Source organism: Micromonospora sp. NPDC003944 (assembly GCF_053605225.1).
On the sequence record NZ_JBSGIV010000031.1, the window covers coordinates 1 to 56,837 of the forward strand.

Below are 56,837 nucleotides of genomic sequence, written 5' to 3' on the forward strand. Positions count from 1 at the left end.
CTGGGCTACGCGGTCGAGCTGGGCGGCGACCCGGACGCCGCGTTGGCCCTGCACGTCGAGGCGTTCGAGGCGGCCGAGGCGATGACGACGTTCCGTGGATCACGCAGATCAGAGAGTCGGCAGCGTAGATCTTGGACACTTTCCGTTCTGACGTAACGGAAACTGTCCAAGATCTACGTCGCGGGACGGGGAAAGGGCCGGAAAGACCACGCTGCTCGGCGCCGTGGCCGGCGTTCGCGACCGACCGCCCTGTCTCTCGGCGACGTCGCCTCTCGCCGCGCGTTCGTCGAGCAGATGGCGGGCTGGTCGTGGACGCAGACGGTGGGGCGGTGCGCGGCGGCACCGCCCCACCTTCCCGAACGGAACTACTGCCAGGAACTCTGTTGGGTGTAGACGAGGTTGCCGGGGACCACCGTGCCGTTGGTGCGGTACTCGGTGTACGCCCAGAAGTCACCCTCGGCCAGCGGCTTGTTCGGCTTCAGGGTGAAGCTCAGGCTCTGACCGCGCTCGGAGGTGGAGGGCAGCGTCAGGGTGGCACCGGAGTACGTGGCGTGGCGACCGATGACGGCGTGACCCAGCTCGAAGTCGACCACCGGGCTGCCGGGGTACTGCGCGAACACGTACGCCGTGTAGCGCCCCGGCTCGGGCAGGAACTTGTAGACCTGCTCGGCGCTGGTCCAGAACCTGTCACTGCTGTAGACCAGGGTGTCGCCCTTGTACAGGTAGAGGTCGAGGTTCGTGTTCGGATCGGCGGTGTTGGCCTCGACGACGATGCCTGCGGTGTTGGCCGGCACGGTGAAGTCGACCTTCTTCACGCCGGTCGCGCCCGGGTCGAACACGCCGCCGTAGACACCGGCCGGCATCGAGTACGACGTCCGCCGCATCGGCGTGTAACCGGTGCTGCGGCCGGCGAGCGGGCCGGTGAAGCCCGGCTGGAGATTGCCGAAGGCGCCGTTGACCATCCGGCCGAACTCCTCGCCGTCGTCCGCGTACGGCCGGGGGGTGATGCCCCACGGACGGGCGGCGACCGGAATCCGGGCGCTGTGGGCCTTGCCCTGCCAGGTGATCGCACCGGTCACGTACCTGTCCCAGGGTGCGCTGCCGCGACGCAGCGTGATGGTGACAGTCGCGGACGTGCCGGGTGCAAGCGTCACCGAGGCCGGCGACACGGTGGCCGTCATGCCGGGCAGGCCGGACACCGACGAACGGTAGGTCTCCTTCGTCGTGCCCACGTTGGTGAGGGTGCGGGTGACGGTCACCGGTCGGGTGCCGTCGTACTCGCGCAGCGAGATCGCCGGAAGGTTGAGTTCCTTGCCGTCGGGCTGCGCTGTCTCGCTGAACTCGATCAGGTCCGCAGCCGTGGGCTGGATGACCAGGCCGGGGTCCTTGGCCTTCGTCAGGTTGATGAAGCCGCTGCCCTGTTCCAAGGGGTTGCTGGTGCCGACGGTGTCGGTGGCGGTGGTGCGCAGCGCCGACGCGACCGCGCCGGGTGACCACGTCGGGTGGGTGGCGCGCAGGATCGCCGCCGCGCCGGCCACGTACGGCGAGGCCATCGAGGTGCCCGAGTACGCGTCGTAGTCCCGCCCGAAGTTGCCCGCCGGCGACACCGCAGCGATGATGTTCGACCCCGGCGCGACCAGGTCCGGCTTGAAGACGCCGAGGGTCGTCTTGTCCGGGCCGGTGGAGGAGAAGTCCGCCACGCTGGGCAGGCCGGGAACGCTGGAGCCGTCGCCGCCGGTACGCAACGACACCGTCGCGTCGGTGGGGTGGCGCATCAGGTAGTTGAACAGCGTGCCGGCCTGCTTCTCGGTCGGCAGGTAGACCACCGGGAAGGTGAAGATGGAGTTGATCCGGTAGTTGCCGACCGGGTCGAACACCATCATCGCCGCCCCGCCCTTGGCCTTGATCTCGGCGGCGGAGCCGAACATGTCGGAGAGCGCGCAGGCGACGACCTTGCCCTTGATCTTGGCGGGGTCGAGGCTGCCGGGCTCGCAGTAGACGGCCCCCAGGTCCGGCGTGCCGGCCTGATCACCGAAGACCAGCGGGCGTACGCCGCCGGGCAGAGCGTCGAGCGAACCGCCGACCAGCTTCGTGCCGTCACCCAGCTTGGCGGTGGCCTCGTCGAGCGTGGTCACCGCCGCGCCGACAGTGGTCACCCAGGGCGCCGCGTTGCTGATCGCTCCACTCACGATGCCGGTGTTGCCGGCCGACGCCGCCACGAACACCCCCGCCAGCGAGGCGTTCAGGAAGGCGATGCCGATCGGGGTGTTGGCCTCCCAGTCGCCGAGTTGGGAACCGATCGAGAAGTTGAGCACCTGCACGCCGTCGGCGACGGCCGCGTCGATGCCGGCGATGATGTCGGCGTCATAGCCCATGCCGCCCCAGAGCACCTTGTAGACGGCGATCTGGGCGTCCGGCGCCACCCCGGAGACGGGACCGAAACGGCGACCGTCGATCGTGACGTTCGGCAGGGACAGACCGGCGGCGGTGGACGCGGTGTGCGTACCGTGCCCGGACATGTCGCGGGGGGACAACATCTCACCCTCGGGGATCGAGCCGCCGTAGGCCAGCCACGAGTCGGCGAAGTACCGGGCACCGACGATCTTGCCGTTGCAGTGCTCGGCCACGAAGCCGACACCGGTCTGGCAGGTGCCGCGCCAGGTCGCGGGGGCGGCCATCTTCTTGGCGAACGACGCGCTCTCCGGCCAGATGCCGGTGTCCAGGACGCCGACGACCATGCCCGCGCCGGTAGCGGGACCGGGCTTACCGGGCTTGCCGGGCTTGTCCGGCTTGCCGGCGGGGTCCGCTGGGGGTTGCTCCAGCTCGCCAGGAGCCGCCGCGGCCGGGGTGCCGGGGGCCGGCGCGGCCGGCGGGGGCGTCGGGGTGCCGAGCGCCCGCGAGGCGGTGACGGCACGGACGCGCTTGTCCGCCCGCAACGCGGTCACCTGCTGAGGGGTCAGCTTCGCCGAGAACCCGTTGAAAGCGGTGGTGTACGAGGCGGTGACCTGCACCTTCGCGGCGGCGGCGACGGCACCGCGCTGGGCGTCGAGGTGACCGCGGTAAGCGCGTGCCGGTGCCGACGTCACGTCCAGCCGGTCACCCGCCTGCGGGCGGGTCCGCGCCAGCCCGGCCGAGCCGCCCGCGTACGAGGTCAGGGGTTCCTCGGCCAGCTCGACGATGTACATGCCGGGGCGGGTGTCGTCCACCGTGGCCTGCCTGTCGGCAGCCTTCCTGCCGCCCGGCCGGCGGTCGGCGCCGTCGGTCAGGGTGACCCTCTTGTCGGAACCGGCGGTGAAGTAGCCGGTGCTGCCGCCACCCGACGGCCCTGCGGGTGCCGCCGACGCCGATCCCGCGACGCCGGTGGTACCGGTGACCAGGGCGAGGACCAGCGTCGGTATCGCTAGTCTTCGCACCCTTGTTCCGCTCGTGCTGGTAGCCACGAGGCTCCTTTCGATGGCTCCTTTGTGGAGCACTGTTCCGATCGCGACCCATTCATGGGAGCGCTCCCCCACCTAAGCCGCCGACGGTTAATCGAGGATTCGGAGAGTGTTTCGGATCGCTGGTGCGTATAAGATCACGTTCCGCGGGCCACGCCTAGATCAAGTTTTGCTGATGCCGCCGGAGCCTAGGCCCTGCCTCGAGACCTTGCCGGCGTGCGGAACTCGTTTCGGGCGCATGAGAATGCCTGCATGGAAGAGAGACTGAGTCGACGGGCGGCCTCGGACGCGGTCAGCGACCAGGGATGGCGGTATCTGCTCGGCGCGTTGCGCACGTCGGTCCCCGTCGGCTCACTGGTCGAGGCAACCGAGGTGGCGGCGCGCGTGGTGGCGGCGTGCGGTAGCGACGCCGACGGCACAGCGGCGCCTCGAAGCAGCGCTGACGGCGGGTGGCCGACTTGTCTCCGCGTCCCGTGCTCCCGCAGTCTGGGTCCTCGCCGACATCGAGGGTAACGAGGCTTGCGTGACGACCTGGCAGGGCCGAGACGTCCCGCCATCGTGACGTGCTGGTGAGCGGTATACCTCAGAGGTATGAATATGACTTTTGAGGTATACCGCTCACCACCGCGTCCGCCCCGACGGAGGTGACGGAAAGTCACCGCCGACCGCCGACCGCAGCCGCCAGAGCACCGTGAACGCCCCGGCGAGGGCCAGTCCCAACAGCGGGGCGACACCCACGCCGGCGAGCGTGCAGGCCACCGCGAGCAGCGCCGGCGGCACCCAGCACCAGGCGGGCACGGTACGCGGCGCACGACCGCGCCGCCGGGCCGCGGCCTCCACGGCCATCGGCACCACGAGCACCGGCAACGCGGCGGCGAGCAGGGTCAGCCAGGGCAGCACCAGACGGTCGAACCGCGCCACCGCCAGCACCCCGCCGAGCACCGCGACGAGCAGCATCGCCGCCCGCGCCGGCACCCTGGGCGCCAGACCCCGCAACGCCAGGGAACCGGAGTACGTGGTGGTCAGCGCCGCCGCGAAGACCGCCACCGCGACGAACAGATTCGCGTACGCGGCCAGCCCCGAGCCGGCGGCGAGCAACGCGACCACGTCGGCCGAGCCGGTGCGCAGCCACAGGCCGGCACCGGCAAGCACCCCGAGCAGCGCCGGCCCGACCAGCAGCCCCACGCACCAGGCCAGGTCCCGGCGCCGGGAAAGGCCCACGCTGAAGTCCGGTGCGCGCAGCGCGAACACGGCCGCGTACCCGATCAGCGCGGCGGCGTCGGCGAGCCCACCTGTCGCCAGACGAACCGGCGCACCCGGTGGTGGCAGCACCGTCAGGCACCAGCCGACGAGCACCACCGCGCTGAGTGTGGTGACCACCGCGACCCGGTTGCCGAGTCGGGCCGGCGCCCAGGAGACGGCGAGGACCGCCACCTCCAGCAACACCGGCCCGGCCCAGCCCGGCAGGTGGGTCAACGCGGCCAGCGAAGCGCCGCCGAGCCCGACGTTGAAACCGTTCCACCCGACCATCGACACGGCCAGCACCGCCGCCAGCAGCAGCCGCGAGGTGTCCCCCAGGTAGGCGGGCAGCACTGCGGTCAACGTTCCGCCGTCGCCGAGCGGCCGGCGCAGGCCGATGCGGCCCTGCCCCCAGAGCAGGGCCGCCATCAACGCCCCGCCGACGAACAGCCCGGCCACCGGCACCGCGCCGCCGTGCCGGGCGGCCATCGCCGCGCCGAGCACCAGCGTGGCGGGTGCGGTGCCGATGCCCAGCCAGGCGCCGACCGCCGCCGGCCACCGCCGTTCGGTCAGGTCAGACAACGTGGCGCAGGTAGCCGGCGATCGCCGCGTCGAGCACCTCCGCGCCAGGACGCGCCCACACCTCTGCGGAGAAGACCTCCACCTCGATCGGGCCGAGGTAACCGGCCGCGTCCACCGCCTCGCGCAGCCTGCGCAGCTCGATGCAGCCGTCGCCGGGCAGCGCCCGCCCGAGCAGCACCCCCTCGGGCAGCGGGGTCACCCAGTCGCAGACCTGGAACGCGGCGATCCACTCGCCCGCCCGCGCGATCTGCGCGTACACCGTGTCGTCCCACCAGACGTGGTACGCGTCGACGACCACGCCGACCACCGTCGGATCGAACCGCTCGGCGATGTCCAGCGCCTGACCGAGGGTGGCGATCACGCAGCGGTCGGCGGCGAACATCGGGTGCAGCGGCTCGATGGCCAGCCGTACCCCGGCGGCCTCGGCGTGCGGGGCCAGCTCACCTATCGCGTCGGCGACCCGACGCCGGGCGCCGTCGAGGTCCCGGCTGCCGGTCGGCAGCCCACCAGACACCAGCACCAGCTCCGGGGCGCCCAGGGTGGCCGCCTCCTCGATGGCCCGCAGGTTCTCCGCGCGCCAGTCGTCGGCGGCGAAGAAGCCGCCCCGGCACAGCGACGTGACCGCGAGGCCGGCGTCGCGGACCAGTTTCGCCGAGCGGGCCAACCCGTACTCGGCGACCGGCTCACGCCACAGGCCGATGCCCGGTACGCCGGCAGTCACACACCCGGCCACCACGTCCGGCAGCGGCCAGCGCTGGGCGGTGGCCTGGTTGAACGAGAACCGCGCGAGGCTCATTGGGCAACCCCCGCCACCGTGAAGAACGCTCGCGCGCGGGCGGCGGCCAGGTTGGCGTCGGGCAGCAGCCCGGCCGCGTCGGCAAGGGTGAGCAGGGTGGCCAGGTGCGCCGGCGACCGGCCGGACTGCGCCCCACCGACCATGGTGAAGTGGTCCTGGTGCCCGGCCAGCCAGGCCAGGAACACGATGCCCGTCTTGTAGTGCCAGGTCGGGGCGGCGAACAGGTGCCGGGCCAGCGGCACGGTCGGCGCGAAGATCTCGTCGTACGCCGCCAGGTCCCCCCGGTCCAGGGCGGCGAACGCGGCGGCGGCGGCCGGCGCGATGGCCGCGAACACCCCGAGCAGCGCGTCGGAGTGGCCCACCTCGTCCCCCCGGATCAGCTCCGGGTAGTGGAAGTCGTCACCGGTGTAGAGGCGTACCCCGGCCGGTAGCCGGCGGCGCAACGCCACCTCCCGGTCGGCGTCGAGTAGCGACACCTTGATGCCGTCCACGGTGGACTGGTGCGCCTTGATCAGCTCGACGACCGTGTCGGCGGCCAGGTCCAGGTCGACCGAGCCCCAGTAACCGGTCAACGCCGGGTCGAACATCGGACCCAGCCAGTGCAGCACCACCGGCTCGTCGGCGGCGCCCAGCAGCTCGTCGTACACCCGCAGGTAGTCCTCCGGGCCGCGCGCCGCGGCGGCCAGGTGCCGGCTGCACATCAGCACCGGGCGGGCGCCGGCCGCGCGGACGTCGCCGAGCTGTTCGAGGTACGCGGCGGTGACCGCCGCCAGGGTGGCCGGGCCGACCGGTAGCTGGTCGGTGCCGACGCCGGCGACGATCCGCCCGCCCACGGCGCGGGCCTCGGCGGCGCTGCGGCGGATCAGCTCCCGGGTCGCCGGGTAGTCCAACCCCATTCCCCGCTGGGCGGTGTCCATCGCCTCGGCGACCCCGAGTCCGTACGACCAGAGGTGGCGCCGGAAGGCGAGGGTGGTGTCCCAGTCCACCGCGGCCGGGGCACCGGGCACGTTCTCCGCGCCCGGGTCGGCCACCACGTGCGCGGCGGCGTACGCGATCCGGCTGGTCGCCGGCGCGTCCGGTCGGGCGAAGCCGCCGCCTCCGGTGAACCGGTGCCGCCGCCCGCCCGGCAGCACCACCTCGGCCGTCATGAGCGCAGCTCCGGGACCTCGACGCGACCGCCCTCGCGCGCCGAGCGCAGCCCCAGCTCGGCGAGCTGCACACCGCGCGCCCCGGCCAGGAAGTCCCACCGGAACGGCTCACCGGCCACCACGTGCCGCAGGTACGCCTCCCACTGCACCTTGAAGCCGTTGTCGAACTCCTCGTTGTCGGGCACCTCGGCCCACTGGGCGCGGAAGTCCTCGGTGGCCGGCAGGTCGGGGTTCCACACCGGCTTCGGGGTGACCGCCCGGTGCTGCACCCGGCAGGTGCGCAGGCCGGCGATGGCGCTGCCCTCGGTGCCGTCGACCTGGAACTCCACCAGCTCGTCGCGGTAGACCCGCACGGCCCAGGACGAGTTGATCTGCGCGATCACACCGCCGTCGAGTTCGAAGATGCCGTACGCGGCGTCGTCGGCGCTGGCCGCGTACGGGTGACCGGCCTCGTCGACCCGTTCGGGCACGTGGGTGGCGGTCACACAGGAGACAGCCGTGACCCGGCCGAACAGCTCCTCCAGCACGTAGTGCCAGTGCGGGAACATGTCGACCACGATGCCGCCGCCGTCCTCGGCTCGGTAGTTCCACGAGGGCCGCTGAGCGGGCTGCCAGTCGCCCTCGAAGACCCAGTACCCGAACTCGCCGCGCACCGAGAGGATCCGGCCGAAGAAGCCCCCGTCGATGAGGCGCTTGAGCTTGCGCAGACCGGGCAGGAACAGCTTGTCCTGCACCACTCCGGTGCGGACGCCGGCCGCGTCGGCGGCACGGGCCAGGTCGAGCGCGGCGGCGGTGTCCTCGGCAAGCGGCTTCTCCGTGTAGATGTGCTTGCCGGCCTCGATGGCCTGCCGGATCGCCTTCTCCCGCTGCTGGGTGACCTGTGCGTCGAAGTAGATCTCGACGTCGTCCCGGGCCAGCGCCGAGGTCAGGTCGGTCGTCCAGTCGGTCAGCCCGTGCCGCTCGGCGATCTCGCGGAGCTTCGTCTCGTTGCGCCCGACCAGGACCGGTTCCGGCCAGATGGTGGTGCCGTCGGCCAACGCCAGGCCGCCGGACTCACGAATGGCCAGCAGCGACCGGACGAGGTGCTGCCGGTAGCCCATCCGTCCGGTCACGCCGTTGACGATGATGCCGATCGACCTGCGGGTCATGGTGGTCCCTTCCGTCGTGCTGGTCGTGCCGATCCGCGCTCAGTGGTTGGCGGCCGCGCTGCCGAGCAACCCACGCAGGTCGGTGGCGAGGCGGTCGAAGCGGGGATCCGACATCACCTGCGCGTAGTCGCGGTGCGCCGGCAGCTCGACCGGGAAGGTGCGGATGATCCGGCCGGGCCGCGGACTCATCACCACGACCCGGGTGCCGAGGAAGACCGCCTCGGCGATGGAGTGGGTGACGAGCACCACTGTCGTCCCGGTCTCCCGCCAGATCCGGTGCAGCTCGGCATTCATCTGCTCCCGGGTGAGCGCGTCCAGAGCGCCGAACGGCTCGTCCATGAGCAACACCGGCGGGGAGTGCAGCAGCGCGCGGCAGAGTGCCACCCGCTGCTGCATGCCGCCGGACAGCTCGTGCGGCAACGCCTTCTCGAAGCCGGTCAGGCCGGTCATCTCGATCAGCTCGTCGGCTCGGCGGGCCGCCTGTGCCCGGTCCATGCCCCGCATCTCGGCCTGAAGCAGGATGTTGGCTCGGGCGCCGCGCCACTCCAGCAGCGCGGCCTTCTGGAAGACGAAGCCGATGTCCTTCTGCGGGCCGCGCACCGGGCGCTCCAGCAGCGACACGTCGCCGCTCGTCGGCTTGACCAGCCCCGCGACGATCTTCAGCAGGGTGGACTTGCCGCAGCCGGACGGGCCGACGATCGAGACGAACTCGCCCGGCTCGATGTCCAGCGACACGTCGTCCAACGCGGTGGTCTGCGTCCGCCGGGTGGTGAACCGGACGGTCAACCCGGACATCCCGATGGCGGTGCCGGTGGCTGTTGGCGCGGCGGTCACCGGGTCACCCCTGCGCCGCGTACGAGGAGTCCCAGTACGCGTTTGGCGCGCCCGGGTCCTTCAGCTCGGCGTAGCGGGACATCAGGTCGATGGTCTCGGCCCACTGGGCCTCGGTGTTCACCCCGGGCGGACCGTCCGCGCCGATCAGCGGCAGGTTGAGGGTGAGCTGCTTGGTGAGGACCTCGGGCGCCGGCTCGTTCTCGGCCAGGGCCGCCATCGCGCTGACCGCGCCGGCCGGGTCCCGGGCGGCGTCGGCCCAGGACTTCTGGGTGGCCCGGACGAACTTGCGGACCAACTCCGGGTCCTTCTGCAGGGTCTGGGTGTTGGCGATCAGGCCGGTGCCGAGCAGGTTCATCCCGTAGTCGGCGAAGAGCAGCACGTCGACCTTCTTGCCGGTCTTGCTCTCGATGGTGGGCGCCTGGTCGTGGAAGAAGCCCATGATGGCGTCGACCCTGCCCTCGGCCAGGGCGGCGATCTTGCCGGCGGCGTCGACGTTGACGACCTTGACGTCGTCCTTCTTCAGGCCGTTCTTCTCCAGCCAGGCCGGGAAGGTCGCGTAGAGGGCGTCGCCGGGGGTGCCTCCGACGGTCTTGCCCTTGAGGTCCGCCGGGGTCTTGATGTTCTCCTCGGTGAAGAACTCCACCGAGGAGGGACCCTTCTCCAGGTACGCGCCGAGGCTGCGCACCGGCATCCCGCTCGCCACCGACTTGAGCAGCACCGGGCTGTCGGCCCAGCCGAAGTCGGTCTGCTTCTGGGCGACCTGCTTGACCGTGTTGCCCGAGCCGTTGCCGGGCAGGATCTTCAGCTCGATGCCCTCGGCGGAGTAGTAGCCCTTCTGCAGGCCGTAGTAGAAGGGCGCGTGCTCGCCGTAGGGCACCCAGTTGAGGGTGAGGGTGACTTGCTTCTTGCCGTCCGCGCCGGTCGTGCCGACGGTGCTGCTCCCGCCGCAGCCGGTGGCGGCGAGCAGCAGCGCGGCGGTGGCCAGGATGGTGGTGGCGGTGCGTTTCATCGGTGCCTCCGTGATGGGGTCGGTCAGGAGGTGGTGAGGGACATGCCGGCCCGGCGGCTGGCGTGCCACGGAATGAGCAGCGCCTCGGCGATCTCGACGAGGACGAACAGGACGATGCCGATGGCGGACATCAGGATCAGGTCGGCGAACAGCAGCGGGGCGTCGAGGTTGCCGTTGGCCAGCAACAGGACGTAGCCGAGCCCTTCGCTGGCGCCGACGAACTCACCGACGACGGCGCCGACCACGGCGAGGGTGACGGCCACCTTCAGGCCGGCCATCAGGTGCGGCAACGCGTTCGGAAAGCGGATCTTGCGGAAGGTGCGCCACGGGCCCGCCCCCATCGTGGCGGCGAGGTCGAGCAACTCCGGGTCGGTGGAGCGCAGCCCGGCCACCCCGGAGATGACCACCGGGAAGAACGCGATGAGCACCGCGAGGATGATCTTCGGGGTGAGACCGAGGCCGAACCAGACCACCAGCAGCGGCGCGATGGCGATCTTCGGGATGACCTGTGCGAACAGGACGATCGGGTAGAGCGCCTTGTCCAGGGTCCGGGAGTAGGCGATGGCGACGGCGGTGACCAGCCCCAACGCGGCGGCAAGCAGGAAGCCGAGCACCGTCTCGTAGAGGGTGACCAGGGTGTGCCGGGCCAGCTCCGACCACTGGGTGGTCATCGTCTCCCAGACCTGGCCGGGGGTGGGCACCAGGTAGTTCGGCACGTACTCCCGGGCCGCCACGAACCACCAGGCGGCGAAGAGGACCGCGAGCACCAGCGCCGGGCGCCAGAGCGAGTCGGCGAAGGCCACCGCCCGCCGACCGAGCGTCGGGCGTGGGGGGCGGCCGCCGCCGACGGCGGCCTGCCGGCCCGCCGTGTCCAAAGAGATCTCGGTCACGCGGAACCTCCTCGGGGCCCGGCACGGCACTCGTGGACCGGGCCGGTCGGCGGATCAGGCAAACGCTTTCCTGGAGCGTAGGCGGCCCCCTCACGCCGGGCAAGGCCTTTCCTCGATCTATTCGTCGAATGCCGACGCCGGTGCACAGTAGATCGACGAACAGCCCGCGGCGCGCCGTCAGCCGGCCGCGGGGTAGGTGTCGAGGAGGCCACACATGCCCAACCGGCCGCGCTCGACCGGCCCGTCCACCGTGTACACCCCGGCCGCACCCAGGTGCCCGGGATCTCCCCGCTCCAGGGCGTCGAGCTGCCCGGCGGTGTCGGCGGCGGCACGGCCCGCGCCGGCCTCCCACCGCTCGCGCCACCGGGTCAGCAGCGGCTGGCGCAGCGCGATCGCGGCGGCGTGGAACGCGGCGAGCGCCGCCGGCCCGCCGGACCGCAGGGCCTGGAAGCCGGTCACCGCCAGATCCCGCCTGCGGTACGCGGCGTGCACGTCCGCGCCCGGCGCGCCCCCGTCGGGCAACGCCGCCGCCGTGGCGTACGCGGTCGGGTCGGCAAGCACCTCGGGTGGGAAGGTCAGCACCGCGTCGCCGGCCTCGGGCAGGCCGCTGTTCTGCATGAGCACCACGATGCTCAACCCGCCCCCGTTGAGCAGCCGGTGCACGGTGCCCGGCTCGAACCAGACCACCACCCCCGGCCGCAGCGGCGTCTCCCGGAAGCCAGCGGTGGTCAGGGTCTGCACCGCGCCCTCGCCGCCGGTCACCACGTACCCCTCGGTGCAACACAGGTGCACGTGCGGGGTGCCGCCGACCAGGCCGTCCGAGGCCATGGTGTCGTAGACGCGCAGCCGGGACACCCCGATCCCACCGGGCAGCGGCGCCGGACGGTCAGGCATCGAAGTACTCGTCGGCGTCGTTCGCGGCTGGCAGGGACACCAGCAGCACGGTGAGGTCGCCGATGGCCCGGTGCCGGCAGCCGGGCTTGATCAGGAACGCGGACATCGGCCGGGCGGGGTGACGGACGCCGTCCAGCTCGATCTCGCCCTCACCGGCGAGCACGACGTAGTACTCGGTGGCGATCCGGTGGTGGTGGGTCACCGCGTCCTGCACCTGGAGAAGGTGCACGCTGGCCTGGCCCTCGCTCTCGGCGATGAAGCCACGGCGGGTGGTCCCGCACGAGCAGCGTCGGGCGGGAAGGTCGTCGAGTTGAAGTACCGCGAAGCGATCGGACACGGCCGGGCCTCCCTGCGGGAAAGGGCTTTCTCTGCGGTACGGTGACGCTAGCCGGCACGACGAAACGCCGTCAACAGATCGAGGGGGCGGGCCATGGCGACCCTGTCCGATGTGGCCCGTCGAGCGGGCGTCTCGCCCGCCACCGCCTCCCGCGTCATCAACGGCAGCAGCAAGCCGGTCACCGACGAGCTGCGCGAGCGGGTGCTCGCCGCCGTCGCCGAGTTGCAGTACGTGCCGAACGCGCACGCCCAACTGCTGGCCCGCTCGCACCGCAGCGCGGTCGGCGTGATCGTGCACGACGTCTCCGACCCGTACTTCGCCGAGATCACCCGTGGGCTGCAACGGGTCGCCACCGACCAGGGCCGGCTGCTGATGATCTGCAACAGCTACCGGGACCCGGACCGCGAGTTGGAGTACGTGGAGCTGCTGCGCGGCCACCAGGTGGCGGCGCTGATCCTGGCCGGCTCGGGTTACCACGACGAGGCGTTCACCCGGCAGCTCAACGAGAAGCTGGCCGCGTACGAGGCCACCGGCGGCCGGGTGGCGGTGATCGGTCGGCACGAGCACTCCGGCGACGCCGTGATGCCGGACAACCGGGCCGGCGGCTACCTCGCCGGGCGCGAGCTGTGCGGGCTGGGGCACCGGGCGATCGGCGTGGTCGCCGGCCCGCGCATCCTGACCACCACCACCGACCGGCTGGCCGGGCTCCGGCAGGCCCTCACCGAGCAGGGCCGCGAGCTACCCGAGGGACGCATCCGGTACGCGGAGTTCGACCGCGACGGCGGTGCCGAGGCGACCGCCCGACTGCTCGACGCCGACCCGGAGCTGACCGCGATCGCGGCGCTCAACGACTCGATGGCCATCGGCGCGCTCGCCACCCTGCGTGCGCGCGGGCTGGCGGTGCCACAGCAGATCTCGGTGTTGGGTTTCGACGACATGCCGATCGCCCGGGACGTGACCCCGGCGCTGACCACCGTGCGGCTACCCCTCGTCGACATGGGGGTGCGGGCGATGTCCCTGGTGCTCGGTGTCGGGGCACCGACGCCGCGGGTCGAGGTGCTCCCCGCCGAGTTGGTCCGCCGCGACACCGCCGGTCCCGTCCCACAATCCGCCCGCGCCGCTGCGGGGTCGGCGCCACGCGCACGGCGAGGTGACACCGCGTCGTGACCGCCAGCCCGACCCGACGGCCCCTCACCAGCGCCGACGTGGCGTACCTGCTCGGTGCGTCGTTCGGGCCGCACACAGGGGTCCGCGACGCCGGTCCGCTGGCCGGCGGTGGGTACGCGACGGTCTGGTGGGCGCTGCTCGACGAGGAGGTCGCCGCGCTCGCCTCGGAATGACTGACGGCGCCCTCGGATAACGGATTGTGCAGGGTTCCTGACCCGGCCTAACCTCCCCGGGTGCTGATTCGGGAGTTCGTCGACGGGGACTGGTCGCGGGTGTGGCCGATCATCGAGGAGGTGATCCGGGCACAGGAGACGTTCCCCTACGACCCGGCGATGACCGCTGACCAGTCGTACGCCATGTGGGTCGAGACGAAGCCGGGTCGGACCGTCGTCGCGGTCGACGGCGAGCGGGTGCTCGGCACCGCGAAGATGGGCACCAACCGGCCCGGGCCGGGCGCGCACGTGTCCACCGCGAGCTTCATGGTCGCCGCCGACGCGCGTGGCCGGGGTGTGGGGACCGCGCTGTGCCGCGATGCCCTGACCTGGGCGCGCCAGCAGGGGTACGCCGGCATGCAGTTCAACGCCGTGGTGGAGAGCAACGAGTCGGCAGTGCGGTTGTACCAGCGGGAGGGCTTCGAGGTGGTCGGCACCGTACCGGGCGCGTTCCGTCACCCCACCCTGGGCCGGGTCGGCCTGCACGTCATGTACCAGGAGTTCTGACCCCCTCCCCCGCCGGCTCGCGTCGATCATGGACTTGTGGTGGTGTGCAGAAGGGGCATGCGGTCACAACGCGCCCACCATAAGTCCATGATCGACCGAGGAGGGCTCAGCCTCCGGCCGGGGCCGGGCGCAGCCCGGGCTGCGCGGCGGCCGGCTCCGCGCCGGCGCGGCGGATCGGGGTGAAGAGACCACCGACCGCGACCAGCAGGCACCCCACGCCGGCCGCGAGAGTGACCGCCGGCGCGCCGAAGCGGCCGGCGGCCCAGGTCAGCACGACGGCACCGGCCGGACCGAGGGCGTAGTGCGTGCTCCAGAACGCCGAGGTGACCCGGCCCAGCAGGTGATCGGGGGTGATCTCCTGCCGCAGGGACATCGAACAGATCCCCCCGACGCTGAGACAGCAGAGGTACACGGCTGTCGACGCGGTGACCGCCGGCACGGTCGTGGCGATGCCGACCCCCGCCACGGCGAAACCGCAGACCGCGTGCGCGCCGATCCAGGTGGTGCCGAAGCCGCGACGGCGGCGCAGCGGGGCCACCAGCAGCGCCCCCGCGACAGTGCCCAGCGCCGCCAGGCCGAGCACCGTGCCGACGGTGCGCTCGGAGCCGCCGAGGTCGTGCGTGACGTGGTAGATCAGCACGTCGACGAAGCCGTAGGTGAGGAAGATGAAGACCGACAACAGGACGGTCAGCGCACGCAGCACGGGTTGTCGCCACAGGAATCGCGCACCGGCCAGGAACTCAGCCAGCGGGCGCTGCCGGACCACCCCCTCGTCCACCTGGACGGGACGCAGTCGGATCAGCCAGAGGCCGGCCGCCGACAGCGCGAAGCTCGCCGCGTTGACGGCGATGGCGGTCGCCGGGCCGAAGCGGGCCGCCACCACACCGGCGAGCAGCGGCCCGAGGACGGCCGCGGACGCGTACGTCGCCTGCAACCGGCCGTTGGCCTCGGTGATCCGGTCGCAGTCGAGGAGGTTGCGGACAGCGGTCACCGCGGCGACCTGGAACAGCATGCCGGCCGCCTCGCAGATCGGTAGCACGACGAAGAGCAGCCAGACCTGCGGGCCGGCAAGCCACGCCAGTGGCACCAGGGCGTAGAGCACCAACCGGGTCAGATCGGCCACGATCATCAGGGTGCGCCGGTCGTACCTGTCGACAAGCACCCCGCCGAAGATCCCGGCGACGACCGACGCCGCACCCGCGACGGCGGTGAGCAGGCCCATCTGCGCCACCGATCCGGTCGCCTGGAGCACCAGCAGCGGCACGGCCAGGTAGGCGAACGAGTCGCCGGCGGCCGAGAGCGACTGCGCGACCCAGTACGTGCCGAAGGTCCGGTCCCTCCAGAGCGGAGCCCGACCAGCGGCGACAGATCGGCTCATCGCGCCAAGGGTAGTGAACGCGGCGGGCCGCCGTCGGCCGTGTCGGGCGTCACAGCGTCCGGATGTCACGTACCGACGAGCGGCACGCATCTCGTGGTCGTCAGTCAGACCAGAGAGGGCGAGACAATGAGCGCATCGCAGGGTACGCACCGTGTGGTGATCCTGGGCGCGGGCTACGCGGGGATGGCCGCCGCGACCCAGCTCGCGGCCCGGACCAGGCGGGCCGACGTGCAGGTGACGGTCGTCAACGCGCAGGAGCTGTTCACCGAACGCCTCCGGCTGCACATGAGGGCGACCGGGCAGCGGCTCGCCGAGTTGAACATCCCCCAACTGCTGTCCGGGACGGGCGCGCGGTTCGTGCGCGGTTGGGTGACGGCGGTCGACGCACACGCGAAGACCGTCCGGGTCGACGACACCCGCGTACTGCACTACGACACGCTTGTGTACGCGTTGGGCAGCGTGACCGACACGGCGGCGGTCCCGGGCGTCGAGGAGCACGCGTACGCCCTGGACGGTCCGGGCGGGGCGACCACGCTGTCGGATCGCCTGGCCCGGCTCGGCGCCGGCACGGTTGTCGTCGTCGGCAGCGGGTTGACAGGTGTCGAGGCGGCCGCGGAGATCGCCGAGCGGCACCCGGAGGCCGGCGTCACGCTTGTGGGCCGGCAGGAGCCCGGGGCGAGTATGAACCCGAAGGCCCGGGCGTACCTGCGGGCCGCACTGACCCGCCTCGGCGTGCAGGTGGTCACCGGAGCCGCGGTCACCAGGGTCCGGCCCGACGGGGTCGAGGTGGCCGGTGCGCAGACGCTGCCGGCCGACGTCGTCCTCTGGACGGGTGGCACCCGGGCGGCACCGTTGGCGACCGCCGCCGGGCTGACCGTCGACGACCGTGGTCGGGTCGTCACCGACCGCACGTTGCGGTCGGTGACGCACCCCGAGGTGTACGCGATCGGCGATGCGGCCGCGATCCGGCAGGGCTACGGATTGCTGCACGGCACCTGCCAGAGCGGCATGCCGACAGGTGTGCACGCGGCGGTGTCGATCGCCCGCACGCTGCGGGGCAGGCAACCCAGGCCGTTCCGGTTCGGTTACTACCACACGCCGGTGAGCCTGGGCCGAAACGACGCGGTCGTGCAGTTCACCCACCCCGACGACAGCGCTCGCCGCGGGTGTCTGACCGGGCGGACGGCGGTCTGGTACAAGGAGACCGTGAGCGCTTCGCCCTGGCCGACCTACCGCCGCATGTCGCGGCTGCCCTCCTCCGGGGCGTTCTGGCCGCGCGGTGGACGCCTCACGCGCCTGCGGGAGCCCCGGTGACGCACCCACCGCACGCCGACGAGCAGGTGTTCCACGGTCATCGCCGCCTGCTGTTCTCGGTGGCCTACCGGATCCTCGGCAGCGTGGCCGATGCCGAGGACGCGGTGCAGGACGCCTGGCTCAGGTGGTCCTCGGCGGACCGTTCCCAGGTCGCCGACCCCAAGGCGTACCTCGCCCGCATCGTGTCGAACCTCGCCTTGCAGCGCCTGCGCTCGGCGCGGCAGCACCGCGAGACCTATGTCGGGCCGTGGCTGCCCGAGCCCGTCCTGACCGACGCGGACGCCGCCGACGCCGTCACCGACGCCGAGTCCGTGTCGATGGCGATGCTCGTGGTGCTGGAGACGCTCAGCCCGCTCGAGCGTGCCGTGTTCGTCCTGCGGGAGGTCTTCGACTTCAGCCACGCGGAGATCGCGGTGGCGGTGGAACGCTCCGAGGCCGCGGTCCGCCAGACCGCCCATCGTGCTCGCGAGCACGTGCGGGGTCGACGGCCACGCTTTACCGCGGACCGGTCGCAGCAGCGCGGCGTGACCGAGCGGTTCCTCGCCGCCTCGACCGGTGGCGACATCAACACCCTGCTGGAGCTGCTGTCCCCGGATGTGACGTTGTGGACCGACGGTGGCGGTAAGGTCCGCCAGGCCATGCGTCCCGTCCGGGGTGCGGAGACGGTCGCCGCGTGGTTCGCGGCCATCGGCACCGTCGCCTACCAGGGTGTTCAGCCGCACGACATGAGTGCGGCCCTGGTCGAGATCAACGGGGGGCCGGGGCTGGTGTTCAGCGGTGCCGGCCGGGTGGTCGCCACCATCTGCCTCGACATCGACGCCGGCGGCCGCATCACCGCCATCCACAACGTCGCCAACCCGGACAAGCTACGCGCCGTGGCCGACGGCACCACCCACCACCTCGCGACGCGCTGAGCCGGTCGCGCTCCCCTGACCGGGTGCCCGGAAACGGCCGTGGAATTCCCCACGGCCGTTTCCGGAGAGCGCGAGACGCTCAGGCCTTGCGCAGCGGCGCGAGCGCCGTGCTCCAGGCGACCACCTGATCGAGCGTGGTGGTCAGCGAGTCCTGGTGGAACTGGTTGGGCTTGAAGACGCTGAAGTTCTCGAAGTCGGTGAAGAGCGACAGCGCGACCTGCGCGCGCACGTCGGCCATCTGCAGCTCGCCGGAGATCAGACGCAGGTGCTCCACGGCACGGGTGCCGCCGACGGAGCCGTAGCTGACGAAGCCGACGGCCTTGTTGTTCCACTCGCCGTAGAGGAAGTCGATCGCGTTCTTCAGGGCACCCGAGGTCGAGTGGTTGTACTCGGGCGTGACGATGATGAAGCCGTCGAACGACGCGATCGTCTCGGCCCACCGCTTGGTGTGCGGCTGGGTGTACTGGCCCATCGAGGGCGGGTACGCCTCGTCGAGGTGCGGCAGCTGGTAGTCGAGCAGGTCGATCAGCTCGTACTCCGCGTCGGAGCGCTGCTTGGCGATCTCGAGCACCCAGCGGGCGACGGCCTCGCCGTTACGCCCCGGACGGGTGCTTCCGAGGATGATCCCGATCCTGGTCATGTGTGGCGCCTTTCAGAGGGGTCCTTGCCTGACGCCGGAACGCTAGTCGCTGCTTGATTGGTCAAGCAAATACCTGGCCTATGGGCGTCATCACACAGAGGGTAAGCAATTGATCGGTCAAGCAAGTATGATATGAGGATGTCCAACCCCGCCGCAGCGACTCCCCAGCCCCTCAACCCCGACGAGGAGTCCCTGGTCCGCGCCCTGGGCCAGGTGATGCACGTCCTACCCCGCGCGATCGACGCGGACATGGTCGGTGACCGTCAGCTACCACTCACCGAGTACACGGCGCTGATGAACCTCTCCGAGACTCCAGGCCGGCGGATGCGCATGAACGAACTCGCCGCGCTCTGCCACCTCTCGCTCAGCGGCATGACCCGCACGATCATCCGGCTGGAGACCCAGGGTCTGGTCCGGCGGGAGCGGTGCGAGGAGGACGCCCGCGGCTGGAACGCCGTCCTCACCGATGCGGGCTTCGCCCGCCTGGAGGAGTCGTGGCCCAGCCACCTGGCTGCCGTACGTCGGCGGTTCCTCCAGCACTTCGAGGGCTTCGACCTCGCCCAGCTGGCCCGCGCGTTCCAGGGCGCCGGCACGGCGGAGACGACCGACTGAGCCGGTGCGGGGGCCTCGCCGGTCCTCCGCCCGACTCAGCCGGACAGCCGGCCCTCGGCCACCAGCGCCCAGGCCAGGAGCCCGAACGCGCCTGTCGACGCGACGGCACGGACCACGTTGCCCCGCACCCAGGTGACCTCGAAACGCGTCCGCAGGGCCGCGAGGTCGGCAGCGTCGTCGACGTCGCCGGCGCGGGCCAGCACGTTGTTGAGCGGCACGTTGACGACGGCGGTGACGCCGAGCACCACCAGGTACAGCACCAGCGCGGCAACCACCCAGGGCAGCACCGCCCGCCGCCCGGCCCCCAGGTGCAGCGCCGCCGCCAGCAGCGTGAACAGCAGCGCGCCGCCGAAGCACACCGCGAACCACCCGTTGAGGATCGACTCGTTGATCCGCCGCATGGCGAGCACCAGCGTCCGGTCGTCGGTACGAGCCAGGCCCGGCATGACCGCGTACGCGAAGGCGGCGAACAGCCCGGCGGTCAGGCCGGTGGTCAGGGTGGCGGCGAACAGGCTCGCGGTACTCAGGAATCCCATCCGCCTATTGCACCCGTTGAGGTTCGCGCTGACCAGACGCGACAGCGGTCAGCGGGCCGGAGCGTGGGCGGCGAGCGGGTTGGTGAGGGTGCCGACGAACTGGAGAGCCGCCGACGGGTCGGCCAGGTCGATCATCTGCTGGTTGTCGCGCAGCTGCAGCCGGTTGAGACAGGACAGCGTGAACTCGGGGGCGAACAGGTCGTAGTGGCGGACCCGCTCGGCCAGGTGCGGCACCCGGTCGAAGTAGTCGGCGGCACAGGCCGCCACCGTGCGCCAGAAGTCGTCCTCGGCGAGCACACCGGCCTCGACCAGGACGGCGTTGAGGTGCCGCAGGAAGCAGTCCACCACGTCGGTGAAGATGCTGAGCAGCTTGGTGTCGTCGGGCACCTCGACGCGGATCCGCTCCACCGCCGCCGGCAACTCGACCTCGTCGCTCATCACCGCGATCTCCTCGGCGATGTCCTTGAAGATCACCCGCTGGACGGTGTCGGACTCGTCGAGGACCAGGATGACGTTCTCGCCGTGCGGCATGAAGGCCAGGTCGTGGGCGTAGAAGCTGTGCAGCAACGGGGTCAGGTAGGCATCCAGGTATCGGCGCAGCCACACCTCGGGCGTCCGGCCGGACCGGGCGATCAGCGCCGCCGCAAGTGACCCGCCCTCGTCGTCGACGTGCAGCAACGCGGCCATGGTGGACAGTCGCTGCCCCGCCGCCAGGTCGGGCACCGGGCTCTCCCGCCAGAGGGCGGCCAACATCTTGCGGTACGGGGAGGTGCGCTCGGTCGCCGCCTCGTACTGCCGGTGCCGGTAACCCACCGCGGCCCGTTCCCGGATCACGGTCAGGCCGGTGCCGGTCAGCACCTCGTCGGAGGCGATGAGGTCGGCCAACCAGTCGTTGATCGCCGGGGTGGCTGCCATGTACGCGGCGGACAACCCGCGCATGAAGCCCATGTTCAGCACCGACAGCGCGGTCTTGACGTAGTGCCGGCCCGGCTCGCTGACGTTGAAGAAGGTGCGGATGGACTGCTGGGCGAGGTACACGTCCGGTCCGGGGCCAAGGTGCACCAGCCGACGCGCGGCCAGCTCACCGGCGAAGGTGACCGCCAGCTTGTTCCACCACTGCCACGGGTGCGCCGGGATCAGGTGGTAGTCGGCCAGGTCCAGCCCGAGATCGGCCATGGTGGCCGCGAACCGGGCCCGGGTCCCGTCGTCGAGTTCGCTCTCGATGAGAGCGTCGTAGTCGAGGTCGGCGGCGCTGCTGAACGTCGAGTGGTCCCGGTGCGCGGCCAGCCACTCCAGCCGCACCGGCGCGGCGGCCTCCGGGGCGTACCTGTGGTACTCGTCGACGCCGAAGCCGAGCCGGCCGTTGTTCGCCACGAAGCAGGGGTGGCCCTCGGTCATCGAGGTCTCGATGGTCTGGAAGTCCGCCTCGGCCAGCTCGGCCGCGCTCGGCGCCGCCTGGGCCAGTTTGTACGCCGTGCCCGCGAGCGTCGAGGTGATCTCCTCCAGGTAGACCGGCAGCACCCGCGCGGAGAGCCCCAGGGTGTCGCGCAGTTCGACGACGAGGTCCACCGCGTCCGGTGCCAGGGACTCGCCGTCCCGGTGCCGGGTGATGCTGTCGGCGTCGATCTGCCAGTGCGCCAGGGCGAGCACCCGCGCCACGAAGCGGTAGGTGACGGTGCCGTCGTCGCTGCGGACCTCGTACCACTGCCGGTCGTCCGGGCCGGCCACGGCGTTCGGGGTGAGCAGCCGTTCGTGGGTGAACTCGGCGAGCGCCTTGCGGACCAGCAGCCGGTTGGCCCGGGCCCACCGCTGCGGGGTGAGGTGCCCGACCGGGTCGCCGGGGGCGGGGTACGCGGTGGCGACGGGCGGCTGGGTCGGGACGGCGGTGGTGGTGGTCACGCCGGGGCTCCTTCGGTTGCGGTGGCGGCGGCCCGGTCGGTGGCGGCCTCGAACTGGGCTCGGGTGCAGACGCTGAGCAGCGCGTCCTTCTCGGGTTTGGCGATCGGGCCGACGACAGTGAAGCCGACCGCGGCGTTCAGCGCGTGCACGGCGGTGTTGCGCACGTCCGGCTCGACCAACACCCGTCGGGTGGTCGGGTCGTCGAAGAGCCACGCCATCACGGTGCCGATCACCGCCCGGGTGAAGCCGTGCACGGGCGCGTCGACAGGCGCGCAGAGGAAGTGCATGCCCACGTCCCCGGGCTGGTGGTCGTAGAGGCCGACAAGCTCGACGTGGGCCGGGTCGTAGCGCTCGGCGAGGAAGGCGGGACTCCCCCGCCACAGTCCGAGGTACGCGTCGTGGTGCGGGTGCTCGGCGATCCGCCGGTACTCCTCGGTCACCTGGGCCACGTCGGCGTCCTGCATCAGCCAGAACGCCGCCTTCGGGTGGGTGACCCAGCCGTGCAGCAGCGCCGCGTCGGTGTCCGGGTCGAGCCGCCGCAGCGCGAACTCGCCGAGCCGGGCGTCGGCGCGGGTGAAGACGGTGGTCACGACGACACCCCGAACTCCTGGAAGGTGATGCTCTTCTCGATCGGGTAGTGCTCCCGGCCGAGCAGCTCGCTGATGATCCAGGAGTTGCGGTAGGCGCCCATGCCCAGGTCGGGTGAGGTGATGCTGTGGGTGTGGGTGCCCGCGTTCTGCAGGAAGATGCCCCGCCCGGTGTGGTCGATGCTGTAGTTGCGGGCCACGTCGAAGCGGTCGTGCGCGTCCCAGCGGATCCGGTCGCGCACCGGCGCGAGGAACTCGGGCACCCGGTAGTGGTAGCCGGTGGCCAGGACGAGGCCCTCGGTACGCAGGGCGAACTCGCGTTCCTGCTCCACCTGACGCAGCCCCAGCGTGTACTCCCCGTCCTGGTGCTCGGCGCTGACCAGCTCGGTGTTGGTGAGCAGGCGGGTGTTCACCGGCCCGTCGACGCTGTGCGCGTAGAGCAGGTCGAAGATGTCGTTGATCAGGTCGGCGTTGATCCCCTTGAACAGGCCCTTCTGCTCGGACTCCAGCCGGTAGCGGGTCGTCTCGGGCAGCGCGTGGAAGTAGTCCACGTAGTCCGGCGAGGTCATCTCCAGCGTCAGCTTGGTGTACTCGAGCGGGAAGAAGCGCGGCGACCGGGTCACCCAGTTGAGCTGGTAGCCGTACCTGTCGATGTCGCCGAGCAGGTCGTGGTAGATCTCGGCGGCGCTCTGCCCGCTGCCCACCACGGTGATGCTGCGCTTGGTGCGCAGCGTCGTGCGGTGCTCCAGGTAGTGGGAGTTGTGCACGGCGTCGCCGGGCAGACCGGCGACGGCCGGTGGCAGGTGCGGCGGGGTGCCGGTGCCGAGCACCAGGTGCCGGGCCCGGTACTCGACGGTCTCCCCCGTGCCGGTGCTGGCCCGCACCACGTACCGCTCGTCGGCGCTGTCGTACTCCACAGTGGTCACGGTCTGACCGAAGCGCAGGTTCGGCAGTTTCGCCGCCGCCCACCGGCAGTACGCGTCGTACTCGCTGCGCAGCGGGTAGAAGCTCTCCCGGATGTAGAACGGGTAGAGCCGGCCGATCTCCTTGAGGTAGTTGAGGAAGGAGTACGGCGACGTCGGGTCGGCGAGGCTGACCAGGTCGGCGATGAACGGGGTCTGCAACCGGGCCGACTCCAGCAGCATGCCGGGGTGCCAGGCGAGGCTCGGCCGGGCCTCCAGGAACACCCCGTCGAGTTCGTCGATCGGCGCGGTGAGGCAGGCCAGGCCCAGGTTGTACGGGCCCAACCCGATGGCGATGAAGTCGTGGGTGGACATCCTGGTCTCCAGACGCGGGTTCGTGGTCACCGGCCTCAGCCGACGTGGCAGGTCAGTTCGGCGGCGGCGTTGTCGTGCACGTACCGGCCGGCGTGGGTGGCGATCAGGTCGAGCACGTACCCGACGTCGTCGACGGTGGTGGCCGGGTTGAGCAGGGTGAACTTCAGGAAGTGCCGGCCGTCCACCCGGGTCCCGGCGACCACGGCGAGACCGGACGCCGCCAGGGCCTCCCGGGCGTGCAGGTTGGCGGCGTCGGCCAGCTCCCGGCCGGGGCCGGTGGGCAGGTAGCGGAACACCACGGTGCTCAACTCCGAGCGGGTCACCACCTCGAAGCGCGGGTCCTCGCTGACAAGTCGCCAGGCGTCGACGGCCCGGTCGACGACCTCGTCGAAGAGCGCGCCGAGGGCGTCCGGGCCCATCACCCGCAGGGTGAGCCAGAGCTTCAGCGCGTCGAAGCGGCGGGTGGTCTGCATGCTCTTGTCGACCTGGTTGGGGATGCGCTGCTCCACCATCCGGGCCGGGTTGAGGTAGTCGGCGTGGTAGGTGACGTGCCGCAGCGTCCGCCGGTCGCGGACCAGCAGTGCGCTGGAGCTGACCGGTTGGAAGAACGACTTGTGGAAGTCCACGGTGACCGAGTCGGCCCGCTCGATGCCGTCGAGCAGGTGCCGGCGCGTCGGTGAGACGAGCAGACCGCAGCCGTACGCGGCGTCGACGTGCAGCCAGACGCCGGCTGCCGCGCAGATCCCGGCCAGCTCCGTCAGCGGGTCGATCGAGCCGAAGTCGGTGGTGCCGGCGGTGCCGACGACTGCCATCACCACCAGCCCGGCCTGCCGGCACCTGACGATCTCCGCGCGCACGGCGTCCGGGTTGATCCGCCGTCGGGTGTCGGTGGGCACCGCGATCACCGCGTCCGGGGCGAGACCGAGCAGCTTTGCCGACTTCTGCACGCTGAAGTGGCCGGCGGCGGAGGTGATCACGCGCAGCCGGGGCAGCAGTTCCGCGCGTGCCGCCGGGCCGATCGCGTCGACACACGCCTCCTCCCGCGCCAGCAGCAGCGCCTGGAGGTTGGACTGGCTGCCGCCGCTCGTGAAGATGCCGTCGGCGCGGGGGCCGAGGCCGATCCGCTCGGCCGTCCAGTCGATCAGCCGTCGCTCGATGAGGGTGGCCCCGGCGCTCTGGTCCCAGGTGTCGAGTGAGGAGTTGACGGCGGTGAGCACGGCCTCGCCGAGCAGCGCCGGGATGGCCACCGGGCAGTTGAGGTGGGCCAGGTAGCGGGGGTGGTGGAACCAGACCGCGTCGCGCAGGTAGACGGTCTCCAGTTCGTCGAGGGCGGCGCCGGCGTCACCGAGCGGCCGGTCCAGGTCCACCCGGTCGACCAGGGGAGCCAGCTCGGCCGGGGTGATTCCGGTGCCGGGACGGTCCACCGTGGCCACCCGGCGGGCGACCCGGTCGACGCCGTCGGCGATCGTCCGGCGGTACTGCTCGACCGAGCCGCCGTGCAGCAGGTGGGCTTGGGCGGCGGTGGTCGCCGGTGGCGGCGTGGTGGTCTCGACGGGGTACGTCGGCACGGTCACTGGTGGTCCTTCCACGTTCTCGACGAGGGCAGCCGGAACCCACCCCGGGCGCGGCGGTGCGCCCGGGGATGTGGTGTTCGTCAGCTGACCTTCTTCGCGTTCCGGATGGCGGTGGCGAGGTTCTCCAACAGCGGCGCGGAGCCGGCGTACGAGAAGCGGGGTACCGCGTCCCACGGGCTCACCTGGTTGGCCTTGACCGCCGGCAGTTGCTGCCAGGTCGGCTTGGCGGTCAGGTCCTTGGCCTGCAGCGCGGTGCTGCGGTTGTCGAGCAGGATCAGGTCGGCGGGGAACTTGCCGGCACTCTCCCAGCTCAGCGCCTCGAAGTAGTCGCCGGCTTCGAGCTTGGTGGGGACCACGATGTCGACGCCCAACTCGGCGAAGTACATCAGGTCGGTGCTGACCTTCGGGTTGGAGACGTAGAAGAGGTCGGGGCTGCCGGAGCAGGCCATCACCTTGATTCCTGGGTTGGCCTTGACCGCCTGGCGGACCGCCTCGGCGGCGGCGTCGAAGCGGGCCTTGCCGTCGGTGACCTTCTTCGCGGAGAGGTCCGCGCCGAGGGCTTCGGCGAGCGCCGCGTACCGCTCGATGGGCTTGGTCATCGGCACCCGGGCGGTGGTGATCGCGACACTCGGCGCCAGCGGAAGGATCTTGGCCTTGCTCTCGTCCGGCACGTACCAGAGCGCGTCCGGGTCGTACATGTGGGTGACGAGCAGTTCGGGGCGCAGGGCCGCGTACTTCTCCAGGCTGAACTCGCCCCAGACGTTGCCGAGGATCTCGACGCTCTCGACGTTCAGGTCGCCGGCCTGCGGGTCGGCGGTGCCATCGGCGCGCTTGGTCTCGCCGAACACTCCGACGAGCTGCTTGTCGAGACCGAAATCGATCAGGGCTGCCGCCACGCCGGTGAAGGCCACCACGCGGTTCGGACGGGCCGGGGCCTCGACCTTCGTGCCGCGGTCGTCGGTGAACGACCAGGGTCCACTTCCGTTGCCGGCGGCGGGCTTCGCGGTGTCGTCCTTGCCGCAGGCGGCGAGCAGGGTGGTCAGCGCGGCGGCGCCACCGGCGGCCAGCAGGCCACGGCGGGAGAGACGGCGGGTGGACAGGGCATCGGGCATGGTGTTGTCTTTCGATCAAGGGTTGGCCGGGGTCGACCGGGGCAGCGGGGTTAGGTTAGCCTAACCTCGGTCATTGTCAACAGCGGTTCGCCGTTTCGCCACCATCCCGGAGCCCACACTGGACGCCACACCCACCGTCACCCGACCGGCACCGCCCGTGCCGGCCCGGGAAGCGGCCCCACCCCCGAACCGACGTGGTCGTCGGGTGGCACGTGCCGCCGGCCTGGTCGCCGCCGTGGCGTTGCTCGCGGTGATCGTGGTGCTCAGCATCGCGCTCGGCGCGAAGGCCATGCCGCTGGCCGACGTCTGGTCCGGGCTGCTGCACCACGACGCCACGGAGTACGCCGTGGTGCACCGGATGCGCCTGCCCCGCACCCTGCTCGGTCTGCTCGCCGGCGCCGCCCTCGGGGTGGCGGGCGCGGTCATGCAGGCCCTCACCCGCAACCCGCTCGCCGACCCCGGCCTGCTCGGCATCAACGCCGGCGCCTCCGCGGCCGTCGCCACCGCCGCCGCGTTCCTGGGCGTCACCGCCGTCGGCGGGTACGTCTGGTTCGCGCTGCTCGGCGCGGCGGTGGTGACCGCCCTCGTCTACGCCGTCGGCGGCGGTCGGGGCGCCACCCCGGCCCGACTCGCGCTGGCCGGAGCGGCGCTCAACGCCACCCTCTACTCGTACGTGAGCGCGGTGATGCTGCTGGACACCGCCTCGCTGGAGCGGCTCCGATTCTGGACTGTCGGCTCGCTGGCCAGCGCGGACCCCGCGACCGTGACCCGGGTGCTGCCGTTCGTCCTCGTCGGGCTGCTGGTCGCGCTCGGCGCGGCGCGTCCGCTGAACGCGCTGGCGCTCGGTGACGACGCGGCGCGAGCCCTCGGTGCTCGCCCCGCCCTGATCCGCGCCGCCGTGATCGTCGCGGTGACCCTGCTCTGCGGCGCGGCGACCGCCGCCTGCGGTCCGATCGTCTTCGTCGGGCTGCTGGTGCCGCACCTGGTCCGCGCCCTGACCGGCCCGGACCTGCGGTGGCTGCTGCCGTACTGTGCGGTGCTCGCGCCCGCGTTGCTGCTCGGCGCCGACGTGCTCGGCCGGGTGCTGGGCCGCCCCGGGGAACTCCAGGTCGGCATGGTGACCGCCGTGCTGGGCGGCCCGCTCTTCCTGTGGCTGGTCACCCGGCGGCCGGTGGCGCGACCGTGACCGCCATCCGTACCCCTGGGGGGTTGTCGGTGCGGTTCCGGCCCCGCGCGGTGGCTGTCGGTGCGGTGGCGGCGGTGCTCGCGGCCGGGTTCGGTCTGGTGGCCCTGGGCAGTGGTGACTACCCGATGGGGCCGGCGGACGTGCTGCGCACGCTTACCGGCGGTGGCACCCTGGCGGAGCAGTTCATCGTGTTCGACCTGCGGCTGCCCCGACTGGTCACGGCCCTGCTCGTCGGTGCGGCGCTGGCGCTCGCCGGCGCGGTGTTCCAGTCGCTGGTCCGCAATCCGCTCGGCAGCCCGGACATCCTGGGCTTCACCCAGGGCGCGTCGACCGGGGCACTGGTGGTGGTCGTCCTCGGCGGCAGCAGCCTGGCACTGGCCGGCGCCGCGGTCGTCGGTGGTCTCGGCACCGGCCTGGTGATCTACGCGCTCGCCTGGCGGCGCGGAGTGCACGGCTACCGGCTCATCCTGGTCGGCATCGGGGTGGCCGCGATCCTGACCGGCGTCAACGGCTACCTGCTCACCCGGGCGCCGCTGATGGACGCCGCCCGCGCGGTGCTCTGGCTGACCGGCAGCCTCGACGGGCGCGGCTGGGCCAACGCCGGGCCGCTGCTCGCCGTCCTGGTCGTGGTGGCGCCGCTGGTGCTCGTCGGCTGCGCCCCGGCGCTACGGATGATGGAGTTGGGCGACGACGCGGCGAGCGCCCTGGGTGTGCCGGTACGCCGGCTCCGCCTGGTGCTGCTCGCCGCCGCCGTGCTGCTGGTCTCGTTCGCGGCGGCCGCCGCCGGGCCGGTGTCCTTCGTGGCGCTTGTCGCCCCACACGTGGCGAAACGACTGACCCGGGCACCGGGCCCGAACCTGATGCCGTCGATGGCCGTCGGCGCGGCGCTGCTCGTCGGCGCCGACCTGCTGGCCCAACGCGCGTTCGCCGGGCACCAACTCCCGGTCGGCGTGGTGACCGGCGTGATCGGCGGCGGTTACCTGGTCTGGCTGTTGGCCATCGAACGCCGGGCGGGCCGGCTGTGAACACCCGTGACGCCCTCGAAGGAGCACCCATGCGACCCGGCGATTCCCGGCTCGGCGGCACCTCGCTGACCCTCGCCTACGACAAGCGCACCATCGCCGAGAACCTGACCGTGGCGGTGCCCGACCGATCCTTCACGGTGATCATCGGCCCCAACGCGTGCGGCAAGTCGACGCTGCTGCGCGCGCTGTCCCGGATGCTGCGCCCCAGCGCCGGAGCGGTGCTGCTGGACGGACGGGACATCCACGACCTGCCGGCCCGCACGGTGGCCCGTACGCTCGGCCTGCTGCCGCAGACGTCGATCGCACCCGACGGCATCAGCGTCGCCGAGCTTGTCGCCCGGGGGCGCTACCCCCACCAGGGGCTACTGCGGCAGTGGTCGCGCGAGGACGAACGGGTGGTCCAGGAGTCGATGGCCGCGACCGGGGTCGACGACCTCGCCGACCGACCTGTGGACGAGCTGTCCGGCGGGCAACGGCAGCGGGTCTGGATCGCCATGGCGCTGGCCCAGCAGACCCCCCTGCTGCTGCTCGACGAGCCGACCACGTACCTCGACATCGCCCACCAGATCGAGATCCTGGACCTCTGCGCCCGACTGCACGAGGAGCAGGGCCGCACGCTCGTCGCGGTGCTGCACGACCTGAACCACGCGGCCCGCTACGCCACCCACCTGATCGCCATGCGCGACGGACGGGTGGTGGCCGCCGGAGAGCCGACGCCGGTGGTCACCGCCGACCTGGTGACGGAGGTGTTCGGGCTGCCCTGCCGGGTCATCGACGACCCGGAGACCGGCACCCCGCTGGTCGTCCCGGCGGCCCGCCGCCGCGCCACCGCCCTGGCCCCGGAGCCGGCGTGAGCGGCGGCGAGCGAACCGGCACGCGTTTCCGCGACCCGTGGGGCGTCCCGCACCTGCGCGCCGACGACCCGCTCGCCCTCGCCACCGCGCAGGGCCGGGTGACCGCGTACGACCGGGCCTGGCAGATCGAGGTGGAACGGCACCGGGCCCGGGGCGGCAGCGCCGCGTTCCTCGGCCCCGACGCGCTCGGCTGGGACCGTTTCGTCCGGCAGGTCCGGCTCGACGACACCGCGCGCCGCTGCCACGCCGCGCTGGACCCGGCGACCGCCGAGTGGGTGGGCGCCTACGTGGACGGCGTCAACGCCGGTCTCGCCGCCGGCGCGGCCCGGTCGCCGGAGTTCGCCGCCACCGGGCTGCGCCCGGGGCGGTGGGAACCGTGGACACCGCTCGCGGTCTGGCTGGGCCACCACATCCTGTTCGCGGGCTTCCCCGGCAAGCTCTGGCGTGAGCACGTGGCGCGGCGGCTCGGGCCGGACGCGGTCGACAGGTTCGCCACCGACGGCCCGGCCGTCGCCGGCAGCAACGGATGGCTGCTCGCCGCCGAGCGCACCGGCACCGGGGCCGCGCTGCTCGCCGGCGACCCCCACCGGTTCATCGAGGATCCCGGCGTCTACCAACAGATCCGGTTGGCCTGCCCGGAGTACGACGTGGTCGGGCTGGCGGTGCCGGGTGTGCCGGGCATCGCGCACTTCGGGCACACCGGCGGGGTGGCGTGGGCGATCACCAACGCGATGGCCGACTACCAGGACGTGTACGCGGAGCGGCTGCGCCGCGACGGCCCCCGGGTGCAGGCACTCGGCCCGCAGGGCTGGCGTCCGGCGCACCGCCACGTGGAGACGATCGAGGTGGCCGGGGCCGAGCCGGTCGAGGTCGAGGTGGTGGAGACCGACCGTGGTCCGGTGATCGCCGGTGGGCCGGACGACGACACGGCCGTCAGTCTGCGCTACCCGCCCCGGGTCCGGGGTGACCTCGGTTTCGCGACGCTGCCGGAGCTGCTGCGCGCCCGTACCGTGGCCGACGTGGACCACGCGCTGCGGCACTGGGTGGAGCCGGTGAACGTGGTGCAGGCGGCGGACACCGCCGGAGGGCTGCTGCACCGGGTCGCCGGGGCGGTGCCGGTCCGACACCCGGAGAACGGCCGGCGGGTGGTCCCCGGATGGGACGCCGCGCACTCCTGGCGGGGCTGGTACGCGCCGATGCCGCGCGCCGAGGTGGTCGGTCGGTCGGTGATGGCAAACGAGCGCGGGCTTGCCGCGCCGCTCGGGGTGGAGTTCGCCCCACCGCACCGGGCGCACCGCATCGCCGAACTGCTCGACGCCCGTTCGGCCTGGACGGCCGGCGAGATGTCCACCGTGCACACCGACACGTACCTGGGCGCGGCCGGGCCACTGCTTGCGGTCCTGGACGAGTCGACGGGGCTCGGCCCGGCCGCCGCCGCGCTGCGCGAACGGCTGCTGAGCTGGGACCGCCGGATGGCCGCCGACAGTACGGACGCGGCGGCCTACGCCATGCTGCGGGCGGCTGTCGTACGCCGGATCGCCGCCCACCCGGCGCTGGCCGCGCTGGCCGAGCCGCCCGCGTACCCCGAGGTGTTCGCGCCCTGGTTGGCGCTGACGCCGCGCGTCGGTTACGCGCTGGAGCACCTGCTCGGCGCGGCGCCGCTGCCCGGTGTGGACGTCACCGCGCTGGTAGGCGCGGCGGCCGAGGAGGTCGCCGACGCGGCGGCCACAGCGGCGCCCTGGGGGGACCTGCACCGGCTGGCGTCCTGGCGGGCCCTGCCCGACCCGGATGCCGGGCCCGGCCCCCGGCTCGACGGTGACCACGACTGCGTGCTGGCCACCTCCAGCGTGCCCGGGGCCACCCACTGGTGTTTCCGGGGGCCGGCGGCGCGCTTCGTCTGGGACCTGGCCCGCCGCGCGGACAGCCGCTGGGTGGTCCCGCTCGGCGCCTGCGGGGTGCCCGGCGACCCGCACCACGACGACCAGAGACCCGCCTGGCTGACCGGTGAGCTGCTACCGGTCGTGACAGACTGGGACCACCTCGTTGAGGAGCCAGATGAGCACTGATGGCAAGCACTACCGCAGTGAGGTCACCGGGTTCGGGGTGGTCACCATCCGCGCGGTACGGCCGGACCACGACGTCGACCTGCTGCACGGGTGGGTGACCCAGGAGCGGGCCCGCTTCTGGGGAATGCGGGAGGCGAGCCGCGAGCGGGTGCACGAGATCTACGCGTACCTGGACTCGCTGAGCACGCACCACGCGTACCTGGTGCACCGCGACGGCGTGCCGTCCGCGCTGGCGCAGACCTACCAGCCCGAGGCCGACCCGGTCGGCGAGTGCTACGACGTACGCCCCGGTGACATCGGCGTCCACCTGCTCATCGGGCCGCCGGTGACGGTCGAGCGGGGTTACACCGGCGCGTTGTTCGGCGCGATCCTCGACTTCGTCCTCGCCGACCCGACCCGACGGCGGGTGGTGATGGAGCCGGACGCCCGCAACGACCGTGCCATCGACAGGTTCCTGCGCACCGGGTTCCAACCCGGACCGCTCATCGACCTGCCGGAGAAGCGCGCCCGCCTGCTCTTCCTCGACCGGCCGGTGACCACTGGCTGAACCGGGCACGGCCGCCGACCGGGGTGCGCGGGCACCCCGACCGGCGGCCGGCGGCTGTGGCGTCAGCGCAGGCCGAACGCCCGGGTGATGCTCTGGCTCACGGTGTTGCCGGCGGTGTCCCGCGCGGTGGCGCGCAGGCTCACGAAGCCGGCCTTCGCCGGTGCGGCCAACGAGGTACGCCAGCCGTCGCCGTGCCGGGTCAGCCGCTGCTTCTGCCAGCTCGCCCCGTCGTCGTAGGACACCTCGACGGTCACCGCGCCGATCGTGCCGGCAACGCCGGGCAGGTGCGAGGCGACAACGGTGAGCGGCGCCCGCCGCGACGCCTTCCCGTCCCGGTCGATGGCCACCTGGTAGTCCAGCTGGATCATCGGCAGTACCTCCGCCGACTCCTCCCCGGTGACCGCCGAGCTGAAGCCCCACTCGGTGCGGGTCTGCCGCGAGTACGGGTTGGTCCAGGCGGCCCGGTCGTTCTCCACCACCAGCCGGTACGGCAGTCGCTGCTCAGCCAGACCGGCGACCTGGAGGTACTCGGCGTTGCCCCAGTTCAGCTCCTTGTCCCCCTGGTAGAGGGTGGTCCGGTTGACCATGTCGAAGTTGGCGTACGCCTCACCGATGTGGCCGCCACCGTCGCCCCAACCGGGCGCGGGCAGGTAGACGGTGTCCAGGTAGCGCACGGGCGTGTAGTTCCCGCCCATCCGTGGGCGCTGGATCGGGCCGAACCAGGTGACGGTGCTCGGCCTGCCGGCCGGGTACGCGATCACCCCCACCAGGTGCTGGCCGGTCTCGCCGGCGATGTACGCGTCGTCGACCCACCGCTGGTCGGCGCTCACCCAGTCGGTGCGCCGACCCTGCGCCGGCGCGTTCTCCTGGTTGCTCGACGCCCAGCCCCGCCAGATGTCGGTGCGGAACTCCAACGCCTTGCCCGGCCGGTAGTTGCGGAACTCCACGTCCACCCGGGCCAGGTCCCGCTTCGTCGGCCGGTAGGTGGGGTCGCCCGGCACCGCGCCGGCCCAGTGGTGCGCCACGTCGTACAGGTAGCTGGTCTCCGGTTGCGACTCGACGGTCAGCCGCACCGCGCCGCGCTCCAGGGAGGCGATGAGCTGGTCGCCCTCGTCGGCGCCGAGCGTGGCCACGGTCACCGGGGCGGGGCTCTCCGGGCCCCACGCGAACTCGTCCCACGGCTGGAGCCGCCCGACACCGTCGTTGACGACGAGCAGCAGCTTGGCTCCGGCCGCCGCGGCGGCCTTCGCCTGGGTGGCGATGTCCACACTGTCACTGCGGCGGACCACCACGGCCCGGTCCCGGACCGGCCGCTTCGCCAACCCGGCCGCCGACGCGTCCGCGACGTAGACCGCGTCCAGCTGGCGGCGACCCTCCGGCAGCGCCGGGGTCGCCCGCTTCACCAGCAGGTCGTCGTACGAGCGGCCGCCCGCCGACACCGTCAACGCCGGCTGTTCGAGGCGCCACCGGGCACCGAACTCGAACTCGCCGTCGGTGACCTTACGGCCCGTCGGCAACGCCCACATGCTGTCGTACGAGTCGTCGGGCAGCACCTGGCTCTCGGTGAGGCTGGCTCCGGAGGACCTGTGGATGTCCATCCGCAACGACGTGGCGGTGGCCTCCTGCGGCACGACGGCCCGCACCTGCCGGGCGGCACGGGCGTCGAGGGTGACGGTCCGGTCCCGGTCCAGGGTGACGTCGGCGAAGCTGAGCATCGCCATGCCCTTGGACCGCGGCCCGTGCACACCGCGCACGTCCGCGGAGATCCAGCCGGACCAGGTCGCCACCGGCAGCCGCAGGGTCGCGGTGCCGCTCTCGGGCAGGTCCACGGCGGTGAACAGACCGTCGGTGGTGAGGATGACCTTGCCAACGAGCGGCTTGCCGTCGCGGTCCTTCGCGACGAGCGTCAGGTCCTGCCGTTGGCCCTCCTTACCCGCCCCGATCAGCGTGCGGCCACGGACCACACCGGCGTCGTCGGTGGCGACGACCATGCCGCTGACCTGCTTCTCCACCGGCAGCTTGTCGTACGCGGCGGTCACCGTCACAGTGGCGGTGCCGCCCGCCGGCACGGTGACCCGGTCGGCGGAGAGCGCGAACAGGCCGGTCGGCGCGGTGGCCGCGTCGAGGGTCACCTTCAGGGTGGCCGGCGTGCCGCCGACGTTGGTGTAGGTGACCGTCCGGTCGACGGTCATGCCGGGCTGCTGCGGCCACGCCTGGAAGCCGGAGTAGGCACTCGGGGTGGCGAAGACCGTGGCGTGCGCGGCGGCGACCGCGTCGACCCGACCGGCACCCGCCTGGTACGGGGTGTACCCGGGGGTGGCCTCGACCGTACTGACCAGTGCTTCCTTGATCCGCTGACCCGTCCAGTCCGGGTGCGCGGCGGCGACGAGCGCGGCCGTGCCCGCCACGTGCGGGGTGGCCATCGACGTGCCGCTCATCAGCGTGTAGTCCCCGGAGCCGCCCCGCACGAGGTGCGAGCGGGCCGCCAGGATGTCCACGCCGGGGGCGGTGATCTCGGGCTTGAGGCCGCCGTCGCCGGCGCGGGGGCCCTGGCTGGAGAAGTCGGCGAGGTGGTCGGTGCTGTCGACGGCGCCCACGGTGAGCGCGGAGTTCGCCGCCCCCGGGCTGCCGATGGTGGCCGGGCCGCTGTTGCCGGCGGCGATCACGAAGAGGGCGCCGGTCTCGGCGCTGAGGCGGTCGACCGCCTGGCTCATGGGGTCGCTGCCGTCGGTGGCCTCACCGCCCAGGCTCATGCTCACGACCCGGGCCTTCTGCTCCCGGGCCGCCCACTCCATCCCGGCGATGATCCAGGAGTCCTGGCCGCTGCCCTCGCTGTTGAGCACCTTGCCGATGTGCAGCCGGGCGCCCGGGGCGACGCCCCGCTCAGCGCCCCCGGACGCGGCGCCGGTGCCGGCGATCGTCGAGGCGACGTGCGTACCGTGGCCCTTGTAGTCGAGGATGTCGGGCTCCGACGGCACGAAGCTGCTGGACTCGGCGATCTGGCCGACGAGGTCCGGGTGTTCGGCGTCCGCCCCCGAGTCGAGCACCGCGACGTCGACGCCGGTGGCGGTGTTGCCCTCGGCCCACAGCTTCGGCGCACCGATCTGCGCGGTGGACTCGGTCAGGTCGCCGTGCACCCGGCCGTCCAACCAGACCTTCGCGATGCCGTTGGCCAGGGTGGGGGCGGCACCCGCACGACGGGCCGCCGATCCGGCGGTGAGCGCCGTCCAGAACCGGTCGGCGGTGGCACGCTTGCGGGTCAACGCCGCGCCCTGCACGCTGTCCAACTGTCGGACCAGCTCGGCACCGTCCACCGCGGGTCGGGTGCGGTTGCGGGCCGCCGCGTCGGTCATCGTCACGATCAGCGGAAGCACGTCGGTGTGCGCGTCGTCGTAGCCGTCGGCGATCAGGTCGGTGACGTTGAACAGTTGCCGGTCCAGCACGCCACTCGTGACATAGGACAGTGCGGCGTCCGGGTAGACGTAGGTGTCGCCGTCGCGCACCGTGCGGTGGAAGCTGGGGGTGCTGCCGTCCGGCCGGCGCACTGTGGAGACCGTGCTGCCGTCCGCCGCGGTGGTGACCGTGACCGTGTCACCGGTGATCAGGGTGACGGTGGACGCGCGTCCGGCGGCGGCCGGGGGTTGCCCCGCCGGACGATCAGGGTTGTTCGGCGGGGCGGCAGCCGCTCCCGCGCCGGGTGGGGTGAACCCGGCCGCCAGGGTGAGGGCGGCGCCGAGGGCGATCAGCCCGGATCGGCGGCGCCGGTGAGACAGAGCCACGATGACCTCTTTGTGTCGAGAAGTGGTACGCACCACAGCATCGACGTAAAGCCCACCCCAACCGCGCCCCAAACCCCGACGCACCTACGCCATGGCACAACCCCGCCACCCCCGCCGCCACCCCCGCGCCCTTCTTCGCCGCCGCCCCCGCCGTCGCCCCGCCCCCGCGCGCCGCGCGCCGCGTGCCGCCACCCTCCGCGAGCGTCCCCGGCCGCCGCGCGCGCCGTCCCCACCCGCCCTTCCTCGTCGATCATGGAGTTGTGGTGCCAGACATCAAACAGAAAGCGGCTTTTGCACCCCACCACAACTCCTTGATCGACGAGGTGTGGGGGCGCGGGGGCGGGGGCGGGGGCGCGGGGGCGGGGGCGCGGGGGCGGGGTGGGTTAGGGGGTTTGGCGGGTTAGTTTGGCTAGGGCGTCTAGCTGGGTTGGGTCGGCCAGGGCGGAGCCGACGGCTACGACGCGTACGCCTGCTTGCAGGAACGCGTCGGCGTTGCCGGCGTCGAGGCCGCCGGTGGCGACGAAGCGCAGCTGCGGCAGTGGGCCGGCCACGGCCGTGAACCAGGCCGGCCCGAGGGAGATCGCGGGGAACGCCTTGAGCCAGGTGAGACCGTGCCGTAGTGCCTGCTGGGCCTCGGTGGGGGTGGCCACACCGGGCAGGTGCGGCAGGCCCCGCGCGGCAGCGGCGTCGGCGACCGCGAGGTCCAGGCCGGGCGCGACGGTGAACCGGGCGCCCGCGTCGGCCGCCGCGGCGACCTGGTCGACGTCGAGCACGGTGCCGGCACCGACGATCCGGTCACGCTCGGCCCCCGCCTGGACGGCGGCCCGCAGCGCCGGCACCGCGTCGGCGGTGGCCACCGGAACCTCCACCACGTCGATGCCGAGGTCCCAGGCGCGCTCGGCGAGCCGAACGGTCTCGGCGACCGGCAGGCCGCGCAGGATCGCCATCACCCGGGCGCCGCCGAAGATGTGGTCGAAGTCCGGTGTGGTCATGGTGCACTCCATCCAGGGTCGCGGTGAAACTGTTGCCGACGGCCCGACTCAGGTCGTCGTCGCCGGGCTGGTCAGGTCGAGCGGCGACCAGGCGTCGGCGGGGGCGTCGATCAGCTTCTCGAACCAGGCCCACTCCGGGACCGGGGCGTTGTCGCCGCTGCTCGTCAGCGCCTGCGCGGCGACGAGGTGGCCGAGGCGTAACCGCCGTACCGGGTCGAGGTCGCGGAGCAGCCCGGCCAGGTAGCCGGCGGCGAACGCGTCGCCGGCGCCGACCGGCTCCACCACCGTCACCCGGGGAGCGGGCACGAAGACGGGTTCGGCGTCGCGGTCCAGTGCGGTGGCGCCGACCGCACCGTCCTTGACCACCACCGTCTGCGGCGCGGGAAGCAGCTCGCGTACGGCCCCCGGGTCGCTGGTGCCCCAGAGGGTCTCCGCCTCGTCCTGCCCGACGAAGACGAGGTCGCAGCGGTTGGCGAGGTCGCGCAGCACCGGCGCGGCCTGCTCGGCGGGCCACAGCCGGGCCCGGTGGTTGACGTCGAAGCTGACAAGCGCCTGCGCCAGCGGCCGGTCGGTCACCGCGTGCCCGACGAGCGCCCGGCAGGACGCGGAGAGCGCCGGGGTGATCCCGGACAGGTGCAGCACCCGGGCACCGGCCAACCCCGGGTCGGCAAGCGTGGCGGGGTTCATCCGGGACGCCGCCGACCCGGCCCGGTAGTAGTGCACGGAGGTGCCCTCCGGGCCCGGGTCCTTGACGTACAGGCCGGTGGGGGCGGCCGGGTCCACGCACACCTGGTCGACGCGGACGCCGGCGGCGGCGACGTGCCGGACGACGGCCCGCCCGAAGGGGTCGTCGCCGACCCGGCTCACCCAGGTCGTCCGGTGCCCCAGACGGGCCAGGTAACCGGCCACGTTGGACTCCGCCCCACCGACCGAGACGGCGACCCGCTCGGCACGTTCCAGCGGCTCACCCGGCGCGGGGCAGAGCACCACCATCGTCTCCCCCACCGCGGCCACCTCGACCGGCGGAAGGCCGGCCGGGACACTCGCCGGGTCAGGTCGGGGGGCGGTCGGCATCGGGCACACGTCCTCGCGGCGGGGGTGCTGGGCGTCGCCGAGCCTAGGTGTCCCGCGCGGGACGGGCAAGCGGTGTCCCGCCGGTCAGGGCAACGTCAACCCGTACGCGGCCAGCACCTCCGCGATCGGCTGGTAGAAGGTGGTGCCACCGGTGGTGCAGTTGCCGCTTCCGCCGGAGAGGATGCCGAGGATGGTGCCGGTGGAGGCCACGTAGAGCGGTCCGCCGCTGTCGCCCGGCTCGGCGCAGATGTTGGTGCGGATCAGTCCGTAGATCACGCCGGTGGCGTAGTTGACGGTCTGGTTGAGACCGGTGACCGTGCCGCAGCGCACCCCGGTGGTGCTGCCGCTGCGGCACACCGCCTGACCGACGTACGCGGTGCCGGGGCCGTTGATGGTCAACAGGCCGGGGTAGGTGTAGACCGCGCTGGGGTGGGCGATCCGGGCGGTGTAGCGGATCAGCCCGTAGTCGTTTGTGGGGTAGCTGGTGGCGGTACGGGTGCCGAGCACCGTCGTCTGGGCGCTGTCGGTGTACCAGGTGGCCGCCGCGGCGGTGCAGTGCCCAGCGGTGATCACGTAGTAGGTGCTGCCGCTGCGCGCGTTCGCGCCGAGCGAGCATCGTGCGCCGCCGCCGTAGATGCCCTGCCCGCCGGCGATCAGGGGACGCAGTGTTCCGGGTTCGCGGCGCAGCACCACGCCGGCCCGGTCGGTCACCGCCCGCAGTGCGGTCAGCTCGCTGGAGGCAACGGTGTCGTCGACGGTGAGGGTCATCCGGCCGGTGGCGGGGTCGAGGCCCCAGGCGGTGCCCGGGGTGCGTACCCCGGTCAGCAGGGTCACCGGGTCGAGTGCGGGCACGGCGGCCCGGTCGGGGACGGCGGCCTGCACGGCGCCGGGCGCGACGAGCAGCAGGATGGTCAGGACGAGGGCGACCAGCGGCGAGCGGCGCATCCGAACCTCCGACGAGATCGAGATTGATTGATGCGCTAAAGCATCACCCGGCCCCCAACGCCGTGGCAACCTCCGGTCGTCCTCTTCCCCGACCGGCGGGAATCGCCGATCCGGGGACGGGCCGCGCCGGCACCGCCGATAATCCTCGGAGACACGGCGGGAGGCCGGGCATGACCACCGGAGGCACCGCGGCACTGGTACGCCGGCCGGACGGGTCGACCCGGGCCACCCTGCTGGAGTTGCTCTTCGACGTGGTGTTCGTGGCGGCCCTCGCGCTGACGTCGACGCTGTTGACCGAGAACCTCTCCTGGTCCGGCGGCCCCAAGGTGCTGCTGATGTTGACGGCCATCTGGTGGACCTGGTCGGTCACCTCCACCACGACCGAGTTCTACGACCCGCAGCAACGTCCCATCCAGGCCATCCTGATGATCGCCATGGTCGGCTCGGTGGGGATGGCGGCGTCCCTGCCGATGGTCACCGACGGCCACGCGTTGATCTTCGCGGTCGCGTACGTCGGTACGCACGTGCTGCGCGGCATCATCCTGATCACGTCGTTGTATCGGCAGCGGCACCGGGCGGCCACGATCCGGGCCACCCGGTTCCTGTTCTGGTTCGTGGTGTCAGGCGTCTTATGGATCACCGGCGCGGTGACCGGCGACGTGAACTGGCCGCTCTGGATCATCGCCATCGCGATCGACCTGCTCTCCGCGGCGGCCCGCTACCCGACGCCCTGGCTGGGCCGGGTGCCGATCGACCAGTACGAGCGGACCACCGGGCACCTGGGCGAGCGGTACCAGCAGTTCCTCATCCTGGCGCTCGGCGACATCATCCTGGTGCCCACCATACGGGTCAGCCGTACCGATCTCGACGGCGTCCGGGTCACCGCGTTGTTCTGCGCGTTCGCGGTCATGCTGCTGATGTGGCAGGTCTACGTCTTCCGGGCCGGCGAGTTGCTCGAAGCCGGGGTGCGGGGTGGCCGACCGGCCCGGGTGGCCCCGTACACCCATCTGGTGATGCTTGCCGGCGTGGTCGGCACCGCGGCCGCGTTCGACCTGGTCGTCTCGCAGCCGACCGGGACGACACCGGCGCGGTGGCTCCTGCTGATCATCGGCGGTCCGATCCTGTTCGTGATCGGCCGCGCGCTGTTCACCCTGCTGGTGTCGACGAACGTGCCGTGGTGGCGGATGAGTTGCCTGATCGGGCTGCTGCTGGTGCTGCCCTGGGCCGGTCACTGGCCGCCGGTGCTGGTCACCGTGGTCGTGGCGCTGGGGCTGGCGACTCACGTCCTGCTGCCCGGAGCGGCCCGGGAGACCACGCCGGGCCTGCGGTTCAAACAATCCGGCGACTGACCCGGCCGACTCAGGCGACGTGTCGGGCGGCCCACTCGGCGAGGTCCCGGGCGCACGCGTCCACCGACTCCTGCCAGGTGCGGGCCGCGCCCTCCCCCGCCTCGTCGCTGACCTGCTTGACCAGCCGGCACGGCACGCCGGCCTGCGCGGCGGCCCAGGCCACCGCGTACCCCTCCATGTCGACCAGGTCGGCGCGCAGGGCCAACCGGTCCCGCGCCGCGTCGTCGGCCACGAACGTGTCACCGGTGGCCAGCACCGCGCCCTCGCTGGCCAGCGACAGTGGCGCCCCGTAGGTCTCGCCGGTGAGGGTGCGCAGCAGGTCGGTGTCCAGGTCGTGCTGGAGCACTGTGGCGACCTCGTGGATGCCGGTCAACCCGGGGCGCAACGCGCCGGCCGTGCCCAGGTTGAGCAGCAGAGACGGGCGCGGCCCGGCGGCGAGCACGGCGGCCACCGCGCTCGCGGCGTTCACCTTGCCCATGCCGGTGAGCAGCACCGGCAGCTCGGTCGGCAGGTAGCGGGCCTCCTCACCGACGGCGAGCACCATCAGCGGACGATCGGCGCGGACCGTACCTCGAAGATTCACCGGAGCATCGTACGAGTCGACTCCTCGGCCGGTGACGTCACCTCAGTCGGTGGAGTGGACGCCCACCACCTCGTCCTCGCTGGTCTCTCCGGTGAGCTGGAACCCGAGTTTCAGGTAGAACCGCTCCGGGCCGTCCGGTCCCGGCTTCCACGTCGTGTAGACGTGGTCGTGCCCACGGCGGCGGGCCTCGTCGCGGACGGCCTGAACCGCGAAGCGGCCGTACCCCCGGCCCTGCTGCTCGGCGGAGATGTTCAGCCGCCACAGCCCCGAGCGCCTGTCGTCCGACTGGGCCGGGTCCCACACGATGTCGAAGAAGCCCATCAGGAAGCCGACGATCTCGTCGTCCTCGACGATCAGGCGCGGCCACGCGATCTCGGGCTGGACGTACGCCTCGGCGAGGGACCAGGCCACCGGAGAGGAGAACGTCTCCTGGTCGGGTCGCACGCTCAGCCGGCACGCGGTTTCCACATTGTCTTGAGTGATCTTCACCAGTCGCGGCACGTCGGCCACCCTACCGAGCGCGGCCGCTCAACAGGCCGTCGAGCAGCCCGCGCAGGCCGAACCGGAACCAGGTGTCCAGGTCGGTGTCGGGACTGGTCTGCCCGGCCGCGGCCAGCCAGGGTCGTTCCCGGGTACGGCCGGTCCGCTCCAGCCGAGTGCGGGTCGCCGACCACCAGGCGTGGTAGGTCGCGTCGCCGGGGTCACGCCGGATGAGCAGGGCCATGCCCTGGATGTAGCCGCTGAGCGCCAGGTAGGCGCGGAACGCCTCGGCCGGGTCGTACCCGGCGCTGGTGAACGCCGCCACGACGCGGTCGACCATGGCGAGCACCGCCGGCCCGGTCGGCGGCCGGTCGGTGGCGAGGACGGCCAGCAGCCAGGGGTGACGGCGGTACATCTCCCACTCGTCCCTGGCCAACTGTTCGAGCCGCTGACGCGGGTCGCGGGGCAGCGGTGCGGCGCCGGGCACGCGGGTGGCGGTGATCTGCTCGGCCATCGCGGCGAGCAGGTCGGCCCGGTTGCGGACGTGCCGGTACAGGGCGTGGGCGGGCAGACCGGCGTGTTGGGCGAGGACCCGCATGGAGACGGCGTCCAGGCCGCCGGTGTCCGCCAACTCGACCGCGAGGGCGACCACCCGGTGGCGCGGGTCGCCGCTGCTCGGCATGGGCAGGCTCCGCACCCGGCGCGGGGTGCTGGTGGGGCCGTGCTCGCGACGTCTGCGGTACGCGCGGGCCTGACAGCGCCGGGAACAGTAGCGACGCGGGCGTCCCCGGCCGGTGGCGACGGGCAGTTCCGCATCGCACTCGACACACCGGACGCCCAGCACGCCGCCTCTCACCCCACCGGGCGGGCGGGGTCGGCGGCGGTGGGGCAGCGGTCGGAGAGGGCGTAGCGGAGCAGGACCACGTCGCCGATCTGGCGGGCCTCGGCCAGGCGGGCGCGGCGGCCCGGGTGCCAGGGAAAGCGGCCCTCGCCGACGAACCGGGGCGCCCGTCCGTCACCGACGAAGAACGGGGCGACCACCAGGTGCAGCTCGTCGGCGAGACCGGCGGCGAGGAACTGGGCGTGAACCGTCCCGCCGCCCTCCACCATCAATCGCTGTACGCCCCGCGCGGCCAGGTCGGTCAGCAACCACCCCGGGTCGACGGGTTCGCCCGCGTCGACAACGGTGGCCAGTCGGCCGACCCGTTCCCGGGTCTTCTCCAGCGCGCCGGTGGCGCAGTAGACGAGCCGGGCCGAATCACCGGCGGTGAAGAAGCGGGCCGCCGGGTCCAGGTCGCCCTGGGCGGTCAGGGTGACCTTGGTGGGCGAGGCGGGTCGGCCGGCCGCCACCCGCTCGGCGCGACGGCTCGGGGAGCGCACCAGCAGCCGAGGGTCGTCGCGGCGGACGGTGCCGGCTCCGACCATGATGGCATCGCAGCTGGCCCGGACCGCGTCGACGCGGTCCAGGTCCTCCTCGTTGGACAGCAGTAACCGCTGCTCGGAGGCGTCGTCGATGTACCCGTCGATGGAGGCGGCGCAACTCAGCAGTACGTACGGCCGCGTCGGCTCCGGCCGCCAGCTCATTGGGGGACGGGCCGCTCGGAGGGACGACCAGCACGCTCGTCCGCGGCTTCGGCTGCCTCGACCTCCGCCGCCTTCGCCGCCTTCGCCGCCAGGTAGTCGGCGTTGGCCGGTGAGAGGAAGACGCTCGTCAGCACCCGTTCGGCCACGTCCACGCCCAGCCGGGTCAACTGCTCGGCCTTGTCCGGGTTGCTGCTCAGCAGGCGGACCCGTGGCACGCCCAACGTGGCGAGCATCTGCGCGGCGGCGGTGTAGTCCCGCTCGTCCTCACCCCGGCCCAACGCGACGTTTGCCTGGTAGGTGTCCAACCCGGCGTCCTGCAACGCGTACGCGTCGAGCTTGGCGTACAGGCCGATGCCCCGGCCCTCCTGCCGGAGGTAGAGCAGGAAACCGCCGGTCTCGGCGATCCGCTGCACCGCCTCCCGCAACTGCGGCCCGCAGTCGCACCGTTGGCTGCCGAACACGTCGCCGGTCAGGCACTCGCTGTGCGGACGGACCAGCGGGGCTGCTCCCCCGGCGGCGAGCCGGTCCAGGGCACCGGCCCAGTCGCCGAGGCCGAGGGCCAGGTGCTCCCGACCGTCCACCAGGCCCTTGAACGTGAACACCCGGGCGGTCGTGCTGTAGCCGTCTGGGAACGCCAGCGGCACCGTGACCTGCGTACGAATCGTGGCAACCGGCAATGCTTCGGGCATGGGACTCCTTTGTCCGGCGGCACCGCCATCCGGCGACGCGTTCCGTCTCACAACCGACTCAACAGCCGCCGCCGGAGGCGGCTTCCCGGGCGGCGACCGGAATTCGACGTCGACGGGCCAGCAGCACCGCGGCCCCGGGCAGGCTGGCCACCAGCACCAGTGCACCGTAGACGGTCGCGGTGGCGACCCCCTCGGCCGCGCTGAGGCCGGCCGCGCCGAACACCCACGCCGCCACCCCCTCGCGCGGCCCGAAGCCGGCCACGTTCAGCGGCAGGCCCATGGCGAGCAGGGCGAGCAGCGTCAACGGCAGCAGTCGGGACAGTGGGGCGTCCGACCCGGCGGTGCGCGCCGCGACCAGGAAGGTGGCCAGGTGACCGGCGACCATCACGGCCGAGGCGACGAGCACACCGAACCAGGTGCGCCGCGCCAGCAGACCCGACCGGACGTCCGCCACGGCGGTGCGCAACGCCGTCGCCCAGCGGGATGCGCCACCGCTGGGAACGACCCGGGCCAGCAGCACGGCGACCAGCCCGCCGGCGACGAGCAGCGCGGCGGCGGCCGGCAGGTAGGGCCGGACCGGGGACGGGAAGGCCGCGAGCACCACCAGGGCGACTCCGACCAGGACCACCTGCCCAGCGGTACGCTCCCAGACCACCGCGCGGATGCCCCGGCTGACGTCACCGGCGTCGCGGCCGTGGCGTACCGCCCGGTGCACGTCGCCGAGCACCCCGCCGGGCAGGGTGGCGTTGAGGAACACGGCCCGGTAGCAGTGCGCCACCGCGGTCGCCAGGGGCAGGCGGACGCCGAGGCCGGTGGCGACCAGGCTCCACCGCCACGCCGCGCAGACCGTGGTGAGCACCCCGATGACCAGCGCCGCCGCCAACGCTGGCGCGTCGATCAGTCGTACTCCGGCGAGGAACGGGCCCGTGCCCACCTGCCACAGCAGGACGGCGAGCAGACCCACCCCGCCGACCACTCGTGCCCAGGCCCAGAACATCGGCGCCGGCCCTCCCCTTGAAGATCGTCCACTTGCCCTAGTCCACGTACCCAGGGCGTGAACGGTTCATCCACCGGCGAGGAGGTCGGTGTGGTCGACACGCACGGTGAGTCGACCGGCCGCCGCGTCGGCCAACCGACGGCGGGCGTACGCCTGGGTGGGGCCGGCCAGGTCGGGGCGCTGCTCGCAGGCCGCCCCGAGCCAGCCCCGGAACCACTCGGCGGTCAACTCGGCCTGCTCCGGGCCGAGACGCCACGGGCTGGGCCGTTCCCGCACGTCGACGCCGTGCCGGGCGAACGCGGCGGCGGTGGCGGCGGGGGCATCCGGACCGAGCAGCCGGCGGCCGTCGGAGGTACGCCGCTGGTGTTCGTTGAACGCGGCTTCGACCGTCTCGTCCAGGGGGTCGGCCGGGTCGAACCGGACCCGCCCGGTCACCGAGATGGCGAACAGGGCGGGCCGACCGACGCACGCCGCCACCACCCGCTCGACCTCTTCGGCGGTGAGCATGTCCAGCAGCGCGGACGCGGTGACCAGGGACCCGTCGGCGAGGTCGGCGGCGGTCAGCCGGGTGAGGTCACCGCAGCGGGTGTGGACGGTGACCGGAGCGCCGTCGGCGGCGGTCACCCCGCTCATGCCCTTGGCGGCCCGGGCCAGCAGGTCGGCGTCCCGGTCGTGCAGCACCCAGTGCTGTGGTCCGGGCAGCCGGGCGGCCAACCAGCGGCTCATCGAGCCGGTGCCGCTGCCCAGGTCGTGGACCACCGTCGGGGCGTCGCCGGTCAGCCGGGCCCGGACGGCCCTCAGCAGGTCCTCGGCACGCGCCGCCGCGTCGGCCGGTTCCCGCAGCCGCAGCCAGTCGGCGAACGGCAGGGTCTCCTCGGCGGTCATCCCGCCACCTCCTTCAGCACGCCGGCCAGCAGCGCGGTGGTCACCGGCCAGTCGGTCAGGGTGTCGCGCCTGGCGAGCGCGGCACGCCGCAGCCGGGCGCGCAGCGCGTCGTCGTCAAGCCAGCGGATCAGCGCGGCGGCCAGCGCCGCCGGGTCACCGGGCGGGACCAGCAGTCCGGGTCGGTCGCCGTCGGGCGCGTGGCCGAGCGCCTCCGGCAGCCCGCCCACCTCGGTGGTCAGCACCGGCAGGCCGCGGGCCAGCGCCTCGGTGACGACCATGCCGTACGTCTCGCCCCTCGACGGCAGCACCAGCAGGTCGGCGGCGGCGTACGCGTCGTCCAACGCCGCGCCGGTCAGAGGGCCGGCCAGGCGCACCCGCCCGGTGAGGCCCGCTCCGGTCAGCCTGTCGCGCAGCCGGTGCACGAGGTCCGGTTCCCGGGTCAGCGTGCCCGCGCAGACCATCGTCCAGCGCCGGCCGACAAGCGTGGCCATCGCGTCGACAAGCACGTCGTACCCCTTGTGACGGGTGACCGCCGCGACGCAGAGCAACCGGTCGCCCGCCGACGACCCGGCAGCCGGCGGCGCCGGCCGCACCCCGGGCGGCGCGGCCCGCACCCGGTCGGCGAGCGTCGGGTGCCGGGTCAGCAGGGCGCGGCGGGTCCACTCGCTCGTGGTGACGACGGCGCGCGCGGTGGCAAGCGCGCGGGCCTCCGCCTCGTCGTCGAGCGGCAGGTGCACCAGGACCACCAGGCGCAGCCGACGGGCGTGCGGGGTGAGCAGGCCCGGCACGGTCGAGGCGATCAGGCCGTCGATCAGCACCACGGCGTCGTCGGGTGCGGCGGCGAGCACCCCGGCCAACGTCGCCCGGTCGGCCGGCGCGGGCTGCGGCCACGCGCCGGGCACCGGGTGTTCGTGGACCGACCAACCGCGCTCGACCAGCCCGGCGCAGACCTGCCGGTCATAGGAGTTGCCGCCGCTTGGTGTCGTCGGGTCGTCGATGTCACCGGGCAGGACGACGTGCACCGCCCGGCCCGCATCGGTCACAGTGACCGCTCGTAGCTCGCCCAGGCGATGTGCGACTCGTGCAGGGTGACCGTGATGCCGGTCAGGTCCCGTGCCCCCGCGCCCAGCTCACCGGCGTGCACCCGCTCGACGAGTCGGTCCGCGACCGTGCGGGCCAGCACCTCGGTAGTGGTGTTCACCCCGGCGAAGGCCGCCTCGTCGTCGAGGTTGCGGTAGGTCAGCTCGCCCAGCACGGCCCGCAGCTGCTCGGTGGCCAGGCCGATGTCCACCACGATCCCGTCGGCGTCCAGGTCGGGACGCCGGAACGTCGCGTCCACCACGAACGTCGCGCCGTGCAGGCGTTGGGCGGGCCCGAACACCTCGCCTCGGAAACTGTGGGCGATCATCATGTGGTCCCGAACGGTCACGCTGAACACGGTCACTCCCCGTCGTCGTAGGTGATGAGGTGGCAGAGGGCGGGCAGGTCACCCGAACTCAGTCTGGCGAGCACGTCGGGCAGCTCCGCGAAGCGGGACGCGCCGGTGATCAACGCGTCGAAGGCCGGGTCGTCGAGCAGGTCCAGGGCGAGCGCCAGTCGGTCGGCGTAGCTGCGCCGTCCCCGGCGGGCGGGTGCCACCATGCCGACCTGACTGCTGCGCACGGTGAGTCGACCGGAGTGGAACGCGCCACCCAGTGACACCTGCACCGGGCGGTCGCCGTACCAGCTCAGCTCGATGACCGTCCCTTCCGGCGCGAGCAGGTCCAGCGACTGTTGCAGGCCGGCGGCGGTGGCGCTGGCGTGTACGACCAGATCCCGGTCACCGCGGGCGTCGGCCGGGTCGGCGAAGTCGACGCCGAGGGCCCCGGCCACCCCCGCCCGGCGCGCGTCGGTGTCGACCAACTCGACCTGCACGCCGGGGTACCGGGCGACCAGCGCCGCGACGCAGCAGCCGACCATGCCCGCGCCGATCACGGTGACCCGGTCACCGACGAGCGGCGCCGCGTCCCACAGGGCGTTGACGGCGGTCTCCACCGTGCCGGCGAGCACCGCGCGGGCGGCCGGCACCCCCTCCGGCACCGGCACCACGGCGCTCACCGGCACGACGTACGCGCTCTGGTGCGGGTGCAGGCAGAACACCGTGCGCCCGAGCAGCTCCGGCGGGCCCTGCTCGACCACGCCGACGCTCAGGTAGCCGTACTTGACCGGGCCGGGGAACTCGCCCTCCTGGAACGGGGCGCGCATCGCGGCGTACTGGTCGGCGGGCACCTTGCCGGCGAAGACAAGCGTCTCGGTGCCCCTGCTGATTCCGGAGTAACTGGCCCGGACCAGCACCTCGTCCGGGCCCGGGTCGGTCAACGACACCGGCCGGATCTCGGCCGCACCGGGTTCACGCACCCAGCAGGCGTACGCCTCGCGGTTCACCGTCGCGCACCTCACCTCTGCTCCGGGCCAGCCGATCGGCCATGTCGGGGTCCCCGGTCGGGTTGTCGATCATAAACACGGAGGTACGGCGCGCACAGTTCGAAGCACACCCGGCCTGATCTCTATTCGGACAAAAACGTCATAGCGGCACTTATGCCTCGATAAGCTCCCGTGGCACATTCGAACAACGGGGGCGTGATGAGGATTTCGTGGTGGGGTAGCCGCAGGTCACGGGCGACGGCGCTGACCGCCGTCGCGGGCGTGTTGGCGCTCAACGGTCTGCTGGTGCCGGCTGCGCCCGACCGGGTCAACCCGGTGCTGGCCGCCGTCGACGAGGCCATCGGGCCGGTCGACCCGGTCGCCGAGGCGCTGAGCTTCGGCGTGATGACCGAGGGCAACGCCACGGTGAACAACGACGAGAACGAGGGCACCCTCGCCGTCGGCGGCGACCTCACCTTCGGTAACTACCAGCTCGCCGGGGCGACCGCCGGGTCGTTCGTGGTGCCCGGCGACGCCAACCCCAGCGCCCTGGTTGTGGGTGGACGGGTGAACTTCGCCGGCAGCGTCGGCGGCAGCCGACTCCAGGTGCTCTCCAACGGCTACGCCAAGGTCGGCGACCTGACCGGGACCGTCGTCCGCGACACCGACAACAACGGCGCCCAGGTCAACACCCGGATCCTGCCGACGAACGACTACGACGCCTCGCCCCGGGTCGAGCTGGTCACCCGCCAGCCGGTGCCGAGCGTCGGGCCGACCTCGCCGATCAACTTCGCCGGCGCGTTCGCCGCCTTCCGGGACACCACCGCCGGCCTGGCCACCTGCGACAACACCGTGGTCCTGCGGACGCCGAACGGTGACGTGCTGCCCCGCCCGATCCCGCCGGGCAGCAACGCCGTCGTCACGTTGACCCCGGGCGTGACAAACGTGCTCAACCTGAGCGCCACCGACCTGGCCAACATCCAGATCCTGACCTTCGCCAACCAACCGACCGCCGACACCCCGCTGCTCGTCAACGTGGACACCAGCGGCGTGGGCAACACCTTCGCCTGGACCGCCCCGAACTTCGCCGGGGTCGGCGGGCCGCAGGCGCGCTACATCCTGTTCAACTTCCCGACCGCCACCGCGCTCACCCTCACCCCGAACGCCGCCACCGTCGAGGGCACCATCTACGCCCCCAACGCCAGCCTCACCGACCTCTCCCCGAGCAACACCGAGGGCAGCGTCATCACCCGTACGCTGGACCACCGCGGCGGCGAGATCCACTACTTCCCCTTCAGCACCACGCTCGCCTGCGAGGGCGCCACCCCGGCCGACATCGCCCTGATCAAGTCGTCGACCACCACGCTGATCAGCAGCGTCGGTCAGCAGGTGCCGTACTCGTTCCACGTGGTCAACACCGGCGGCGTGCCGCTGACCGCCATCTCCGTCACCGACGTGCAGACCCCGCCGTCGTCGAACGCCAACCTCGGCCCGATCACCTGCGCGGCCACCACCCTCGCCGCCGGCGCGCAGACCGCCTGCACGGCCACGTACACCGTCACCCAGGCCGACCTGGACAACGGCGGTGTCACCAACGTGGCCACCGCACAGGGCACCCCACCCACCGGCCCACCTGTCGTCTCCGACCCGAACAGCCTGACCATCCCGGCGCAGGTGCTCACCGCCGCCGTCACCGTGGTGAAGTCGTCCACCACCACGTCGATCACCTCGGTCGGGCAGCAGGTGCCGTACCGCTTCCTGGTGGCGAACACCGGCGGCCTGACCCTGAGCAACGTGACCGTCACCGACGTGCAGACACCGCCGTCGTCGAACGCCAACCTCGGCCCGATCACCTGCCCGGTCACCACCCTGGCACCCGGCGCGAGCACCACCTGCACCGCCACGTACACCGTCACCCAGGCCGACCTGGACAACGGCGGTGTCACCAACGTCGCCACCGCACAGGGCACCCCGCCGCGCGGCGGAACACCTGTCACCTCGCCGCCGTCGACGCTGACCATCCCCGAGGCCGGCCTGGTCGCCTCGATCGCCATCATGAAGACCTCGACCACCACGTCGATCACCACAGTCGGGCAGCAGGTCCCGTACCAGTTCCACGTGCTGAACACCGGCGGCTTCACCCTCACCGGCGTCAACGTGACGGACGTGCAGACCTCGCCGTCGTCGAACGTCAACCTCGGCCCGATCACCTGCGCCGCCACCACCCTCGCGCCCGGCGCACAGACCCTGTGCACCGCCACCTACACGGTCACCCAGGCCGACCTCGACAACGACGGCGTCACCAACGTCGCCACCGCCCACGGCACACCGCCAAGCGGCACGCCGGTCGACTCGACGCCCGCGACGCTGACCATTCCGGAGACCGGCCTGGTCGCCTCCATCGCGATCCTCAAGTCGTCCACCACCACGTCGATCACCACGGTCGGGCAGCAGGTCCCGTACCAGTTCACCGTCGTCAACACCGGCGGCTTCACCCTCACCGGCGTGACCGTCACCGACGTGCAGACACCGCCATCGTCGAACGTCAACCTGGGCCCGATCACCTGCGCCGCCACCACCCTGGCACCCGGCGCGAGCACCACCTGCACCGCCACCTACACCGTCACCCAGGCTGACCTGGACTTCGGCTCGGTCCGCGACAGCGCGACCGCCCAGGGCACACCGCCAGGTGGTCGGCCGCCCGTGCAGTCGCCGCCGGCGACCCTGACGATCCCGAGCGACGTGGTCGTTCCCGGGATCTCCCTGGTGAAGTCGTCGACCACCACACAGATCAGCAGCGTCGGTCAGCAGGTGCCGTACCAGTTCCTGGTGGCCAACACCGGCACCGTGACGCTGTCGTCGGTGAACGTGACAGACGTGCAGACACCGCCGTCGTCGAACGCCAACCTCGGCCCCATCACCTGCGCCGCCACCACCCTCGCCCCCGGCGCGAACACCACCTGCACCGCCACCTACACCGTCACCCAGGCCGACCTCGACAACGACGAGGTCACCAACGTCGCCACCGCACACGGCACACCTGCCGGCGGTGACAACCCGATCGACTCGGCGCCCTCGACGCTCACCATTCCCGCGGCCGACCTGATCCGGTCGATCTCGCTGCTGAAGTCGTCCACCACCGTCTCGATCAACACGGTCGGGCAGCAGGTGCCCTACCGCTTCCTGGTGGCCAACACCGGCACCGTGACGCTGTCGTCGGTGAACGTGACAGACGTGCAGACACCGCCGTCGTCGAACGCCAACCTCGGCCCCATCACCTGCGCCGCCACCACCCTCGCCCCCGGCGCGAACACCACCTGCACCGCCACCTACACCGTCACCCAGGCCGACCTCGACAACAACGGGGTCACCGACGTCGCCACCGCACACGGCACACCGCCCGGCAGTGACACGCCCATCGACTCGGCGCCCTCGACGCTCACCATCCCGGACGCGGGGATCGTCGCCAGCATCCAGGTGGTGAAGACCTCCACGACGGTGTTGATCAATGCGGTCGGACAGGAGGTCACGTACCGGTTCCACGTGGTCAACAACGGCGGGCTCACGCTGACGAACGTCAACGTGACAGACGTACAGACCCCGCCGTCGTCGAACGCCGACCTCGGCCCGATCACCTGCCCGGTCACCACCCTCGCGCCCGGCGCGAGCACCACCTGCACCGCCACCTACACGGTCACCCAGGCCGACCTCGACAACGACGGCGTCACCGACGTCGCCACCGCACACGGCACACCGCCGGGCGGGGGTGCGCCTGTCGACTCGCCGCCGTCGACGCTGACCATCCCGCAGTCGGGGCTCGTCGCCACCATCGAGGTGATCAAGTCGACGACCACCGTGGCGATCACCGCGCCGGGTCAGCAGGTGCCGTACACCTTCCTCGTCGTCAACTCGGGCGGGCTCACCCTGACCAACGTGACGGTCAACGACACCGTGCTGCCGCCGTCCGAGCGCGGCGTGCTCGGCCCGATCACCTGCGGTCCGCAGAACATCCCCAACGGCGCGGTGACGTTGTCGCCGGGCGCCTCCATCCAGTGCCGGGCCACCTACACGGTGACCGCCGACGACTTCACCGGCTCGTCGCTGCGCAACGTCGCCACGGCCACCGGTACGCCGCCGTTCGGGCCGCCGCCGGTCTCACCGCCGTCGCCTGTGGACATCCCGATCCCGCACCCGGCGATCGCCATCACCAAGTCGGTGACGCCCACAGTGGTGTCCGCGGCCGGTGACGTGGTCACCTACCGGTTCGTGGTGCGCAACACCGGCACCACGCCGCTCAGCGCGGTGACAGTCGACGAGACCGACTTCTCCGGCACCGGAACGCCAGGGGCGATCACCTGCGGCGCGGTCACCCTGGCCGCCGGGGACAACACCACCTGCACGTCGACCTACGCGGTCACCGCAGCGGACATCGAGGCCGGTCGGATCACCAACACGGCCGTCGCGTCCGGTACGCCGCCGACAATCCCCGGCCAGGACCCACCCGCACCGGTACGCTCCGCGCCGGCCTCGGCCGAGGTCACGGCCACCCGGGGCGCCGCGATCACGGTGGTGAAGTCGAGCAGCACCGACAAGATCGTCCGGCCGGGACAGCACGTGCCGTTCCAGTTCGTGGTCACCAACACCGGCCAGGTGCCGCTGACCGACGTGACGATCACCGACGCGCTGACCGCACCGGCCTCGGCGGCAAACCTCGGCCCGATCACCTGCGGTCCCGACCGTACCCCGAACGGCGCCGTCACCCTCGCCGCCGGCGCGGCCGTGACCTGCGCGGCGACGTACACCGTCAGCAAGGCCGACTACCACCACGGGTCGCTGCGCAACACCGCGACGGCGACCGGCACCCCGCCGGACGGCCCGGCGCCGGTCTCCCCCGAGTCCACCATCACCATCCCGGTGAAGGGCAAGCTCCCGGTGACCGGCACGTCGTTCCCGGCCGGACTCTGGATGGGTGCCGGCGTGCTGGCGGTGCTCCTCGGCGCGGCGCTGCTGCTCGTCGTCCGGCAACGCAGACTCCGCGCCTGACGCGGACCTGATCGCGGGGGCCGGACCGGAGGGGAACCGGTCCGGCCCTCGCGGCACGCCACCACACCGACGCGGCAGCCGATCCGCACGATCGTGCGGGTCGTGTGGCCTGACGACGCGTCAGACCACGCCTGCGAGCGGCGCCTTGAGCACTATCACCGAAACTGCTGCCTCCCGACCGGCTGAGGCAGCAGTTTCCCTGAAGATGCTCGGATCTTGGCGCCCTGTGCGCTCCAACGCGATCAACGAACTGGCCTGGCACCCTAATGTGAAGAGCGCCGATCGTGGTGACTGGGGCAGCTACCTCGTCGGTGTCGACGGTCCAGCCGCCCTGGTCCATCCAACGAACCGGCGATGAAGCACGCCGGCCGGGGTCCAGGGCATGTCCTCGGTCGCCTGGACGAGGTAGGACCCAAGGTAGAGAGCCAGCGACACCGGAGCATCCGCATACTCCGCCCGCAGCTCACGCCGCCGAGTCAGGCAGGGCCAGGGCAGGCCGCAACCACCGCGGCTCCAGATCGGCATGACCGGTCGGCGACCAGGCGACATCCGCACCGCCCGCCGCACCCCGTGAGCGAGAAGCTACGGTGGGTCGCGGAGCGGAATGGGTAAGGTTCCTACCCCTGGCTCAGGAGAGCAGCCCGACCTTGATCGCCAGGTCACGGGCGTCGTCACGAGTGGATCGCGGGCCGTCGAGCAGGTCCAGGGTGATCTGACGGGCGTACCCGTTGAAGCGGATCGTCTCCGGGGCCGACTCGTACGCCTGCCGGAGGGTCAGCACGGCCGTTTCCCTGTCGTCCTTGCCGTAGTGCGCCCGCGCGACCTCGATGAGATGGCGTGCCCGGCGCGGCCTCGACGGGATGGCCGCGGAGTCATGACGGCGTGCCTGCCGCACCGCCTCACCCGACTTCTGCAACTCCACCGCCACGGTCACCGCATGTGCGCCCATGATGACCTGCGAGAACGATGTCTGGGGCTGATAGAAGCCCGGCGGCAGGCGCTGCGCCACCCGGTCCGCGCGGTCCCAGTACCGCCAGGCCCGGCCTTCCTCACCGGCACGGGCGGCGGTGTAGGCAGCCTCGAAGTTCAGTGCACCCCAGAACGCCAACAGGTTCGTGTTGCCGTCAGCCGTGCCCGGCTCCAACGCCGACACGAGGTCGAGCGTCACCGCCATCGCGGTGTCCCAGTCGCCGGCATCCCGATGCACCTGACACAGGAACCAGCCCGCGCATGCCAGCGCCTCCGGGTCGCCAGATTCCTGCGCCGCGACCATCGCCCGGTCCGCGACCCGCCACAGCAACTCGGCGGCAGGCTGGTAGGCGAGGAACATCTGCGTCAGCCCGAACGTCTCGGCCAACAGTGCCTGCGCCTGCCGACGCTCGTCACCCTCGTACGCCAACGCGGCGCGCTGCACGTCGCGCAGCAACCCCGGCAACAACCCGCCCAGCACGGTGCGGTGATCCGACGCCTGATGGCGGGCCCGCCACGCCACCGCAAGCCGCTCTTTCAGACTCGTCAGGGACTCCGGGGAAACGTCGTCGGAGACGGCGAAGCGGTTCACCGCGTCCCGGACCGACGCCAACGCCGGATGCTCGGGACCGTTGACCACAGCGGACCGGGCGCTCAACTCCCCGACCAAGGCGGACACCTCGACCTTCAGAGCACGGGCGATGCGATCTAGCATGTGGACGCGCGGCGGCAGGATCCGATCGGTCTCCACCGCCTTGACCCACTCGGCGCTGCGCCCCACCAACCCCCCGAGCACGGCCCGGGTCTTCCCGGACCGCTCCCGGTAGACCTTCAACCGCTGCCCGAACGTCAACTCCGGCAGAGAATCCATCCGGGACCTCCTCGTGGCACGGGACACATCGCCGTGCCACCCAAAGCTACCGGCCTGCCTGCCGCCTCAGAACCCCTTACACGCCGCGCAGCCCTCTGCCCCTGGGACTCCTCGCTTTGCAAGCTCTGTGCGTCGCGTCCGCACCTGCCGTGCAACGGCTACACGCTCGGAGCTTCGTCCGTGCTGGCGCTCGTCAACGCGCCGCCGTCCAGCGGCGTTGCTGTCGACAGCCGTTTCGCTGACCACTGAGGCCGAGTCCCGGGCCATACGCTGGTGCTCGTGTCCGGCGCCGTCTAAGAACGTCCAGACCCGTGCACACCGATCGTCACCCAGTTAGTCACTTAGCCAGTCGTGCTTGGACGCTGTCCGCCACACCATCACTGTCGACGGTTCGCCCTCGCAGCCTGGATGGCCCAGACGTTGCCGAGAAGAAGGCCGCCCACGAGTCCAGCAAAGAGTGCGCCTCCCCCACCAGCCATGCCAGTCACTTCGGAAGAAATCCAGGCGGCCACGGCAACGGCTATCGAAGTGATGCTGAGTCCTGCCGGGATCCCCTTGCCGGAAAGCCATCGCTGCATCCCGACAACTACCAATGACGATCCGATCAGCAGACCTGTAAGCAGACACAGCGCCGATGTGAGGGCCTGTGCAGAGCTTGCGGTCACTGCAACCCCGAAAGCGATCGCGGCCAGGCCAACGACTAGGGAGATTGGCCCTGCTCCACGCGGCCACGCACGATCAACGCGATGCGGAACCTGCTCGGCTTCGGTCACGGCCGAGATACTGCCATGCCGGCTGAACATAGGACGGAAGGTTAGCGACCCACCCCACCATCCTCACTCTCTGCCGCCGACCCACACATCGTGGGCGGGGGTCTGTCGACGGGTGAATCGGCTCGGTTCGGCTGGCACGGTTACTGTACTTCGCTGCTGTACTGCTGGCGTCAGATCAATCGTTGGATGCGGACCTTTGGGCGCTCGTTCCTGAGGTGGCCGTGCTTGTGTTGGCGGACCGGTTCGTCCCAGACCTCCTGGTCGTAGTCCGGGTTCGGTGGGATCCACTTGTGGGAGCCGTCGCTGTAGTGGAACTTCTCGTCACCCGGCCGCAGGATGCTCATCGAGCCCAGCCGAGGAATCGGTAGTGCAGGCGGCCGGCGGGGACGTGGGCAAGGTCCTGGGCGGCATCGACGAGCTGGGCTGCCAGGTAGAGAGCCAGCGACACCGGGGCCCGGTCGTACTCGGCGCGCAGCTCTCGGCGCCGGGTCTGGCAGGGCCACTCCCCCGCGCAGCCGCCGCACGTCCAGGCCGGCTTGATCGGCTGGTGAGTGGTCACTGCGGGCCGTCCTGGCTGGGCCAGTGGACGCGCTTGATCGGGATACGGTGGCGACGTCGACACGGCAGATCGCCTCCGCATTGGCAGACGCGCCGCCAGTGTCGCCAGGACCAGGCGGGCCGGTGACGGCGAGCGAGCGTCAATGCCACCGCCAGCACGTACTCGTCGTACGAGACTCGCTTCACCTGCTCGCCTCGCCCGCTTTGGCCAGGCTCTGCCCTGCCCATGTCGAAGGGCGCACTGTTGTCTCCTTGTGCCGGAGCAATCTGGGGGCGTGGATGCCCGAACGCGGGGGACGCGCCGAACATCCACGCCGGCGAGGGCGGCCCACAGCGCCAACCGAGGGAATCGACCTCCTCGGCAACCTCCCATAGGTCCCGTTGGGTAGTCCAGGGCTGACGTAGGTGGTCTACTCGTGTTGCCAACCAAGGAGAGCCACGTGCCGCCGCGTTACCGCTACGAACAGATCGCCGACGACCTCGCCGAACGCATCGCGTCAGGCGAGTTCCAGCCCGGCTCCAAGCTGCCCAGTCGGCGAGAGTTGATCGAGCACTACGAGGTCACAGAGCCGGTGATCGACCGCGCTATGCAGGTGCTACGGATCAAAGGGATGACCGAAACACTTCCCGGTGTCGGCGTCTTCGTCGCCGAGTAGCTCCCTTCGCAGACCCGGCCGCCGCGCCCGCGACATCTCGCTCACAAGCTTCGTGCACTTAGTCCGCAGGTTGCGGTCTATGTCCGTGACCTCGAAGGGTCGTCCACCCGCGTCGTTCCGGGTCCCGACTGATCCGGGCCGGTTGCTGTCGGCGTTGCTCGTGTCACCCGCCGCCCCACGAGCAACAGTTCAACGTTGCTCATGACGCCACCGCCGATCCGGCTTTGCCCGGGTCGTCTCCTCGGCCGGTATCCGGTCCGCCTCGGCGAGAAGGCGTCGCTTGGCCGCCTCCCGCTCGGCTGCCTGGATCTGCTCGGCTCGGTTCACCGCCAGCTCGCCGCCGTTACCCGCCATCTCCACCTCCGTCAGCAGAAGCACGGCGGCACGCTCGACCGTCGCACGTTCACACTGACGTCCCTATGTCGCCGACTGCGACGGCACGAGATACGACAACCCGACCACATTGCCGACGACATTTAGGCGACA

The 56,837-nt window shown here is 72.1% G+C and carries 53 protein-coding genes and 1 pseudogene; 16 read left to right on the plus strand and 38 right to left on the minus strand.

Annotated features, from left to right (window positions below):
- Positions 1 to 365 precede the first annotated feature (365 nt).
- Positions 366 to 3,413: a S8 family peptidase gene (locus ACWER9_RS17025; RefSeq protein WP_452302718.1), complete on the minus strand. Its 3,048-nt coding sequence runs from the start codon at positions 3,411 to 3,413 to the stop codon at positions 366 to 368.
- Positions 3,414 to 3,750: 337 nt separating this feature from the next.
- Here ACWER9_RS17025 and ACWER9_RS17030 point away from each other — a divergent pair, with 337 nt between their 5' ends.
- Complete coding sequence (locus tag ACWER9_RS17030) at positions 3,751 to 3,999, plus strand: VOC family protein (protein WP_452302785.1); 249 nt, start codon at positions 3,751 to 3,753, stop codon at positions 3,997 to 3,999.
- Positions 4,000 to 4,055: 56 nt separating this feature from the next.
- On the opposite strand, the gene ACWER9_RS17035 is transcribed toward ACWER9_RS17030, so the two are convergent.
- The 9 genes from ACWER9_RS17035 to ACWER9_RS17075 all read right to left on the minus strand — a co-directional run bounded on the left by ACWER9_RS17035 (position 4,056) and on the right by ACWER9_RS17075 (position 12,314).
- Complete coding sequence (locus ACWER9_RS17035) at positions 4,056 to 5,258, minus strand: hypothetical protein (RefSeq protein ID WP_452302719.1); 1,203 nt, start codon at positions 5,256 to 5,258, stop codon at positions 4,056 to 4,058.
- Positions 5,251 to 6,054: a sugar phosphate isomerase/epimerase family protein gene (locus ACWER9_RS17040; protein WP_452302720.1), complete on the minus strand. Its 804-nt coding sequence runs from the start codon at positions 6,052 to 6,054 to the stop codon at positions 5,251 to 5,253. Before ACWER9_RS17040 ends, ACWER9_RS17035 begins: the two co-directional genes overlap by 8 nt.
- Entirely contained in the window at positions 6,051 to 7,202 is a 1,152-nt protein-coding gene (locus ACWER9_RS17045; protein WP_452302721.1) for a dihydrodipicolinate synthase family protein, read from the minus strand. Before ACWER9_RS17045 ends, ACWER9_RS17040 begins: the two co-directional genes overlap by 4 nt.
- Positions 7,199 to 8,350, minus strand: coding sequence for a Gfo/Idh/MocA family protein (locus ACWER9_RS17050; protein ID WP_452302722.1), 1,152 nt, complete (start codon positions 8,348 to 8,350; stop codon positions 7,199 to 7,201). The genes ACWER9_RS17045 and ACWER9_RS17050 overlap by 4 nt, the downstream gene beginning before the upstream one ends.
- Before the next feature lie 39 nt (positions 8,351 to 8,389).
- The gene (locus tag ACWER9_RS17055) at positions 8,390 to 9,145 is read right to left on the minus strand and encodes an ABC transporter ATP-binding protein (protein ID WP_452302786.1); all 756 of its coding nucleotides are present in this window, start codon (positions 9,143 to 9,145) and stop codon (positions 8,390 to 8,392) included.
- Between the two features lie 43 nt (positions 9,146 to 9,188).
- Positions 9,189 to 10,193, minus strand: coding sequence for an ABC transporter substrate-binding protein (locus ACWER9_RS17060; RefSeq protein WP_452302723.1), 1,005 nt, complete (start codon positions 10,191 to 10,193; stop codon positions 9,189 to 9,191).
- Positions 10,194 to 10,216: 23 nt separating this feature from the next.
- Positions 10,217 to 11,083, minus strand: a complete 867-nt coding sequence (locus tag ACWER9_RS17065; protein WP_452302724.1) for an ABC transporter permease — start codon at positions 11,081 to 11,083, stop codon at positions 10,217 to 10,219.
- A 177-nt stretch (positions 11,084 to 11,260) separates the two neighbouring features.
- Complete coding sequence (locus ACWER9_RS17070) at positions 11,261 to 11,977, minus strand: cupin domain-containing protein (protein ID WP_452302725.1); 717 nt, start codon at positions 11,975 to 11,977, stop codon at positions 11,261 to 11,263.
- Positions 11,970 to 12,314 carry a cupin domain-containing protein gene (locus tag ACWER9_RS17075; protein ID WP_452302726.1) on the minus strand — a complete coding sequence of 115 codons (345 nt, stop codon included), beginning with the start codon at positions 12,312 to 12,314 and terminating at the stop codon, positions 11,970 to 11,972. The genes ACWER9_RS17070 and ACWER9_RS17075 overlap by 8 nt, the downstream gene beginning before the upstream one ends.
- Positions 12,315 to 12,407: 93 nt before the next feature.
- Here ACWER9_RS17075 and ACWER9_RS17080 point away from each other — a divergent pair, with 93 nt between their 5' ends.
- Genes ACWER9_RS17080 through ACWER9_RS17090 form a run of 3 tightly spaced genes read left to right on the plus strand, consistent with a single transcriptional unit; the run spans position 12,408 to position 14,200 of the window.
- Positions 12,408 to 13,481, plus strand: a complete 1,074-nt coding sequence (locus ACWER9_RS17080; RefSeq protein WP_452302727.1) for a LacI family DNA-binding transcriptional regulator — start codon at positions 12,408 to 12,410, stop codon at positions 13,479 to 13,481.
- Positions 13,478 to 13,654 (plus strand): hypothetical protein, encoded by a 177-nt coding sequence (locus tag ACWER9_RS17085; protein ID WP_452302728.1) that lies wholly within the window; start codon positions 13,478 to 13,480, stop codon positions 13,652 to 13,654. The genes ACWER9_RS17080 and ACWER9_RS17085 overlap by 4 nt, the downstream gene beginning before the upstream one ends.
- Before the next feature lie 60 nt (positions 13,655 to 13,714).
- Entirely contained in the window at positions 13,715 to 14,200 is a 486-nt protein-coding gene (locus ACWER9_RS17090) for an N-acetyltransferase family protein (RefSeq protein WP_452302729.1), read from the plus strand.
- A gap of 106 nt (positions 14,201 to 14,306) precedes the next feature.
- Here ACWER9_RS17090 and ACWER9_RS17095 read toward each other — a convergent pair whose 3' ends face one another.
- The gene (locus tag ACWER9_RS17095; RefSeq protein WP_452302730.1) at positions 14,307 to 15,578 is read right to left on the minus strand and encodes an MFS transporter; all 1,272 of its coding nucleotides are present in this window, start codon (positions 15,576 to 15,578) and stop codon (positions 14,307 to 14,309) included.
- A gap of 126 nt (positions 15,579 to 15,704) precedes the next feature.
- Here ACWER9_RS17095 and ACWER9_RS17100 point away from each other — a divergent pair, with 126 nt between their 5' ends.
- Together ACWER9_RS17100 and ACWER9_RS17105 are read left to right on the plus strand one after the other, a co-directional pair.
- Positions 15,705 to 16,892: an NAD(P)/FAD-dependent oxidoreductase gene (locus tag ACWER9_RS17100; RefSeq protein WP_452302731.1), complete on the plus strand. Its 1,188-nt coding sequence runs from the start codon at positions 15,705 to 15,707 to the stop codon at positions 16,890 to 16,892.
- Entirely contained in the window at positions 16,889 to 17,806 is a 918-nt protein-coding gene (locus tag ACWER9_RS17105; RefSeq protein ID WP_452302732.1) for an RNA polymerase sigma-70 factor, read from the plus strand. The genes ACWER9_RS17100 and ACWER9_RS17105 overlap by 4 nt, the downstream gene beginning before the upstream one ends.
- Positions 17,807 to 17,885: 79 nt before the next feature.
- Here the strand turns inward: ACWER9_RS17105 and ACWER9_RS17110 are convergent, their stop codons facing one another.
- Positions 17,886 to 18,446 (minus strand): NADPH-dependent FMN reductase, encoded by a 561-nt coding sequence (locus ACWER9_RS17110; RefSeq protein WP_452302733.1) that lies wholly within the window; start codon positions 18,444 to 18,446, stop codon positions 17,886 to 17,888.
- 138 nt (positions 18,447 to 18,584) lie between these two features.
- Between ACWER9_RS17110 and ACWER9_RS17115 the strand changes: the two genes are divergently transcribed.
- Complete coding sequence (locus tag ACWER9_RS17115; RefSeq protein ID WP_452302734.1) at positions 18,585 to 19,058, plus strand: MarR family winged helix-turn-helix transcriptional regulator; 474 nt, start codon at positions 18,585 to 18,587, stop codon at positions 19,056 to 19,058.
- Between the two features lie 35 nt (positions 19,059 to 19,093).
- Here the strand turns inward: ACWER9_RS17115 and ACWER9_RS17120 are convergent, their stop codons facing one another.
- The 6 genes from ACWER9_RS17120 to ACWER9_RS17145 all read right to left on the minus strand — a co-directional run bounded on the left by ACWER9_RS17120 (position 19,094) and on the right by ACWER9_RS17145 (position 26,043).
- Positions 19,094 to 19,594 (minus strand): anthrone oxygenase family protein, encoded by a 501-nt coding sequence (locus ACWER9_RS17120; protein ID WP_452302735.1) that lies wholly within the window; start codon positions 19,592 to 19,594, stop codon positions 19,094 to 19,096.
- A 48-nt stretch (positions 19,595 to 19,642) separates the two neighbouring features.
- Positions 19,643 to 21,493, minus strand: coding sequence for an IucA/IucC family protein (locus ACWER9_RS17125; protein ID WP_452302736.1), 1,851 nt, complete (start codon positions 21,491 to 21,493; stop codon positions 19,643 to 19,645).
- The gene (locus tag ACWER9_RS17130) at positions 21,490 to 22,083 is read right to left on the minus strand and encodes a GNAT family N-acetyltransferase (protein ID WP_452302737.1); all 594 of its coding nucleotides are present in this window, start codon (positions 22,081 to 22,083) and stop codon (positions 21,490 to 21,492) included. The genes ACWER9_RS17125 and ACWER9_RS17130 overlap by 4 nt, the downstream gene beginning before the upstream one ends.
- Positions 22,080 to 23,357 (minus strand): lysine N(6)-hydroxylase/L-ornithine N(5)-oxygenase family protein, encoded by a 1,278-nt coding sequence (locus ACWER9_RS17135; protein WP_452302787.1) that lies wholly within the window; start codon positions 23,355 to 23,357, stop codon positions 22,080 to 22,082. The genes ACWER9_RS17130 and ACWER9_RS17135 overlap by 4 nt, the downstream gene beginning before the upstream one ends.
- Positions 23,358 to 23,392: 35 nt before the next feature.
- Positions 23,393 to 24,931: a pyridoxal phosphate-dependent decarboxylase family protein gene (locus tag ACWER9_RS17140; RefSeq protein WP_452302738.1), complete on the minus strand. Its 1,539-nt coding sequence runs from the start codon at positions 24,929 to 24,931 to the stop codon at positions 23,393 to 23,395.
- Positions 24,932 to 25,011: 80 nt separating this feature from the next.
- Positions 25,012 to 26,043 carry an ABC transporter substrate-binding protein gene (locus ACWER9_RS17145; RefSeq protein WP_452302739.1) on the minus strand — a complete coding sequence of 344 codons (1,032 nt, stop codon included), beginning with the start codon at positions 26,041 to 26,043 and terminating at the stop codon, positions 25,012 to 25,014.
- Between the two features lie 73 nt (positions 26,044 to 26,116).
- On the opposite strand from ACWER9_RS17145, the gene ACWER9_RS17150 reads away from it, so the two are divergent.
- From ACWER9_RS17150 to ACWER9_RS17170, 5 genes are read left to right on the plus strand one after another with little or no spacing between them, the layout of a single operon-like run.
- Positions 26,117 to 27,229 (plus strand): FecCD family ABC transporter permease, encoded by a 1,113-nt coding sequence (locus ACWER9_RS17150; RefSeq protein WP_452302740.1) that lies wholly within the window; start codon positions 26,117 to 26,119, stop codon positions 27,227 to 27,229.
- Positions 27,226 to 28,254, plus strand: a complete 1,029-nt coding sequence (locus ACWER9_RS17155; protein WP_452302741.1) for a FecCD family ABC transporter permease — start codon at positions 27,226 to 27,228, stop codon at positions 28,252 to 28,254. Before ACWER9_RS17150 ends, ACWER9_RS17155 begins: the two co-directional genes overlap by 4 nt.
- A 29-nt stretch (positions 28,255 to 28,283) precedes the next feature.
- A complete protein-coding gene (locus tag ACWER9_RS17160) occupies positions 28,284 to 29,108 on the plus strand; it encodes an ABC transporter ATP-binding protein (protein ID WP_452302742.1) in 825 nt (274 codons plus the stop codon).
- Positions 29,105 to 31,174, plus strand: a complete 2,070-nt coding sequence (locus tag ACWER9_RS17165; protein ID WP_452302743.1) for a penicillin acylase family protein — start codon at positions 29,105 to 29,107, stop codon at positions 31,172 to 31,174. Before ACWER9_RS17160 ends, ACWER9_RS17165 begins: the two co-directional genes overlap by 4 nt.
- Positions 31,164 to 31,721, plus strand: coding sequence for a GNAT family N-acetyltransferase (locus ACWER9_RS17170; RefSeq protein WP_452302744.1), 558 nt, complete (start codon positions 31,164 to 31,166; stop codon positions 31,719 to 31,721). The genes ACWER9_RS17165 and ACWER9_RS17170 overlap by 11 nt, the downstream gene beginning before the upstream one ends.
- A 62-nt stretch (positions 31,722 to 31,783) precedes the next feature.
- Here the strand turns inward: ACWER9_RS17170 and ACWER9_RS17175 are convergent, their stop codons facing one another.
- From ACWER9_RS17175 to ACWER9_RS17190, 4 genes are all read right to left on the minus strand, one after another.
- Positions 31,784 to 35,500 (minus strand): S8 family serine peptidase, encoded by a 3,717-nt coding sequence (locus ACWER9_RS17175; protein WP_452302745.1) that lies wholly within the window; start codon positions 35,498 to 35,500, stop codon positions 31,784 to 31,786.
- A 383-nt stretch (positions 35,501 to 35,883) separates the two neighbouring features.
- Positions 35,884 to 36,492, minus strand: a complete 609-nt coding sequence (locus tag ACWER9_RS17180) for a bifunctional 4-hydroxy-2-oxoglutarate aldolase/2-dehydro-3-deoxy-phosphogluconate aldolase (protein ID WP_452302746.1) — start codon at positions 36,490 to 36,492, stop codon at positions 35,884 to 35,886.
- 48 nt (positions 36,493 to 36,540) lie between these two features.
- A complete protein-coding gene (locus ACWER9_RS17185; protein ID WP_452302747.1) occupies positions 36,541 to 37,566 on the minus strand; it encodes a sugar kinase in 1,026 nt (341 codons plus the stop codon).
- Positions 37,567 to 37,650: 84 nt separating this feature from the next.
- Positions 37,651 to 38,511 (minus strand): S1 family peptidase, encoded by an 861-nt coding sequence (locus tag ACWER9_RS17190; protein WP_452302748.1) that lies wholly within the window; start codon positions 38,509 to 38,511, stop codon positions 37,651 to 37,653.
- A 170-nt stretch (positions 38,512 to 38,681) separates the two neighbouring features.
- Between ACWER9_RS17190 and ACWER9_RS17195 the strand changes: the two genes are divergently transcribed.
- Positions 38,682 to 39,860 carry a low temperature requirement protein A gene (locus ACWER9_RS17195; protein WP_452302749.1) on the plus strand — a complete coding sequence of 393 codons (1,179 nt, stop codon included), beginning with the start codon at positions 38,682 to 38,684 and terminating at the stop codon, positions 39,858 to 39,860.
- A gap of 10 nt (positions 39,861 to 39,870) precedes the next feature.
- On the opposite strand, the gene ACWER9_RS17200 is transcribed toward ACWER9_RS17195, so the two are convergent.
- The 10 genes from ACWER9_RS17200 to ACWER9_RS17245 form a co-directional block, all read right to left on the minus strand.
- Positions 39,871 to 40,443 (minus strand): nucleosidase, encoded by a 573-nt coding sequence (locus tag ACWER9_RS17200; protein WP_452302750.1) that lies wholly within the window; start codon positions 40,441 to 40,443, stop codon positions 39,871 to 39,873.
- Positions 40,444 to 40,485: 42 nt separating this feature from the next.
- Positions 40,486 to 40,944, minus strand: coding sequence for a GNAT family N-acetyltransferase (locus ACWER9_RS17205; RefSeq protein ID WP_452302751.1), 459 nt, complete (start codon positions 40,942 to 40,944; stop codon positions 40,486 to 40,488).
- Positions 40,945 to 40,954: 10 nt separating this feature from the next.
- Positions 40,955 to 41,605: a TetR/AcrR family transcriptional regulator gene (locus ACWER9_RS17210; RefSeq protein WP_452302752.1), complete on the minus strand. Its 651-nt coding sequence runs from the start codon at positions 41,603 to 41,605 to the stop codon at positions 40,955 to 40,957.
- Between the two features lie 170 nt (positions 41,606 to 41,775).
- A complete protein-coding gene (locus ACWER9_RS17215) occupies positions 41,776 to 42,507 on the minus strand; it encodes a RibD family protein (protein WP_452302753.1) in 732 nt (243 codons plus the stop codon).
- Positions 42,504 to 43,196, minus strand: a complete 693-nt coding sequence (locus tag ACWER9_RS17220) for a GTP cyclohydrolase II (RefSeq protein WP_452302754.1) — start codon at positions 43,194 to 43,196, stop codon at positions 42,504 to 42,506. The genes ACWER9_RS17215 and ACWER9_RS17220 overlap by 4 nt, the downstream gene beginning before the upstream one ends.
- 58 nt (positions 43,197 to 43,254) lie before the next feature.
- On the minus strand, positions 43,255 to 44,193 hold the full coding sequence (locus ACWER9_RS17225) for a lysylphosphatidylglycerol synthase domain-containing protein (protein WP_452302755.1): 939 nt from the start codon (positions 44,191 to 44,193) through the stop codon (positions 43,255 to 43,257).
- Between the two features lie 66 nt (positions 44,194 to 44,259).
- Positions 44,260 to 45,078: a class I SAM-dependent methyltransferase gene (locus tag ACWER9_RS17230; RefSeq protein WP_452302756.1), complete on the minus strand. Its 819-nt coding sequence runs from the start codon at positions 45,076 to 45,078 to the stop codon at positions 44,260 to 44,262.
- Positions 45,075 to 46,121: a glycosyltransferase family 4 protein gene (locus ACWER9_RS17235; protein ID WP_452302757.1), complete on the minus strand. Its 1,047-nt coding sequence runs from the start codon at positions 46,119 to 46,121 to the stop codon at positions 45,075 to 45,077. The genes ACWER9_RS17230 and ACWER9_RS17235 overlap by 4 nt, the downstream gene beginning before the upstream one ends.
- Entirely contained in the window at positions 46,118 to 46,516 is a 399-nt protein-coding gene (locus tag ACWER9_RS17240; protein WP_196926417.1) for a 6-pyruvoyl trahydropterin synthase family protein, read from the minus strand. The genes ACWER9_RS17235 and ACWER9_RS17240 overlap by 4 nt, the downstream gene beginning before the upstream one ends.
- A gap of 2 nt (positions 46,517 to 46,518) precedes the next feature.
- Complete coding sequence (locus ACWER9_RS17245; protein WP_452302758.1) at positions 46,519 to 47,502, minus strand: dehydrogenase; 984 nt, start codon at positions 47,500 to 47,502, stop codon at positions 46,519 to 46,521.
- A gap of 198 nt (positions 47,503 to 47,700) precedes the next feature.
- On the opposite strand from ACWER9_RS17245, the pseudogene ACWER9_RS17250 reads away from it, so the two are divergent.
- Together ACWER9_RS17250 and ACWER9_RS17255 are read left to right on the plus strand one after the other, a co-directional pair.
- Positions 47,701 to 49,065 (plus strand): annotated as a pseudogene (locus ACWER9_RS17250) (choice-of-anchor A family protein); the annotation flags it as partial.
- A 111-nt stretch (positions 49,066 to 49,176) separates the two neighbouring features.
- Complete coding sequence (locus tag ACWER9_RS17255) at positions 49,177 to 52,524, plus strand: DUF7507 domain-containing protein (RefSeq protein WP_452302788.1); 3,348 nt, start codon at positions 49,177 to 49,179, stop codon at positions 52,522 to 52,524.
- Between the two features lie 300 nt (positions 52,525 to 52,824).
- Here ACWER9_RS17255 and ACWER9_RS17260 read toward each other — a convergent pair whose 3' ends face one another.
- The 5 genes from ACWER9_RS17260 to ACWER9_RS17280 all read right to left on the minus strand — a co-directional run bounded on the left by ACWER9_RS17260 (position 52,825) and on the right by ACWER9_RS17280 (position 55,696).
- Positions 52,825 to 53,073, minus strand: coding sequence for a hypothetical protein (locus ACWER9_RS17260; RefSeq protein WP_452302789.1), 249 nt, complete (start codon positions 53,071 to 53,073; stop codon positions 52,825 to 52,827).
- A gap of 79 nt (positions 53,074 to 53,152) precedes the next feature.
- Positions 53,153 to 54,364, minus strand: coding sequence for a helix-turn-helix domain-containing protein (locus tag ACWER9_RS17265; protein WP_452302759.1), 1,212 nt, complete (start codon positions 54,362 to 54,364; stop codon positions 53,153 to 53,155).
- Between the two features lie 377 nt (positions 54,365 to 54,741).
- Positions 54,742 to 55,137, minus strand: a complete 396-nt coding sequence (locus ACWER9_RS17270) for a hypothetical protein (protein WP_452302760.1) — start codon at positions 55,135 to 55,137, stop codon at positions 54,742 to 54,744.
- A gap of 170 nt (positions 55,138 to 55,307) precedes the next feature.
- Entirely contained in the window at positions 55,308 to 55,481 is a 174-nt protein-coding gene (locus ACWER9_RS17275; RefSeq protein ID WP_452302761.1) for a hypothetical protein, read from the minus strand.
- A complete protein-coding gene (locus tag ACWER9_RS17280) occupies positions 55,478 to 55,696 on the minus strand; it encodes a flavin reductase (protein WP_452302762.1) in 219 nt (72 codons plus the stop codon). Before ACWER9_RS17280 ends, ACWER9_RS17275 begins: the two co-directional genes overlap by 4 nt.
- Before the next feature lie 415 nt (positions 55,697 to 56,111).
- On the opposite strand from ACWER9_RS17280, the gene ACWER9_RS17285 reads away from it, so the two are divergent.
- Positions 56,112 to 56,351, plus strand: coding sequence for a winged helix-turn-helix domain-containing protein (locus ACWER9_RS17285; RefSeq protein WP_452302763.1), 240 nt, complete (start codon positions 56,112 to 56,114; stop codon positions 56,349 to 56,351).
- Between the two features lie 189 nt (positions 56,352 to 56,540).
- Here the strand turns inward: ACWER9_RS17285 and ACWER9_RS17290 are convergent, their stop codons facing one another.
- Positions 56,541 to 56,729 carry a hypothetical protein gene (locus ACWER9_RS17290; protein WP_452302764.1) on the minus strand — a complete coding sequence of 63 codons (189 nt, stop codon included), beginning with the start codon at positions 56,727 to 56,729 and terminating at the stop codon, positions 56,541 to 56,543.
- Positions 56,730 to 56,837 lie beyond the last annotated feature (108 nt).

Coding starts and splice junctions, on each gene's coding strand:
- ACWER9_RS17040 (WP_452302720.1), bottom strand. CDS start 6,054: ATGAGCCTCGCGCGGTTCTCGTTCAACCAGGCCACCGCCCAGCGCTGG.
- ACWER9_RS17045 (WP_452302721.1), bottom strand. CDS start 7,202: ATGACGGCCGAGGTGGTGCTGCCGGGCGGGCGGCGGCACCGGTTCACC.
- ACWER9_RS17050 (WP_452302722.1), bottom strand. CDS start 8,350: ATGACCCGCAGGTCGATCGGCATCATCGTCAACGGCGTGACCGGACGG.
- ACWER9_RS17055 (WP_452302786.1), bottom strand. CDS start 9,145: ATGTCCGGGTTGACCGTCCGGTTCACCACCCGGCGGACGCAGACCACC.
- ACWER9_RS17060 (WP_452302723.1), bottom strand. CDS start 10,193: ATGAAACGCACCGCCACCACCATCCTGGCCACCGCCGCGCTGCTGCTC.
- ACWER9_RS17070 (WP_452302725.1), bottom strand. CDS start 11,977: ATGCCTGACCGTCCGGCGCCGCTGCCCGGTGGGATCGGGGTGTCCCGG.
- ACWER9_RS17080 (WP_452302727.1), top strand. CDS start 12,408: ATGGCGACCCTGTCCGATGTGGCCCGTCGAGCGGGCGTCTCGCCCGCC.
- ACWER9_RS17095 (WP_452302730.1), bottom strand. CDS start 15,578: ATGAGCCGATCTGTCGCCGCTGGTCGGGCTCCGCTCTGGAGGGACCGG.
- ACWER9_RS17100 (WP_452302731.1), top strand. CDS start 15,705: ATGAGCGCATCGCAGGGTACGCACCGTGTGGTGATCCTGGGCGCGGGC.
- ACWER9_RS17110 (WP_452302733.1), bottom strand. CDS start 18,446: ATGACCAGGATCGGGATCATCCTCGGAAGCACCCGTCCGGGGCGTAAC.
- ACWER9_RS17115 (WP_452302734.1), top strand. CDS start 18,585: ATGTCCAACCCCGCCGCAGCGACTCCCCAGCCCCTCAACCCCGACGAG.
- ACWER9_RS17120 (WP_452302735.1), bottom strand. CDS start 19,594: ATGGGATTCCTGAGTACCGCGAGCCTGTTCGCCGCCACCCTGACCACC.
- ACWER9_RS17135 (WP_452302787.1), bottom strand. CDS start 23,357: ATGTCCACCCACGACTTCATCGCCATCGGGTTGGGCCCGTACAACCTG.
- ACWER9_RS17145 (WP_452302739.1), bottom strand. CDS start 26,043: ATGCCCGATGCCCTGTCCACCCGCCGTCTCTCCCGCCGTGGCCTGCTG.
- ACWER9_RS17160 (WP_452302742.1), top strand. CDS start 28,284: ATGCGACCCGGCGATTCCCGGCTCGGCGGCACCTCGCTGACCCTCGCC.
- ACWER9_RS17170 (WP_452302744.1), top strand. CDS start 31,164: ATGAGCACTGATGGCAAGCACTACCGCAGTGAGGTCACCGGGTTCGGG.
- ACWER9_RS17180 (WP_452302746.1), bottom strand. CDS start 36,492: ATGACCACACCGGACTTCGACCACATCTTCGGCGGCGCCCGGGTGATG.
- ACWER9_RS17185 (WP_452302747.1), bottom strand. CDS start 37,566: ATGCCGACCGCCCCCCGACCTGACCCGGCGAGTGTCCCGGCCGGCCTT.
- ACWER9_RS17190 (WP_452302748.1), bottom strand. CDS start 38,511: ATGCGCCGCTCGCCGCTGGTCGCCCTCGTCCTGACCATCCTGCTGCTC.
- ACWER9_RS17195 (WP_452302749.1), top strand. CDS start 38,682: ATGACCACCGGAGGCACCGCGGCACTGGTACGCCGGCCGGACGGGTCG.
- ACWER9_RS17210 (WP_452302752.1), bottom strand. CDS start 41,605: ATGCCGAGCAGCGGCGACCCGCGCCACCGGGTGGTCGCCCTCGCGGTC.
- ACWER9_RS17215 (WP_452302753.1), bottom strand. CDS start 42,507: ATGAGCTGGCGGCCGGAGCCGACGCGGCCGTACGTACTGCTGAGTTGC.
- ACWER9_RS17220 (WP_452302754.1), bottom strand. CDS start 43,196: ATGCCCGAAGCATTGCCGGTTGCCACGATTCGTACGCAGGTCACGGTG.
- ACWER9_RS17225 (WP_452302755.1), bottom strand. CDS start 44,193: ATGTTCTGGGCCTGGGCACGAGTGGTCGGCGGGGTGGGTCTGCTCGCC.
- ACWER9_RS17230 (WP_452302756.1), bottom strand. CDS start 45,078: ATGACCGCCGAGGAGACCCTGCCGTTCGCCGACTGGCTGCGGCTGCGG.
- ACWER9_RS17260 (WP_452302789.1), bottom strand. CDS start 53,073: ATGTCGCCTGGTCGCCGACCGGTCATGCCGATCTGGAGCCGCGGTGGT.
- ACWER9_RS17265 (WP_452302759.1), bottom strand. CDS start 54,364: ATGGATTCTCTGCCGGAGTTGACGTTCGGGCAGCGGTTGAAGGTCTAC.
- ACWER9_RS17275 (WP_452302761.1), bottom strand. CDS start 55,481: ATGAGCATCCTGCGGCCGGGTGACGAGAAGTTCCACTACAGCGACGGC.